The 56721-nt window shown below is 72.5% G+C and carries 52 protein-coding genes and 3 pseudogenes (2 of these 55 only partly in view); 25 read left to right on the forward strand and 30 right to left on the reverse strand.

From position 1 onward, the window contains the following. From R2740_RS16680 to R2740_RS16700, 5 genes are all read left to right on the forward strand, one after another. A protein-coding gene (locus tag R2740_RS16680) for a cytochrome ubiquinol oxidase subunit I (RefSeq protein ID WP_371303822.1) crosses the window boundary here: on the forward strand, window positions 1-74 show its 3' portion. Its footprint begins 1372 nt before the window's first position; the window shows 74 of its 1446 coding nt (coding positions 1373-1446); its start codon lies off the left edge, out of view; the stop codon is at window positions 72-74. Between the two features lie 16 nt (window positions 75-90). Beyond that, complete coding sequence (gene cydB, locus R2740_RS16685; protein WP_371303823.1) at window positions 91-1113, forward strand: cytochrome d ubiquinol oxidase subunit II; 1023 nt, start codon at window positions 91-93, stop codon at window positions 1111-1113. Further along, window positions 1113-4523 (forward strand): thiol reductant ABC exporter subunit CydD, encoded by a 3411-nt coding sequence (cydD, locus tag R2740_RS16690; RefSeq protein ID WP_371303824.1) that lies wholly within the window; start codon window positions 1113-1115, stop codon window positions 4521-4523. Before cydB ends, cydD begins: the two co-directional genes overlap by 1 nt. Before the next feature lie 59 nt (window positions 4524-4582). Further along, window positions 4583-4921 carry a hypothetical protein gene (locus R2740_RS16695; protein WP_371303825.1) on the forward strand — a complete coding sequence of 113 codons (339 nt, stop codon included), beginning with the start codon at window positions 4583-4585 and terminating at the stop codon, window positions 4919-4921. A gap of 156 nt (window positions 4922-5077) precedes the next feature. Next, entirely contained in the window at window positions 5078-5593 is a 516-nt protein-coding gene (locus R2740_RS16700) for a lysoplasmalogenase (RefSeq protein ID WP_371303826.1), read from the forward strand. 13 nt (window positions 5594-5606) lie between these two features. Here the strand turns inward: R2740_RS16700 and R2740_RS16705 are convergent, their stop codons facing one another. Both R2740_RS16705 and dapA read right to left on the reverse strand, forming a co-directional pair. Beyond that, window positions 5607-7298: a ribonuclease J gene (locus tag R2740_RS16705; RefSeq protein ID WP_371303827.1), complete on the reverse strand. Its 1692-nt coding sequence runs from the start codon at window positions 7296-7298 to the stop codon at window positions 5607-5609. 20 nt (window positions 7299-7318) lie between these two features. Continuing rightward, window positions 7319-8218, reverse strand: a complete 900-nt coding sequence (gene dapA, locus R2740_RS16710) for a 4-hydroxy-tetrahydrodipicolinate synthase (RefSeq protein ID WP_371303828.1) — start codon at window positions 8216-8218, stop codon at window positions 7319-7321. 84 nt (window positions 8219-8302) lie between these two features. On the opposite strand from dapA, the gene R2740_RS16715 reads away from it, so the two are divergent. Both R2740_RS16715 and R2740_RS16720 read left to right on the forward strand, forming a co-directional pair. Further along, window positions 8303-8737, forward strand: coding sequence for a hypothetical protein (locus R2740_RS16715; RefSeq protein ID WP_371303829.1), 435 nt, complete (start codon window positions 8303-8305; stop codon window positions 8735-8737). A 131-nt stretch (window positions 8738-8868) separates the two neighbouring features. Further along, window positions 8869-10040, forward strand: a pseudogene (locus R2740_RS16720) (CapA family protein). Window positions 10041-10116: 76 nt separating this feature from the next. Here R2740_RS16720 and R2740_RS16725 read toward each other — a convergent pair. Genes R2740_RS16725 through gcvT form a run of 7 tightly spaced genes read right to left on the reverse strand, consistent with a single transcriptional unit; the run spans window position 10117 to window position 14023 of the window. Further along, window positions 10117-10470 carry a GntR family transcriptional regulator gene (locus R2740_RS16725; protein WP_371303830.1) on the reverse strand — a complete coding sequence of 118 codons (354 nt, stop codon included), beginning with the start codon at window positions 10468-10470 and terminating at the stop codon, window positions 10117-10119. After that, window positions 10467-10973 carry a dihydrofolate reductase gene (locus R2740_RS16730; RefSeq protein ID WP_371303831.1) on the reverse strand — a complete coding sequence of 169 codons (507 nt, stop codon included), beginning with the start codon at window positions 10971-10973 and terminating at the stop codon, window positions 10467-10469. Before R2740_RS16730 ends, R2740_RS16725 begins: the two co-directional genes overlap by 4 nt. After that, window positions 10963-11757 carry a thymidylate synthase gene (locus R2740_RS16735; RefSeq protein ID WP_371303832.1) on the reverse strand — a complete coding sequence of 265 codons (795 nt, stop codon included), beginning with the start codon at window positions 11755-11757 and terminating at the stop codon, window positions 10963-10965. The genes R2740_RS16730 and R2740_RS16735 overlap by 11 nt, the downstream gene beginning before the upstream one ends. Before the next feature lie 48 nt (window positions 11758-11805). Next, entirely contained in the window at window positions 11806-12024 is a 219-nt protein-coding gene (locus R2740_RS16740) for a PhzF family phenazine biosynthesis protein (RefSeq protein WP_371303833.1), read from the reverse strand. Then, window positions 11970-12659, reverse strand: coding sequence for a PhzF family phenazine biosynthesis protein (locus R2740_RS16745; RefSeq protein WP_371303834.1), 690 nt, complete (start codon window positions 12657-12659; stop codon window positions 11970-11972). Before R2740_RS16745 ends, R2740_RS16740 begins: the two co-directional genes overlap by 55 nt. A gap of 3 nt (window positions 12660-12662) precedes the next feature. Further along, complete coding sequence (locus R2740_RS16750) at window positions 12663-12920, reverse strand: hypothetical protein (protein WP_371303835.1); 258 nt, start codon at window positions 12918-12920, stop codon at window positions 12663-12665. Beyond that, window positions 12917-14023 carry a glycine cleavage system aminomethyltransferase GcvT gene (gcvT, locus tag R2740_RS16755; protein ID WP_371303836.1) on the reverse strand — a complete coding sequence of 369 codons (1107 nt, stop codon included), beginning with the start codon at window positions 14021-14023 and terminating at the stop codon, window positions 12917-12919. The genes R2740_RS16750 and gcvT overlap by 4 nt, the downstream gene beginning before the upstream one ends. A gap of 63 nt (window positions 14024-14086) precedes the next feature. On the opposite strand from gcvT, the gene R2740_RS16760 reads away from it, so the two are divergent. After that, window positions 14087-15586, forward strand: a complete 1500-nt coding sequence (locus tag R2740_RS16760; protein WP_371303837.1) for a leucyl aminopeptidase — start codon at window positions 14087-14089, stop codon at window positions 15584-15586. 17 nt (window positions 15587-15603) lie between these two features. Here the strand turns inward: R2740_RS16760 and R2740_RS16765 are convergent, their stop codons facing one another. Beyond that, window positions 15604-15969, reverse strand: a complete 366-nt coding sequence (locus tag R2740_RS16765; protein ID WP_371303838.1) for a hypothetical protein — start codon at window positions 15967-15969, stop codon at window positions 15604-15606. 63 nt (window positions 15970-16032) lie between these two features. Between R2740_RS16765 and lpdA the strand changes: the two genes are divergently transcribed. The 5 genes and pseudogenes from lpdA (at window position 16033) to R2740_RS16790 (ending at window position 23934) form a co-directional block, all read left to right on the forward strand. Next, window positions 16033-17463: a dihydrolipoyl dehydrogenase gene (gene lpdA, locus R2740_RS16770; RefSeq protein WP_371303839.1), complete on the forward strand. Its 1431-nt coding sequence runs from the start codon at window positions 16033-16035 to the stop codon at window positions 17461-17463. A gap of 57 nt (window positions 17464-17520) precedes the next feature. After that, window positions 17521-18165 (forward strand): biotin/lipoyl-containing protein, encoded by a 645-nt coding sequence (locus tag R2740_RS16775; RefSeq protein WP_371303840.1) that lies wholly within the window; start codon window positions 17521-17523, stop codon window positions 18163-18165. A 117-nt stretch (window positions 18166-18282) separates the two neighbouring features. Next, window positions 18283-19329 (forward strand): annotated as a pseudogene (gene sucB, locus R2740_RS16780) (2-oxoglutarate dehydrogenase, E2 component, dihydrolipoamide succinyltransferase); the annotation flags it as partial. Window positions 19330-19435: 106 nt separating this feature from the next. After that, window positions 19436-23056, forward strand: coding sequence for an ATP-binding cassette domain-containing protein (locus R2740_RS16785; RefSeq protein ID WP_371303841.1), 3621 nt, complete (start codon window positions 19436-19438; stop codon window positions 23054-23056). Beyond that, on the forward strand, window positions 23038-23934 hold the full coding sequence (locus R2740_RS16790) for a TIGR01777 family oxidoreductase (RefSeq protein WP_371303842.1): 897 nt from the start codon (window positions 23038-23040) through the stop codon (window positions 23932-23934). Before R2740_RS16785 ends, R2740_RS16790 begins: the two co-directional genes overlap by 19 nt. Here the strand turns inward: R2740_RS16790 and R2740_RS16795 are convergent. Continuing rightward, entirely contained in the window at window positions 23912-24439 is a 528-nt protein-coding gene (locus R2740_RS16795) for a hypothetical protein (protein WP_371303843.1), read from the reverse strand. The genes R2740_RS16790 and R2740_RS16795 overlap by 23 nt on opposite strands. 76 nt (window positions 24440-24515) lie before the next feature. Here R2740_RS16795 and lipB point away from each other — a divergent pair, with 76 nt between their 5' ends. The 3 genes from lipB to R2740_RS16810 all read left to right on the forward strand — a co-directional run bounded on the left by lipB (window position 24516) and on the right by R2740_RS16810 (window position 27044). After that, window positions 24516-25253 (forward strand): lipoyl(octanoyl) transferase LipB, encoded by a 738-nt coding sequence (gene lipB / locus R2740_RS16800; RefSeq protein ID WP_371303844.1) that lies wholly within the window; start codon window positions 24516-24518, stop codon window positions 25251-25253. Between the two features lie 113 nt (window positions 25254-25366). Next, a complete protein-coding gene (gene lipA, locus R2740_RS16805; protein WP_371303877.1) occupies window positions 25367-26275 on the forward strand; it encodes a lipoyl synthase in 909 nt (302 codons plus the stop codon). A 58-nt stretch (window positions 26276-26333) separates the two neighbouring features. Then, complete coding sequence (locus R2740_RS16810; protein WP_371303845.1) at window positions 26334-27044, forward strand: DUF4191 domain-containing protein; 711 nt, start codon at window positions 26334-26336, stop codon at window positions 27042-27044. Window positions 27045-27062: 18 nt separating this feature from the next. On the opposite strand, the gene R2740_RS16815 is transcribed toward R2740_RS16810, so the two are convergent. Further along, complete coding sequence (locus tag R2740_RS16815; protein ID WP_371303846.1) at window positions 27063-27854, reverse strand: hypothetical protein; 792 nt, start codon at window positions 27852-27854, stop codon at window positions 27063-27065. Between the two features lie 81 nt (window positions 27855-27935). Then, on the reverse strand, window positions 27936-28328 hold the full coding sequence (locus R2740_RS16820; RefSeq protein WP_371303847.1) for an RDD family protein: 393 nt from the start codon (window positions 28326-28328) through the stop codon (window positions 27936-27938). A 240-nt stretch (window positions 28329-28568) separates the two neighbouring features. Between R2740_RS16820 and glnA the strand changes: the two genes are divergently transcribed. Continuing rightward, window positions 28569-29987 (forward strand): type I glutamate--ammonia ligase, encoded by a 1419-nt coding sequence (gene glnA / locus R2740_RS16825; RefSeq protein WP_371303848.1) that lies wholly within the window; start codon window positions 28569-28571, stop codon window positions 29985-29987. Between the two features lie 100 nt (window positions 29988-30087). Here the strand turns inward: glnA and R2740_RS16830 are convergent, their stop codons facing one another. Beyond that, window positions 30088-30957: a class I fructose-bisphosphate aldolase gene (locus tag R2740_RS16830; RefSeq protein ID WP_371303849.1), complete on the reverse strand. Its 870-nt coding sequence runs from the start codon at window positions 30955-30957 to the stop codon at window positions 30088-30090. A 167-nt stretch (window positions 30958-31124) separates the two neighbouring features. Between R2740_RS16830 and R2740_RS16835 the strand changes: the two genes are divergently transcribed. Next, entirely contained in the window at window positions 31125-32030 is a 906-nt protein-coding gene (locus R2740_RS16835; protein ID WP_371303850.1) for a LysR family transcriptional regulator, read from the forward strand. Window positions 32031-32035: 5 nt separating this feature from the next. Here R2740_RS16835 and R2740_RS16840 read toward each other — a convergent pair whose 3' ends face one another. The 15 genes and pseudogenes from R2740_RS16840 to R2740_RS16910 all read right to left on the reverse strand — a co-directional run bounded on the left by R2740_RS16840 (window position 32036) and on the right by R2740_RS16910 (window position 47091). Next, window positions 32036-33046: a Nudix family hydrolase gene (locus R2740_RS16840; protein WP_371303878.1), complete on the reverse strand. Its 1011-nt coding sequence runs from the start codon at window positions 33044-33046 to the stop codon at window positions 32036-32038. Between the two features lie 215 nt (window positions 33047-33261). Beyond that, window positions 33262-33552, reverse strand: coding sequence for a 4a-hydroxytetrahydrobiopterin dehydratase (locus R2740_RS16845; protein ID WP_371303851.1), 291 nt, complete (start codon window positions 33550-33552; stop codon window positions 33262-33264). A gap of 84 nt (window positions 33553-33636) precedes the next feature. Next, window positions 33637-33960: a BMC domain-containing protein gene (locus R2740_RS16850; RefSeq protein WP_371303852.1), complete on the reverse strand. Its 324-nt coding sequence runs from the start codon at window positions 33958-33960 to the stop codon at window positions 33637-33639. Window positions 33961-34040: 80 nt separating this feature from the next. Then, the gene (locus R2740_RS16855; RefSeq protein ID WP_371303853.1) at window positions 34041-34301 is read right to left on the reverse strand and encodes a carboxysome peptide B; all 261 of its coding nucleotides are present in this window, start codon (window positions 34299-34301) and stop codon (window positions 34041-34043) included. After that, window positions 34298-34597: a carboxysome peptide A gene (locus R2740_RS16860; RefSeq protein ID WP_371303854.1), complete on the reverse strand. Its 300-nt coding sequence runs from the start codon at window positions 34595-34597 to the stop codon at window positions 34298-34300. The genes R2740_RS16855 and R2740_RS16860 overlap by 4 nt, the downstream gene beginning before the upstream one ends. After that, window positions 34594-36162 carry a carboxysome shell carbonic anhydrase gene (locus tag R2740_RS16865; RefSeq protein ID WP_371303855.1) on the reverse strand — a complete coding sequence of 523 codons (1569 nt, stop codon included), beginning with the start codon at window positions 36160-36162 and terminating at the stop codon, window positions 34594-34596. Before R2740_RS16865 ends, R2740_RS16860 begins: the two co-directional genes overlap by 4 nt. Beyond that, on the reverse strand, window positions 36107-37165 hold the full coding sequence (locus R2740_RS16870; RefSeq protein ID WP_371303856.1) for a CsoS2 family carboxysome shell protein: 1059 nt from the start codon (window positions 37163-37165) through the stop codon (window positions 36107-36109). Before R2740_RS16870 ends, R2740_RS16865 begins: the two co-directional genes overlap by 56 nt. A 49-nt stretch (window positions 37166-37214) precedes the next feature. Continuing rightward, window positions 37215-37325 (reverse strand): annotated as a pseudogene (locus R2740_RS16875) (CsoS2 family carboxysome shell protein); the annotation flags it as partial. A gap of 661 nt (window positions 37326-37986) precedes the next feature. Then, a complete protein-coding gene (locus R2740_RS16880) occupies window positions 37987-38319 on the reverse strand; it encodes a ribulose bisphosphate carboxylase small subunit (RefSeq protein ID WP_371303857.1) in 333 nt (110 codons plus the stop codon). Between the two features lie 50 nt (window positions 38320-38369). Continuing rightward, window positions 38370-39785: a form I ribulose bisphosphate carboxylase large subunit gene (locus R2740_RS16885; protein ID WP_371303858.1), complete on the reverse strand. Its 1416-nt coding sequence runs from the start codon at window positions 39783-39785 to the stop codon at window positions 38370-38372. Window positions 39786-39982: 197 nt separating this feature from the next. Beyond that, window positions 39983-40324: a P-II family nitrogen regulator gene (locus tag R2740_RS16890; protein WP_371303859.1), complete on the reverse strand. Its 342-nt coding sequence runs from the start codon at window positions 40322-40324 to the stop codon at window positions 39983-39985. Between the two features lie 52 nt (window positions 40325-40376). Next, window positions 40377-43517 carry a DUF2309 domain-containing protein gene (locus R2740_RS16895; RefSeq protein WP_371303860.1) on the reverse strand — a complete coding sequence of 1047 codons (3141 nt, stop codon included), beginning with the start codon at window positions 43515-43517 and terminating at the stop codon, window positions 40377-40379. Then, window positions 43514-44281, reverse strand: a complete 768-nt coding sequence (locus tag R2740_RS16900; protein ID WP_371303861.1) for a hypothetical protein — start codon at window positions 44279-44281, stop codon at window positions 43514-43516. Before R2740_RS16900 ends, R2740_RS16895 begins: the two co-directional genes overlap by 4 nt. Before the next feature lie 4 nt (window positions 44282-44285). Next, on the reverse strand, window positions 44286-45959 hold the full coding sequence (locus R2740_RS16905; RefSeq protein ID WP_371303862.1) for a proton-conducting transporter membrane subunit: 1674 nt from the start codon (window positions 45957-45959) through the stop codon (window positions 44286-44288). A 196-nt stretch (window positions 45960-46155) separates the two neighbouring features. Then, a complete protein-coding gene (locus tag R2740_RS16910; RefSeq protein WP_371303863.1) occupies window positions 46156-47091 on the reverse strand; it encodes a LysR family transcriptional regulator in 936 nt (311 codons plus the stop codon). A gap of 83 nt (window positions 47092-47174) precedes the next feature. On the opposite strand from R2740_RS16910, the gene R2740_RS16915 reads away from it, so the two are divergent. From R2740_RS16915 to R2740_RS16940, 6 genes are all read left to right on the forward strand, one after another. Continuing rightward, on the forward strand, window positions 47175-48281 hold the full coding sequence (locus R2740_RS16915; RefSeq protein WP_371303864.1) for a class 1 fructose-bisphosphatase: 1107 nt from the start codon (window positions 47175-47177) through the stop codon (window positions 48279-48281). Between the two features lie 52 nt (window positions 48282-48333). Further along, a complete protein-coding gene (locus tag R2740_RS16920) occupies window positions 48334-49209 on the forward strand; it encodes a phosphoribulokinase (RefSeq protein WP_371303865.1) in 876 nt (291 codons plus the stop codon). Next, window positions 49210-51243, forward strand: a complete 2034-nt coding sequence (gene tkt / locus R2740_RS16925) for a transketolase (protein ID WP_371303866.1) — start codon at window positions 49210-49212, stop codon at window positions 51241-51243. Next, on the forward strand, window positions 51240-52307 hold the full coding sequence (gene fba / locus R2740_RS16930; RefSeq protein WP_371303867.1) for a class II fructose-bisphosphate aldolase: 1068 nt from the start codon (window positions 51240-51242) through the stop codon (window positions 52305-52307). Before tkt ends, fba begins: the two co-directional genes overlap by 4 nt. 59 nt (window positions 52308-52366) lie before the next feature. After that, on the forward strand, window positions 52367-54205 hold the full coding sequence (locus R2740_RS16935) for an acyl-CoA dehydrogenase (protein WP_371303868.1): 1839 nt from the start codon (window positions 52367-52369) through the stop codon (window positions 54203-54205). 119 nt (window positions 54206-54324) lie between these two features. Beyond that, window positions 54325-55749 (forward strand): IS1380 family transposase, encoded by a 1425-nt coding sequence (locus R2740_RS16940; RefSeq protein WP_371303869.1) that lies wholly within the window; start codon window positions 54325-54327, stop codon window positions 55747-55749. Window positions 55750-56046: 297 nt separating this feature from the next. Here the strand turns inward: R2740_RS16940 and R2740_RS16945 are convergent, their stop codons facing one another. Further along, the gene (locus R2740_RS16945) at window positions 56047-56586 is read right to left on the reverse strand and encodes a DinB family protein (RefSeq protein WP_371303870.1); all 540 of its coding nucleotides are present in this window, start codon (window positions 56584-56586) and stop codon (window positions 56047-56049) included. 35 nt (window positions 56587-56621) lie between these two features. Between R2740_RS16945 and R2740_RS16950 the strand changes: the two genes are divergently transcribed. Then, window positions 56622-56721, forward strand: the start of a protein-coding gene (locus R2740_RS16950) for a thioesterase family protein (protein WP_371303871.1). 398 nt of this gene lie beyond the right edge of the window; 100 of the gene's 498 nt are visible here — the first part of the coding sequence; it begins with the start codon at window positions 56622-56624; its stop codon lies beyond the right edge, outside the window.

The raw sequence follows: 56721 nt of genomic DNA on the forward strand, positions 1-56721 counted from the left end.
CGTTCGAGGAGCCACCGGACGTCCCGTTCGGCGGCAGCGGCGACAGCGACCGCCCGATGGCGTTCGCCTACTGAGAGGGAGGAGACTGACATGGAGCTCACCACCGTCTGGTTCAGCCTGATCGCCATCCTGTGGATCGGCTACTTCGCCCTCGAGGGCTTCGACTTCGGCGTCGGCATGCTGCTGCCCGTCCTCGGCAGGGAGGAGAAGGAGCGCCGGGTCCTCTACAACACGATCGGCCCCGTCTGGGACGGCAACGAGGTGTGGGTGCTGGTGGCCGGCGGCGCGACGTTCGCCGCCTTCCCCGAGTGGTACGCCACCTTGTTCAGCGGCTTCTACCTGCCGCTGCTGCTGATCCTGGTCGCGCTGATCGTGCGCAACCTCGCCTTCGACTACCGCGGCAAGCGGGACGACGACGGCTGGCGGGCCCGCTGGGACGCCGCGGCCATCTTCGGCTCCTACCTGCCCGCGATCCTGTGGGGCGTGGCGTTCGCCAACATCGTGGCCGGTGTCCCGATCGACGAGAACAAGGAGTTCACCGGCAACCTGTTCACGCTGCTCAACCCCTTCGGGCTGCTCGGCGGCCTGGTCACCATGGGCCTGTTCCTGACCCACGGCTCGATGTTCATCGCGCTCAAGACCGAGGGCGACATCCGGGAGCGCGCCCGCGCGCTGTCGGTCAAGCTCGGGCTCGGCACCGCCGTGGTCGCCGTGGTGTTCCTGGTGTGGACGCTGGTCAAGTCGGGGTGGGAGGTGCCGGCGCTGATCCTGTTCGTGCTCGCCGCCGCCTCGCTGCTCGGTGCGATCTTCATGTCCATGCAGGGACGTGAGGGCTGGGCGTTCATCGGCACCTTCGCGACGATCGCGCTGGCGGTCGCCGGGCTGTTCGTGGTGCTGTTCCCCAACGTGATGCCCTCGACGACCGACGTGGCCTACTCCCTGACCACGACGAACGCCTCGGCGACGCCGTACACCCTGAAGGTGATGACCTGGGTGGCGGTGATCTTCACGCCGATCGTGCTCGCCTACCAGTCGTGGACCTACTGGATCTTCCGCAAGCGGATCGGGACCCAGCACATCCCGGAGCCCATCCGGGATACCGTCTCTGCTTGATGAGGCCACTGGACCCACGGATCCAACCGTTCCTCCGGCCGGCCCTCCGCCCTCTGGGTGGGGTGCTGGCCGGAGGCGTCTCCGGTGGCTTGCTGACCGTCGCCCAGGCGTTCGCGATGGGCGTGCTGCTGGTCCGCCTGGTGTCCGAGCCGGGGTCGGACTCGTGGCACCAGCCGGCGTGGTGGCTGGCCGGGATCGTGGTGGCGCGGGCGCTGGCCGCCGCGGTCGTCGACGCCGCGTCGGCCACGGCCGCCGGTGCGGTGTCGGTGCCGCTGCGGCACCGGCTGGTCGAGAGCGCCTTCGCCCTCGACGCGCAGCAGCTGGCCCGCCGGCGTACCGGTGAGCTGGCGCTCCTCGCCACCCGCGGGATGGCCGCGATCGAGCCCTACCTCACCCGCTACGTCCCGACCATGGTGCTCGCCGGCGTGCTGCCCGCCGCGACCGTGCTGGCGATCTTCTGGCTCGACTGGCTCAGCGGCCTGATCGTGCTCCTCACCCTGCCGCTGGTCCCCGTCTTCGCGATCCTGATCGGGCTGGCCACCAAGGACCGCGCCGACAAGCAGTGGCGCACCCTGTCGGTGCTGTCCGGGCACTTCCTCGACGTGGTGCGCGGGCTGCCGACGCTGGTGGCCTACCGACGCGCGGGCGCCCAGTCGGCCTCGATCCGGCGGATCACCGACCGCTATCGACGCGCGACCCTCGAGACGCTCAAGATCGCCTTCGCCTCCTCCGCGGCACTGGAGCTCATCGCCACCATCTCCGTGGCCCTGGTCGCGGTCAGCGTCGGCCTGCGGCTGGCCAGCGGCAGCGTCGACTTCGAGACCGCCATGGTCGTGCTGCTGCTCGCCCCCGAGGCCTACTGGCCGCTGCGTCGCGTCGGCGCGGAGTTCCACGCCGCCGCCGAGGGCGCCGCCGCCTTCGAGGAGGCCTCCGTGCTCCTCGACACCGGGTTGACCCGGCAGAAGTTCGGGGAGCACGAGGCGCCTGCCGGCCGAACTTCTGCCGGGTCAACCCGAAGTTCTGCCGGGTCAACCGGGATCGAGGTGGCCGGCCTGACGCTGGGGTACGCCGGTCGGGAGCGGCCGGTGGTCAGCGGGCTGGACGCGCGGTTCCCCTCCCCGGGGATGACCGCGGTGGTGGGGCCCTCGGGATGCGGCAAGTCGACGCTGCTGGCCGCGCTGCTGGGTGAGCTCGAACCCCGAGAGGGGCGGATCGTGGTGGCCGGCACCGAGCTGGCAGACCTCGACCCGGCCGACTGGCACGCGCAGGTGGCGTGGGCCCCCCAGCGCCCGTGGCTGACCGCGGGCAGCATCGCCGCCAACCTCCGCGTCGGCGCCCGCGAGGCGACCGACGAGCAGCTGTGGGAGGCGCTCGCCCGGGTCCGGCTGGCCGAGGTGGTGCGCGCGCTTCCCGAGGGTCTCGCCCACCGGCTCGGCGACGACGGCGCCGGGCTGTCCGCCGGGCAGCAGGCCCGCCTGTCGCTGGCCCGCGTGGTGCTGGCCGACCGTCCGGTCGTGGTGCTCGACGAGCCCACCGCCCACCTCGACACCGAGACCGAGGCGGTGCTCCTCGACACCCTGCGCGACCTCGCGCGGACGGCCTGCGTGGTGGTCGTCGCCCACCGGCCCGCCGTCGTCGAGGCCGCCGACCACGTGCTCACCCTCCCGGACGCGGTCACCGCCCCACCGGCAGGCGCCGCGGGGACCGCGGGGCCTCCCACCAGCGCGGACACCCCCGAACCCGGCCCCGCCACGCGCGAGGCGCCGACGCAGACTCAGGCCACCGCGTCCACCCCGGCCGACGACGACCGGGGTGCCGCCCGCAGCTGGCTCGGCACCCTCCTCGGCACGCTGTCGGTCGCCTCCGGCGTCGCGCTGACCGCGACCGCCGCCTGGCTGATCACGCGTGCCTCGGAGCACCCGCCCGTCCTCGTGCTGATGGTCGCCATCGTGGGCGTGCGGACCTTCGGCCTGGCGCGTCCGGTGCTGCGCTACGCCGAGCGGCTGGTGTCCCACGATGCGGCGCTGCGCCTGCTCGCGGAGCGGCGCGCCCTGGTCTACGACGGCCTGGTGCCGTTGGTCCCCGGCGGCCTCGGCCGGCGCCGCGGAGATCTGCTCTCCTCCATCGTGGACGACGTCGACTCGCTCGTCGACGAACGGCTCCGGGTCCGCCAGCCGGCGTGGACCGCGGTCGGGGTCGGCGGGCTCGCCACCCTGCTGGCCCTGCTGCTCAGCCCGGTCGCGGGTCTGGTCACCGCGGCGGTCGTCGGGGTCGGCGCCCTGGGCGGACTGGTCGCCCACCGCGGGGTGGCGTCCGCCGAGCCGGAGTTCGTCGCGGCCCGCGCCGCCCTGTCCGAGCTGGTCGAACAGATCCTCGCCAGTGCCCGCGACCTGGTCCTCTGGGGCGCCGACGATGCCGCGCTCGACGACCTCGACCGGGCCGGCGTACGCCTCTCGCGCGCGGTGCGCCGCTCCGCCCGCGCGGTCGCCATCGGCCGGATGCTGCCCCTGCTGGCCGGTGGCGCGGGCTTCCTCGCCATGGCCGCGCTGGTCCCGGCCGACGCCGTGTCCCCCGCCCTGCGTGCCCTGCTGGTGATGCTGCCGATCGCCCTGGTCGACCCCCTCGCCATGCTCCCCGACGCCGGCGCCCTCTCGGTGCGTACGACGGCCGCGCAGCGGCGCCTCGACGACCTCGCCGCCCTTCCCGCGACGGTCGACGACCCGTCCGCGCCGACGCACGCCGACCTCTCCCACCCGCGCGCCGCCAGCGAGGGGCTCACCGCCGGGTGGGGCGGCGCCGATGTGCTCGTCGACCTCGACGTCGACCTGCCCGCAGGCGGCCGGGTCGGGCTGGTCGGCACCTCCGGCACCGGCAAGTCGACCTACGCCGCGGTCCTGATGCGCTTCCTGGATCCCCACCACGGTCGACAGACCCTGGCCGGCGCGGACCTGCGCGACCTGGCGCTCGATGACGTGCGCCGCACCACGGGGCTGGTCGACGACGACCCGCACCTGTTCGCCTCCACGCTCGTCGAGAACGTCCGGCTGGCCCGCCCCGACGCCGAGGACGACGAGGTGCGCAGGGCGCTCGACGCCGCCCATCTGGGCGCCTGGGTCGACGGCCTCCCCGAGGGGCTGGACACGCCGATCGGTGAGGGCAGCGCCCACGTCTCGGGCGGCGAGCGGGCCCGGATCGCGGTCGCCCGGGCGCTGCTCGCCGACGCGCCGGTGCTGGTCCTCGACGAGCCCACCGCCCACCTCGACTCCGAGACCGCCGGGCGGGTGGCGGCGGAGATCCTCGGCGAGCACACCGAACGGTCCATCGTCTGGATCACCCACGGCACCGTCGGGCTGGACCGGATGGACCAGGTGATCCGGCTCGGCGAGACCCGGCAGCCCGCCCCGACCTGACCTCGAGGCTGAGCCCCCGCACTCAGGCCGGGCGGTCGGCGCCGAGGGACGCTGGAGGGGTGACTGCCCCGACTCGCCTCGCCGCCGCGATCGCCGTGGTGGTCACGTTCGCGAGCCTGGCGCTGGTGCTGACGGCGCTCGGCACCGACACCCCCTATGCCGACTCCCGGCTGCTCCCCGCCGGCTGGGTGCTGGTGCCCGCCGTCGGCGTGGCGGCCTACCTGCGGCTCCGTTGGGGGCTGCTGGCGGCGGCCGGCACCGGCGCGGCACCGCTCGTCGCGGTGGTCGCCGGCGCCTCGGCGTCCCTGCTCCCCGCGCTGGTGGCCGCCGGCGCGGTCGGGCTCGCCGTCCTGGTCGGTCACCTGGCGCGGCTCGCCGAACGACACGAGCACGCCTGACCCGTGCCCGTCCGTGGCATGCTGCCCGCGTGTCCGCCCTGCTGTGGCCGGCCTGGCTGCTGGCCGGAGCCTGCGCCCTCCTCGACTGGCGAGCGGTCGCGCGCGGCGACCGGCGTACGGAGACGTGGGCGAAGCCCCACCCTCACCGCCCTGATCGTGGTCGCCCTCGCGCTCGGCGCCGCCGACACCGCCGCCGGCCGCTGGCTGCTGGTCGCCCTGGCCCTCGGCCTGGTCGGCGACGTCTTCCTGCTCGGCCGGACGACGGCCCGCTTCCAGGCCGGGCTGGCCGCGTTCCTGCTCGGTCACCTGGCCTACCTCGCGTGCTTCGTCGCGCTCGGGCTCGACCAGCCCGCCGGCGCCCTCGCCGGCGCGGTCGTCGCGCTCGGCGCGCTGGTCGCCGCTCGTGGCGTGCTGCCCGCGACCCACCGCAGCGACGGCCCGGCGCTGTCGGCACCGGTCGCGGTCTACATGCTGGTGATCACCGTGATGGTGGTGGCCGCCTGGACGACGGACAGCTGGCTGGTGCCGCTCGGCGCGTCCGTGTTCGTCGCCAGCGACACGATGTTGGCCGTGAACCGCTTCGTGCGACCGCTCCCCCGCGCCGACCTGCTGGTGATGGTCACCTACCACGTCGGGCAGGCGCTGATCGTGCTCGGCGTGCTGACCGGCTGAGCCCCCCAGGAGCTCAGGCCTCGATGACCACCGGGATGATCATCGGCCGGCGCCGATGGGTGCCGCTGACCCAGCGGCCGACCACCCGGCGGATCACCTGCTGCAGCTGGTAGCTGTCGTCGACACCGTCGCGGCTGGCCGCGGCCACGGCGTCGATGATCGGCTGCTTGATCCCGTCGAACGTCGCGTCGTCCTCCGCGAAGCCGCGGGCGTGGATCTCGGGTCCGCCGGCCACCTTGCCGGTGACGGAGTCGACCACGACGATCACCGAGATGAAGCCCTCCTCGCCGAGGATCCGGCGGTCCTTGAGCGAGGTCTCGGTGATGTCGCCGACCGAGGAGCCGTCGACGAAGACATAGCCGCAGTCGACCTTGCCCGTGATGCTGGCCCGGCCGTCGACGAGGTCCACGACGATGCCGTCCTCGGCGACCACGACCCGGTCGGCCGGCACGCCGGTGGCCCGGGCGAGCGCGGCGTTGGCCTTCATGTGCCGGATCTCGCCGTGCACGGGCAGCACGTTGCGGGGCTTCACGACGTTGTAGCAGTAGAGCAGCTCACCCGCGCTGGCGTGGCCGCTGACGTGCACCAGCGCGTTGCCCTTGTGGACGACGGTCGCGCCCCACCGGGCCAGCCCGTTGATCACCCGATAGACGGCGTTCTCGTTGCCGGGGATCAGGCTCGAGGCGAGCACGACCGTGTCGCCCTCCTCGATGTGCACGAAGCTGTGGTTGCGCTGCGCGATCCGCGAGAGCGCCGACAGCGGCTCGCCCTGCGACCCGGTGGAGATCAGCACCTGCCGCTCCGGCGGGAGGTCGGCCAGCTCCTTGGCGTCGACCACGACGCCGCCCGGCACGGTGAGGTAGCCGAGATCCTGCGCGATCAGCATGTTGCGCACCATCGAGCGGCCGACGTAGGCCACCTTGCGGTCGTGGGCGACCGCCGCGTCGAGCACCTGCTGGACCCGGTGCACGTGGGAGGCGAAGCAGGCGACGATGATCCGCTGGTCGCTGGCGTGGAAGACCCGGTCGAGCACCGGGGTGATGTCCTTCTCCGGCGTGGTGAAGCCGGGCACCTCGGCGTTGGTCGAGTCGGTGAGGAAGAGGTCGACGCCCTCCTCACCGAGCCGGGCGAAGGACCGCAGGTCGGTGATCCGGCCGTCCAGCGGCAGCTGGTCCATCTTGAAGTCGCCGGTGTGCAGCGCCAGCCCGGCGCCGGTGCGGATCGCGACCGCCAGCGCGTCGGGGATCGAGTGGTTGACCGCCACGAACTCGAGGTCGAACGGACCGAACGCGATCCGGTCGCCCTCGGCCACCTGGTGGTGCACCGTGTGCCGCAGCCGGTGCTCCTTGAGCTTGGAGTCGAGCAGCGCCAGCGTCAGCTGCGAGCCGACCAGCGGGATGTCCTGGCGCTCGCGCAGGAGATAGGGCACCGCGCCGATGTGGTCCTCGTGACCGTGCGTCAGCACCAGCGCCTCGATCGCGTCGAGGCGGTCCCGGATCGGCTCGAAGTCGGGCAGGATCAGGTCGACGCCCGGGTGGTGCTCCTCGGGGAAGAGCACGCCGCAGTCGACGACGAGCAGGCGGCCGTCGTACTCGAAGACGGTCATGTTGCGGCCGACCTCGCCGAGGCCGCCCAGCGGGATGACCCGAAGCCCTCCCTCCGGCAGCGGCGGCGGTGCGGAGAGCTCGGGATGGGGGTGGCTCAAGAAAGACTCCTGGGAGATGGTCAGAGAACGCCGGCGTCGTGGAGGCCGGCGCGCAGAGCGGTGAGCTCGTCGTCGTCGAGCGGCACCAGGGGGCTGCGGACGTTGCGGTTGTCGAGGACGCCGAGCAGCTGAAGCGCCGCCTTGGCGGTGGTGGCGCCGTAGTTGGGGACGCCCATGATGGCGTCGATCGCCGGCAGCATCCGGCGGTACGCCGCCAGCGCGGCGTCGTGGTCGCCGGCGAAGAACGCGTCGCACAGCTCGCGCAGCGTGTCGCCGCAGGCGTGCCCCGCGACCGATACGAAGCCCGAGGCCCCGTGGGCGAGCCAGCCGAGGTTGTTGGCGTCGACGCCGGAGTAGAACGCCAGCCCGGTGTCCCGCATCAGCCGCACCCCGCGGGCGTAGTCGCCCACGGCGTCCTTGACGGCGACGACGGACTCCCACTCAGCGGCGCGCCGGTAGGTCTCCGGCGCGATGGCGACGCCGGTGCGGCCGGGCACGTCGTAGAGCATCACCGGCAGCGGCGCGGCGTCGACCACCTGGCGGAAGTGCTCGAGGATGCCGGCCTGGCTCGGCTTGTTGTAGTAGGGGGTGACCAGCAGCATCCCGTCGGCGCCGAGCTTCTCGGCCTGCTGGGCCAGCTCGACGGAGTGCGCCGTCGCGTTGGTGCCGACCCCGGCCACCACGGTCGCCCGGTCGCCGACCGCGTCGATCACCGCGCGGAGCAGGTCGCCGTCCTCGACCACGGTCGTGGTCGGCGACTCGCCGGTGGTTCCGGAGACGACCACCCCGTCGTGGCCGTGGTCGACCAGGTGGGCGGCCACCCGGGCGGTGCCGTCGAGGTCGACCGAGCCGTCGTCGTGGAAGGCCGTCGCCATGGCGGTGAGGACCCGGCCGAACGGCGCCTGCGGTGCGGTGGTCATGTCACCCAGGCTATCGGTTTCGCTGCGAGAGTCCCGCGCCGGCGGCTAGCGTCGAGCCGGTCGCCGGGCTGCAGGAGGTGAGCGATGTTCCAGGTGCTGGCCACCATCCAGGGCCTCGGCCTCGTCGTCGGCCTGCTCGCGTTCCTGTGGTGGCGCGACGGTGGCCGCTGGCGCCGCCTCGCCGCTGCCTACCCCGTGCCGGCTCAGCCGGGGGTCGTCCACGACACCCGGCGCCGTCGGACGGTCATCCTGCGCAGCCGGGGTGGCCTGTGGAACCGCTACCTCGGCACGGTCACGGTCGACATCTCGGAGTGGGGGGTCACGCTGCGGCTGATGGCTCCGTGGGCGGCGTTCCACCCGCCGGTGTTCGTGCCGGCGGCCGAGGTGGTGATGCAGCCGAGCAGCTGGTACCTCATCGGCGAGTCCTGGGCGCTGACCCTGCCGCGGGTGCCCGACCTGTCGATCATCGTCACCGAGGACGACTGGTTCTCCCCCGTCACCCACCGTCGAGGGCTCTGACCTCGTCGGCCCTCCGACGCAACTTCTCGGTCCCGGCCGGCGTACCACTGGTGTGACCGAAGGACCGCCGGCGACCGGGGCACGTGATGCGGTTGAGTAGGCGCGTGCGGAGGCGGACCAGGTGGGCGGCGATGGTCGCCGGCGCGGGCCTGCCGTTGGTGGTGCTGGCCCCGGCCACGCCACGAGCGCCCGACCACGTGGCCGCGGCACCGGCCATCTCCCTGGCGGCGGACTCCGGGGCCGATGACGACACCGCGCCCGCTGAGCCCCGGGGTCCGCGGCTGCGCACCGTGACGCTGGCGCTGACGGGCGACGTGCTCGTGCACGACAACGTCTGGGCGTCGGCGCGGCGCAGTGCCGGCGGGCAAGGCTTCGACTTCCGGCCGATGCTGGCCGACCTGCGACCTCGCCTCTCGCGGGCCGACCTCGCCCTGTGCCACCTGGAGACGCCGCTGGCGCCGGCGGACGGCCCGTTCTCCAGCTATCCGCTGTTCTCCGCACCACCGCAGGTCGCCGAGGCGCTGCGCTGGGTGGGCTACGACGGCTGCTCGACGGCGAGCAACCACAGCGTCGACCAGGGCTTCGCCGGCGTGGTGCGCACCCTGGACGACCTCGACGCCGTGGGGCTCCGCACACCGGGACCGCCCGCACCCCGGCGGAGGGCCGACGGGTCGTGATGCTGCGCCGGCACGGGATGACGATCGCGTGGCTGGCGGCGACCTACGGCACCAACGGCATGCCCGTGGAGCATCCCTGGTCCGTCGACCTGATCGACGTGCGGCGGCTGCTCCGCGAGGCGCGCCGGGCCCGCGCGGCCGGCGCCGACGCGGTCGTCGTCGCGCTGCACTGGGGCACGGAGTACTCCCACGTGCCCAGCGCGTACCAGCGCGACGTGGCCTCCCGCCTGACCCGCAGCGGCCTGGTGACGCTGGTCTACGGCCACCACGCCCACGTCGTGCAGCCGATCTCGCGCGTGAACGGGACGTGGGTGGTCTACGGGCTGGGCAACCTGGTCGCCGGCCAGCGCACCATCGCACCGGGCGTCGACGACGGCATGGTGGTCGAGGTGACGCTGCGCCAGCGCCGGCTGGCCTCGGGCGGGTGGGGGCCGGTGCGGGTCGCTCCCCCGCTTGCCTTCCCGACCCACATCGACCCCTCCGGGCCCGACGGTGAGTTCCACGTGTACGACGTGGTGCGGGCGCTGCACGGCCGGCTCGACCCCGGCACCCGCGCCGACCTGCGTGCCTCCCTGGCCGCGACGCGTGGGGTGGTGGGGGGGCTGATGCTTCACCATGCTGGGTAGGCGCCGTCGCACCTGGCACGGCGAACTGGGCATGCGAACTGTGCCTTCACCTACTCAGCATGGTGAAGCAACGACCTCAGTAACCCGCCGACAACGCCCGGCGGAGCAGCGCGACGGCCTCGTCGTCGGCGACCCCCAGGGCGCGCATCCGGGCGGCGTACTCCGCGGCGGCGGCCCGGGCAGCCCGCGAGGCCTCGTCGCCGGCCACGAAGGTCCCCGCCCGCCCGCGGGTGTCGACGACCCCCGAGGCCTCCAGCTCGCGATAGGCCCGGGCCACGGTGTTGGGCGCCAGCCCGAGGTCGTCGGCCAGCCGGCGCACGGTGGGCAGCTTGTCGCCCGGTTGCAGCCGCCCGTCGGCCACCTGGGCGGCGATCTGCCGCTTCACCTGGTCGAACGGCGCGGCCGGGTCGTCCGGGTCGATGACGATCACGGCGCCCGCTCCCACCAGGTGATCGCCCAGCCCTCGCGCTCGTCACGGGCGGTCTCCACCCAGCCATCGCGGTCCCACGCGGGATAGCGGGTGTCGCCCTCCGGCGAGCGGTGGACCTCGGTGAGCACCTGGTGGGTGGCCAGCGGCATCGCCAGGGCGTAGATCTGCGCGCCGCCGACGACCATCACGTCCCCCGGCAGCTCCGCCGCGAGCGCCAGCGCCTCGTCGAGCGAGTGGGCGACGCGCACCTGGTCGGCGTACTCCCCCGCCGTCCAGGCAGGGTCGCGGGTGACGACCACGGTGGCGCGGCCCGGGAGCGGCCTCCCGATCGAGTCGTACGTCGCCCGGCCCATCACCAGCGTGTGGCCCAGCGTGGTGGCCTTGAAGTGGGCGAAGTCCTCGGGGATGCGCCACGGGATGTCGCCGTCGGCGCCGATGACGCCGTTGTCGGCGACGGCGGCGACCAGCACCACGCGCTGGCCGGGGCGGAGCTCAGACGGCAATGGGTGCCTTGATGCCGGGGTGCGGGTCGTAGCCCTCGACGAGGATGTCGTCGAGGTCGAACCCGTCGATGTCGCGGACCTCGGGGTTGAGTCGCAGCGTCGGCAGCGCCCGCGGCTCCCGGGTGAGCTGCAGGCGGGCCTGGTCGAGGTGGTTGAGGTAGAGGTGGGCGTCGCCGAGGGTGTGCACGAAGTCGCCGACCCGCAGCCCGGTCACCTGGGCCACCATGTGGGTGAGCAGGGCATAGGACGCGATGTTGAACGGCACGCCCAGGAACACGTCGGCGGAGCGTTGGTAGAGCTGGCAGGAGAGCCGGCCGTCGGCGACGTAGAACTGGAAGAACGCGTGGCACGGCGCCAGCGCCATCTGTGGGATGTCGGCGACGTTCCACGCCGAGACGATGTGCCGCCGCGAGTCGGGGTCGGAGCCGAGCTGGGCGACGACCTGGGCGATCTGGTCGACGTGCCGGCCGTCGGGTGCGGGCCACGAGCGCCACTGGTAGCCGTAGACCGGCCCGAGGTCGCCGTCGGCGTCGGCCCACTCGTCCCAGATCGTGATGCCGCGGTCTTGCAGCCACTTGACGTTGGTGTCGCCGCGCAGGAACCACAGCAGCTCGCCGAACACCGAGCGGGTGTGGATCTTCTTCGTCGTGAGCAGGGGGAAGCCCTCGGTGAGGTCGAAGCGCATCTGGTGTCCGAAGACGCTCAGCGTGCCGGTGCCGGTCCGGTCACCCTTCTCGACGCCCTCGTCGAGGACCCTGCGAAGGAGGTCGAGGTACTGCTGCATGGGGAGACCCTACGCCGCCCCGCCGACGCGACCGCCGCGGCTCGCGGGTCAGCACCGCGCCTCGCCGGTCACCACGGTGACGACGTCGCCGCCGACCCAGACCGTGTCGCCCTCCCGCGAGACATGGACCCGGCCGGCGCGGCCGAGCCGGGTGCCCTGGGCGGCGAGGTACGCCGCGGGCAGGGCGGCCTCGGGGGGCGCGTCGGCGGCCGTCAGCCACTGGGCGAGCGACGCGTTGAGGCTGCCGGTGACCGGGTCCTCGACCACGCCGAGCGAGGGGCAGAACGCCCGCACCTCCACCAGCGGCTCCCCGGCGCCGGGTCGGCGTAGCGACCCACCACGCCGACCTCGATCCCGTCGAAGGCCGCCCAGTCGGGCTCGAGGGCCAGCACGGCCGAAGCGTCGCGGAGCACGACACCGAACCACCCGGGACCGTTGTCGACCCACGCGCTGGCGACCACCTCGGCGGCGTCGAGCCGCAGCGCCGCCAGCACCGCGGTCACCTCCTCCGCCGTGCCGGGGCCCGCGCGCACCAGGGGCGGCGCTGCGAAGGCCAGCCGCTCGCCCAGGCGCAGCCGCACCAGGCCGGCCCCGCACTCCTGCACCAGCTCACCGGCCGCCGCGGGCACCCCGCCCGCCTCCAGCCACGCATGCGCGCTGCCGAGCGTCGGGTGGCCTGCGAACGGCAGCTCCTCGGCGGGGGTGAAGATCCGCAGCCGGTAGTCCGCGGCCGGGTCTCTCGGCGCCACCAGGAACGTCGTCTCGGACAGGTTCGTCCAGTGGGCGAACCGCTGCATGTCCGCCGTGCTCAGGTCGTCGGCGTCGTGCACGACGGCCACCGGGTTGCCGCGATGCGGCACGGTGCTGAACACGTCGACCTGGCGGAACGGATGCCGGCTCATGGCTCACGGATGGAGCGACATCGGCCCGTAGACCGGCCGCTCGAGCTCGAAGAGGGTGACCGCGTCGACCCCGGCGCCGGCGAGGTCGGCGAACACCTCGCCCAGCCACGACTCCGCCTCGGACTGCGTCGGGAAGCGCGCGTCGGCGTACTCCTCCGGTGCCTCGACCTGCTGCCCGGCGGCGTCCTCGAGCCGCCACCACCACGGGCGCTCGTGCGCCGAGGGCTGGCGGAACGTGGCCGGCTGGTCGGGCAGGATCACGACTCGCGGACCGAGGTGTCGACGAACGGCGGCTTGACCGACCGGAAGATCTCCCGGCGGCCGCGGACGTCCACGCCCAGCTCGGCGTCCGGGTCGACGAACGTCGGCACCAGCGCCAGCCCGATCCCCTTCTTGAGCGTCGGGGAGAACGTGCCCGAGGTGATGTCGCACAGGGGTACGTCGGCCACCAGGGTCACGCCCATCCCCGGTCGCGGGATGCCGCGACCGACGGCGACCAGGCCGCGCAGCCTCCGCTTGGGTCCGGCCGCTCGCTCGGCGGCCAGCACGTCCTTGCCCCAGAACGCGTCCTTCTTCCACCCGACGGCCCAGCCCAGCCCGGCCTGGTTGGGCGTCACGTCGAGGCTGATGTCCTGACCGTGCAGCGGGTAGCCCATCTCGGTGCGCAACGTGTCGCGCGCGCCGAGCCCACACGCGAGCATGCCGTGCTGTGCGCCCGCCTCCATGAGGGCGTCCCACAGCGGGCCGGCGATGTCGTTCTTGGCGATCAGCTCATAGCCCCGCTCGCCGGTGTAGCCGGTGCGGCACACCACCACGCCGCCGACGTCGCGGAACTGCGCCTCCACGAACGACATGTAGTCGTGGCCAGCCGGCAGCCCCAGCGCCTCCAGCACCTCGTCGGAGCGGGTCCCCTGCACCGCGAGGACGACGTACTCCCGGTGGTGGTCGCGCACGGTGACCCCCTCGGGGGCGACCGCCTGCAGGCGCCGGGCGACCTCGGCACTGTTGGCGGCGTTGGGCACCAGCAGCACGTGGGAGTCGTTGTGGAAGTAGGCGATCAGGTCGTCGACGATGCCGCCGGTCTCGGCGTCGCAGCACAGGGTGTACTGCGCCTTGCCGTGGCCGACCCGGCCCAGGTCGTTGGAGAGCGTCGCGTTGACCAGGTCGGCGGCGCCCGGACCCGACACCAGCACCTTCCCGAGGTGGCTGACGTCGAACAGGCCGACCGCCTCCCGGACCGCCGTGTGCTCCTTGACGACGCCGGAGGGGTACTCCAGAGGCATCGACCAGCCGCCGAACTCCGCGAACTTCGCGCCCAGCGCGACGTGCCGGTCGTGCAGCGGTGAGGTGAGCAGGTCCGTCATGGGCCGAACGTACCCCAGACAGGGACCGACGGCAGCGACGGACCCGGCGGCTATCCTGCCCCGGTGACGAGCTACCTGCTGCGCAGCGCCAGCCCCGCCAAGACCCGCGCGGACGCGGTCGTCGTCGGGGTCGTCCAGACCGGCAAGGGCGTCGCACTCGCCCCGGGCGGCGAGGACGTGGCCGAGGCCTACGGCCGCGCGCTGCGGCCCACCCTGGCCGGGCTGGGCGTCAAGGGCGGCGTCGGCGAGGTCACCCGGCTGCCCGGAGCCCGCACCCTTCCCGCCGGGCTGGTCGTCCTCGTCGGGCTGGGCAAGGAGCCGACCCCCGACGTCTGCCGCCGGGCTGCCGGGGTGGCCGCGCGGGCGGTGACCAACGCGGCCTCGGTGGCCCTGGCCCTTCCGGCCGACACCCCCGAGCTGGTCCGCGCCGTGACCGAGGGCTGGCTGCTGGGCGGCTACACCTTCGACCGCTTCAAGCACGACACGGCCAGCGAGGCCGACCCGCCCGGCACGGTGAGCGTGCTGTCGTCGATCGCCCGCCAGCAGGAGGCGGTCACGGTCTTCGAGGAGGCGCAGGCGCTGGCCGCCGCCGTCTCTGGCACCCGCGACTGGGTCAACACCCCGCCCGGCGACCTCCGGCCGCCGGCGTTCGCCGAGGCCGTGGCGGACCTCCACCGGGCCGCCACCAAGGGCCGCGGCGGCCCGCGGGTGACCCTCACCGTCCACGACGAGCAGGCGCTCGCCGAGCTCGGCTGCGGCGGCATCCTCGGCGTGGGCGGCGCCTCGTCGGCTCCGCCGCGGCTGGTCGAGATCGGCTACCGCCCGAAGGAGGCGCGGGCCCACCTGGCGCTGGTCGGCAAGGGCGTCACCTTCGACTCCGGGGGGCTGACGATCAAGCCCGCCCAGGGCATGCAGACGATGAAGTCCGACATGGCCGGCGCCGCGGCCGTGGTCCAGGCGACCTACGCCATCGCCGCCCTCGGGCTTCCGCTGCGCGTCTCGACCTTCGTCCCGATGGCCGAGAACATGCTCGGCGACCGGGCGATGCGTCCGGGCGACGTGCTGACGATCTACGGCGGGCGCACCGTCGAGGTCACCAACACCGACGCCGAGGGCCGGCTGATCCTCGCCGACGCCCTGGTCCGTGCGGTCGAGGCCAAGCCCGACGTGCTGCTCGACGTCGCCACGCTCACCGGCCACATGGTCGTCGCCCTCGGCGACCGGGTCGCGGGCGTGCTGGGCTCCGAGGAGGTCGTGACGGCCGTGCTCGAGGCCGGTCGGGCGACCGGCGAGCAGCTCTGGCCGATGCCGATCCCCGAGGACATGGACGAACGGGTCCACGCGAGCAAGGTCGCCGACCTGTTGCAGCACGACTGGGTGCGCTGGGGCGGCGGGCTCTTCGCCGCCGCGTTCCTGCGCGAGTTCACCGGCGGCCTGCCCTGGGCCCACCTCGACATCGCCGGGCCGGCCTTCAACTCGGGCGGCCCCTACGGCCATGTCACGCCGGGTGGGACCGGTTTCGCCGTCACCACCCTGGTGGACTACGCCCGCTCGCTCTGCTGAGGCCCCGGCCTCGAGGCTCAGACCTCCCCGGCCTTCTTCCGCCGGTTGTAGTCACGCATCCGCTGCGGGACCCCCACCACGGCGGCGTCGTACGACGGCACCTGGTGGCTGTTGCAGAACTCGTGGGCCCAGGCGACCGACGGCACCCGCCGGCGGGTCCACTCGCCGTCGTGGGCCACCAGCAGCAGCGTCACGTCACTCACGGCCGTGCGTGGCTCCACGAAGCCCTCCACCCCGCGGCGCGCGGCCACGAAGTCGACCAGGTGCGCCTCGTCCTGGCGGGACGCGGCCCTGACGGTGGTGGACCCGGTGCGCGTCGTGTCGCCCGACGGGCGGCGCATGCGCGGTCCGGTCCCACGGCGGAGGCGGTCGAAGAGGCCCATGGGGACAAGTGTGCCCGGTTGCTCCACGGCCCGGGCTCCGATGCGGTCCCGAACAGTGCAAAGATGGGTGCCCGTGCGGTCGCCCGAGAGGCCGCCACCCCTGCGGACGACGGAAGGACCAGCGTGGCCGACTTCGACGTACTCGTGCTCGGCGCGGGGTCGGGTGGCTATGCCTGTGCGTTGCGCGCCGCGCAGCTGGGGTTGTCGGTGGGCCTGGTCGAGCGTGACCGCGTCGGCGGCACCTGCCTGCACGTCGGCTGCATCCCCACCAAGGCACTGCTGCACGCCGCCGAAGTCGCCGACAGCGCTCGCGAGGCCGACAAGGTCGGCGTGCTCGCCCGGCTCGACGGCGTCGACATGGCCGGTGTCAACGCCTACAAGGACGGTGTCGTCAGCCGGCTCTTCAAGGGCCTCACCGGGCTGGTCAGGTCGCGCGGCATCACCGTGATCGAGGGCGAGGGCCGGATGACGGGGCCGACGTCGGTGACGGTCGGTGACCGCACCGTCACCGGAGAGCACCTGGTGCTCGCCAGCGGCTCCTACTCCCGCACCCTGCCCGGGGTGGAGGTCGACGGCGAGCGAGTGCTCACCTCGGAGCACGCCTTGTCGCTCGACCGGGTGCCGGCCTCGGTCGTGGTGCTCGGCGGCGGCGTGATCGGCTGCGAGTTCGCCAGCGTCTGGCGCTCCTTCGGCGCCGAGGTCACCATCCTCGAGGCGCTGCCCCGCCTGGTGCCGAGCGAGGACGAGGCCTGCTCCAAGGCCCTGGAGCGAGCGTTCCGCAAGCGCGGCATCGGCTTCCACACCGGCACCCGTGTCGAGGGCGTGACGGCCACCGACGACGGCGTGGCCGTGACCGTCGAGGGCGGCGGCGTCCACGAGGCCGAGCTGCTGCTGGTCGCCGTCGGCCGCGGTCCGCACACCGACGGGCTGGGCTATGCCGAGCAGGGCATCGAGCTCGACCGCGGCTTCGTCGTCACCGACGAGCGGCTGCGCACCAGCGTGCCCCATGTCTATGCCGTCGGCGACATCGTGCCGGGCCTCCAGCTGGCGCACCGCGGCTTCCAGCAGGGCCTGTTCGTGGCCGAGCAGATCGCGGGTCTCGACCCCCGGCCGATCGACGAGTCCGCCATCCCACGGGTGACCTACTCCCACCCCGAGGTCGCCTCGGTCGGCCTCACCGAGGAGCAGGCCCGCGCCCAGCACGGCGACGCGGTGGCGACGGTGACCTACGACCTCGGAGGCAACGGCAAGAGCCAGATCCTCGGCACCCAGGGCTTCGTCAAGCTGGTGTCCCTGGTCGACGGCCCCGTCCTCGGCTGCCACCTCGTCGGCGACCGGGTCGGGGAGCTGATCGGCGAGGCGCAGCTGATCTACGGCTGGGAGGCGCATGCCGACGACGTCGCACCGCTCGTCCACGCCCACCCCACGCAGAACGAAGCCCTCGGCGAGGCACACCTGGCGCTCGCCGGCAAGCCCTTGCACGCCCACTCCTGACCCCATTCCCTGGACCACCGCTACCCACCACGCTGACCGAAGGACGATGATCTCCCCATGGCCACCGAAGTCCCCCTCCCCGCGCTCGGCGAGTCCGTCACCGAGGGCACCGTCACCCGCTGGCTGAAGCAGGTCGGCGACGAGGTCGCCGTCGACGAGCCGCTGCTGGAGGTGTCCACCGACAAGGTCGACACCGAGATCCCCTCCCCCGTGGCCGGCACCCTGCTCGAGATCCGGGCCGCCGAGGACGACACCGTCGAGATCGGCGCGGTGCTCGCGCTGGTGGGCGAGGCCGGCGAGGGCTCGGGCGACTCCGGTGGCGGTGCGGCCGAGGAGGCCCCCGCCGACTCCGGTACGCCGGCCGAGGAGACCCCCGCGGCAGCGCCCGCGGCACAGCCCGAGCCCCAGCCCGAACCCGAGCCCGAACCCGAGCCGCAGCCCGAGGCCGCTCCCGAGGCGCCGGCCGCGTCCGGTGGCGACTCCACCTCGGTGACCCTTCCTGCCCTGGGTGAGTCCGTCACCGAGGGCACCGTCACCCGCTGGCTGAAGCAGGTCGGCGACGAGGTCGCCGTCGACGAGCCGCTGCTGGAGGTGTCCACCGACAAGGTCGACACCGAGATCCCCTCCCCGTGGCCGGCACCCTGCTCGAGATCAAGGCCGCCGAGGACGAGACCGTCGAGATCGGCGCCGAGCTCGCCGTGATCGGCAGCGGATCGGCGCCCAGCGGGGCGCGGCGCCCGAGGCCGCCCCTGCCGCCGAGCCGGAGCCCGAGCCGAGCCGGAGCCGGCCGCCGCCCCCGAGCCCGAGCCGGAGCAGCCCGCCGCGCCCGAGCAGGCCGCCGAGCCGCAGCCCCCGGCGACCCCGGCCCCGGCGCCCACGGCGCAGGCCGCCGAGGTTCCCGCCCAGGCCGACGGCCCGGAGGAGACCCGCTCGAGCTCCGACGCCCGCAGCTACGTCACCCCACTGGTGCGCAAGCTCGCCGAGCAGCACGGCGTCGACCTCGCGTCGGTCACCGGGACCGGCGTCGGAGGCCGGATCCGCAAGCAGGACGTGCTCGACGCCGCGAAGGCCAAGTCCGCGCCGGCCCCGCAGGAGCCCGCCGCCGAGCCGGCGGCCGCCGCCGCACCGACCACCGATGCGGGCGAGCCGTCGCCGCTGCGCGGCACCACCGAGCCGATGTCGCGACTGCGCAAGGTGATCGCCTCGCGGATGGTCGAGTCGCTCCAGGTGAGCGCCCAGCTCACCACCGTGGTCGAGGTCGACGTGACCGCGATCGGGCGGCTGCGCGACCAGGTCAAGGCCGACTTCGCGGCCCGCGAGGGCGTGAAGCTCTCCTACCTGCCGTTCTTCGCCAAGGCGGCGATCGACGCCCTCAAGCAGCACCCGTCGCTCAACGCGGCGATCGACACCGACAAGGGTGAGGTGACCTACTTCGACAAGGAGAACCTCGCGATCGCCGTCGACACCGAGAAGGGGCTGCTGACCCCCGTCATCAAGGACGCCGGCGACCTGTCGATCTCCGGGCTGGCCCGCAAGATCGCCGACGTGGCCGACCGGACCCGCAGCAACAAGATCACCCCCGACGAGCTGTCGGGCGGCACCTTCACGCTGACCAACACCGGCTCGCGTGGGGCGCTGTTCGACACGCCGATCATCAACCAGCCCCAGGTGGCGATCCTCGGCACCGGAGCGGTCGTCAAGCGCCCGGTGGTGATCAGCGACGCCAACCTCGGCGAGACGATCGCGGTGCGCCAGATGGTCTACCTCGCACTGACCTACGACCACCGGCTCGTCGACGGTGCCGACGCCGCCCGCTTCCTGACCGACGTGAAGGCGCGCCTGGAGGCCGCTCAGTTCGACGTGTGACCGTGTCTGACCGACGGCCGGTCGCCCGTTCCGGGTGGCCGGCCACCGGAGGACGTTGCCGAAAATGGGGCGCGCGATGTCGGCGGGTGCCCGTAACGTCGAACCGATGACGACGACCGAGCAGACCGCCCTCGTGACGTCGCCGTCGGTCTCGGACGGGGTCCCGGTGCTGCCACCGGGTCGGGAGCCGGTGGACTGGCGGCGGCTGCGTCGTCCTGCCACCTGGTTCTGTCTGGCCGGCTCGTTCATCGCCGCCATCGGGTCCTCTCTGGGCTCCGTGGTCGCCGGTCTGCTCGCCGACGACCCGGTCGGTCGCCTGCTGGGCCTGCTCACCGTCTGCGTGGTCGGCGCCGCGGTCGTCGACACGGTCGCCAAGGTGGTCTGGACCGGCGTGGCCGACCGGGCCGAGGGCCAGCTGCGCTCCGACCTGCTCGACGCCGCGATGGCACAGCCGCTCTCCGAGCTGACCGAGCAGGCCGTCGGCGAGGTGCTCGACCGGATCGACGACGACACCCACGAGGTCGGGCAGATGCTCCGCTGGGCGGTCTGGATGGCGGTGCGCACCCTGATGGCCACGGGGCCGCTGTGGATCGTCGCCGGGCTCACCTGGTGGCCGGCGTTCGTGCTGTTCCCCCTGACCGGGGCGGTCGCCTACCTCACCGTCCGCGGCATCCTGCCCCAGATCGCCGCCCGCAAGGTGGTCGAGGAGATGGCCTGGACCGACCACGCCGCGGCCATGGAGGAGGGCGTGGCCGCCCGCGACGACCTGCGCACCAGCCTCGGCCAGGCCCACGTCGTACGCCGGTCCGCGGAGCTGTCGGCCGAGATCCTCAGCCGGATCCGCGCGGTCCTCGCCCTCGAGGTGCGGATCGGGCGCACCACCGGCAGCCTGCTCCACGGCGCCCTGGCGGCCACCGCGCTGGCCGGCATCGCGCTGGTCAGCACCGGCCACCTGAGCACCGCCGAGCTGGTCACCCTGTTCCTGGTGACCACGATGTTCGTCGGTCAGGTCGACATGCTGGCCCGGCACGTCCCCGACCTGCAGGAGGGCTTCGGCGCGGTGCTGCGGCTGCGCGCCATGCTGGCGTCGACGCCCGAGCCCGAGGGCGGGCGGCCGCTCCCCGACGGGCCCCTCGACCTCGACTTCCGCGACCTCCACTTCGCCTACCCCACGGGCACGTTCGCGCTGCGCGGCGTGTCGCTCGCGGTGCCGGCCGGGCACACCTGCGCGCTGGTCGGCCGCACCGGCTCCGGCAAGTCCACGCTCGCGTCCCTGCTCTCCCGTGCGGTCGAGCCGGAGCCCGGCTCAGTCCTGCTGGGCGGTGTCGACGTCCGCGAGCTCGACCTGCAACAGCTGCGTGCCGCCGTCGGGGTCGTCACCCAGCGCACCGAGATCCTGTCCGGCACCCTGGCCGACAACATCACCCTGTTCGCCGACGCCCCCCGTGAGCGGGTGGCCGCCGCCGTCGACGAGCTCGGGCTGACTTCCTGGGTGGCGAGCCTGCCCGACGGCCTGGACACCGTGCTCGGTCCGGGCGGCACCAGCCTGTCGGCGGGCGAGGAGCAGCTGGTCGCCTTCGCCCGGCTGCTGGTGCGCGACGTCAGCATCGTGGTGCTCGACGAGGCGACCGCACGGATGGACCCCGTCACCGAGGCTCGGGTGGTGCGCGCGTCCGAGCGGCTGTTGACCGGCCGCACCGGCCTGCTTGTGGCCCACCGGCTGTCCACCACCGAGCGCGCGGAGCGGGTCGCCGTCCTCGAGGGCGGCCGCGTGGTCCAGCACGGGCCCCGCGACCGCCTGGCCGGCGAGGCCGGCCCCTTCAGGCAGCTGCTCGAGGCGGCGTCCGTCGAGGCCGAGCGGACCGTTGCCCCGCACCTCCCCGGGGGGGACGGGCAGGTGGCGGCCACGACCACCATCCCCCGCGACGAGGTCGACGGGCACCCGGTCGGCACCGCCCGGCGGACCACCACCGCACCCACACCGCCGCCGCTGCGACCCACGCCGAGCCTCGCGCGGGCCACGTTCAGCGCGCTGCTCGTCGAGCCGCGCTGGGGCCTGGTCGGCGTCGCCCTGTTCTTCGCCTCGGCCGTGACCGGCGCGTTCGGCGCCGTCACCGGATGGATCTGGGGCCACCTGGTGAGCGACCTGCAGGCCGGCGGCCGGCCGCTGCTGCTCACGCTGGCCCTGCTGGGGTCGCTGCTGGTCTCCCCGCTGCTGCTGTCGCAGGCGATCTACTGCTTCCCGCGCTGGTGGGTCTCGGTCATGCTGCGGGTGCGGATGAGCGTGCTGCACGGGCAGACCGTCCAGCACCGCCTGGTGCGCACCCCGCCCGGCGAGGTGGTCGGCCGGGCCATGGACGCCGACCGGCTGGCGCGCTACACCGACCGCTGGGTCGACTTCCTCAACGGCCTGGGCATCGCGGTCATCACGACGCTGCTGTCCGGGTCGCTGCTGGCCGGGGCCATCCTGCTCGCGGTGATGCTGGCCGCCGCGTCGGCCTCCGCGGTCGGCCGACCGGTCGCCGGCCGCTCGGCCGCCGCCTCCTCGGCGGCCCGAGCCCGGTTCGGCCGGTCACTGGTCTCCGCGATGGAGTCGGTCCGCACCGTCAAGCTCGCGGCGGCGACCCCCGACGTCCACGCCCATCTGCTTCGGGTCGACGGCGGTCGGGTCGACGCCGCGGTGCGCGAGCACCGCGTCCAGTCCCTCCTGGACGGTGTCCCCTTCGTGATGGTGCAGTGCGGCGTGGTCGCGGCCTGGGGTGGCCTGGTCACCGGTCGATGGGGGCTCGCGACCACGTTGCTGGTCGCCAACGCCGTCGGGGGCTTCGACTGGTTCGGGCGGGTGGCCGGCTCGGTCGTCACCGAGGCACCCGGTGTCCGTTCGTGGATGCAGGCCACCAGCGCCCTGGCCGGGGGCGGCGACCTCATGGAGCTGCCGGAGGGAGTCGACCTCGCCGCAGGCACGGCGCCCACTCCTGCGGTCCCGGACCGGGAGCCGTTGACCGAGCTGACGCTGCGCGGCGTGACGGTGGTGCACGACGACGGCACCGTGGGCGTCGACGACGTCGACCTGACCGTGCGGGCCGGCGAGCTGGTGCTGCTGCTCGGCCAGGTCGGCTCGGGCAAGTCCAGCCTGCTCGGCGCGCTGGCCGGCCTGGTGGCCACCACCGGTGAGATCCGCTGGAACGACCGCCTCGTGGCCGATCCCCAGGTGGAGCTGCGTCCGGGTCGCGTCGCCCACGTGGCCCAGGTGCCCCGCGTGCTGTCCGGCACCTTCCGGGGCAACATCACCCTCGACTACGCCGACCGCCCGGTCACCGCGGCCGTGACCGACGCCCGCCTCGAGCGCGACGTCGCCGAGGCCGGCGGACTCGACGCCGTCGTCGGCCACCGCGGGGTCCGGCTCTCGGGGGGCCAGGTGCAGCGCCTGGCCCTCGCCCGAGCGTTGGCCTGCGACGCCGAGCTGCTGGTGGCCGACGACGTGTCGTCGGCGCTCGACGCCGCTACCGAGGTCGAGCTGTGGCAGGCGCTGCGCGAGCGCGGCACCACCGTGGTGGGCGCGACGAGCAAGGCCGCCGCGCTGGCCCAGGCCGACCGGGTGGTGGTGCTGGCCGGTGGCACCGTCGTCGACGAAGGACCCTGGTCCGGCCTGGCCCCCGGTGGGGACACCTCGCCGGCTAGTCACCCGCCCGATGGCAGACTGACCGCATGTCGCTTCACGTCGTGATGGCCGGCGGCTCGGGGTTCCTCGGGTCGCACCTGACCGAGCACCTCGAGGAGCGCGGGCACCGCGTCACCCGGCTCGTCCGCCGACCGCCGCACGGGAGCCACGAGTCCGCGTGGGACCCCGGCTCGGGCACCCTCGACCACGCGCTCGTCGCCTCGGCCGACATCGTGGTCAACCTCGCCGGCAGCCCGACGGCGGGCAACCCCCACTCGAAGCGGTGGGCCCGTGAGCTCCGGGAGAGCCGGGTCGGCACGACGCGGGTGCTTGCCGAGGCGGTGGCCGCGGCGCCGTCGCCGCCGGCGTACCTCGCCGGCAACGGGATCTCCTTCTACGGCGACCACGGCGACGAGCCGCTGACCGAGGAGGCCGAGAGCCGCGGCGACGCCTTGCTGACGTCAGTCACCCGCGAGTGGCAGGAGGCCACCCGACCGGCCGTCGACGCGGGCGCCCGGGTCTGCGTGCTGCGCACCTCGCCGGTGCAGGACCGCCGCAGCCCACCGCTCAAGCAGCTGCTGCTCGCGACCCGGCTCGGGCTGGGCACGGTCCTGGGCAGCGGCCGACAGCACATGCCGATGATCTCGCTGCGCGACTGGCTCGCTGCGGTGACCTTCCTCGCCGAGACTCCCGGTGTCGCCGGGCCGGTCAACCTCTGCTGCCCCGAGACACCCACCAACGCGGAGTACACCCGCGCGATCGCCGACGCCGCGCACCGCAAGGCCTTGCTGAAGGTGCCGGCGGCGGTGCTCGCCCCGGCCGCCGGGGCGCTGGCACCGGAGCTGCTCGGCTCGGTCAACGCGGTGCCGCAGGTGCTGCTCGAGGCGGGCTTCGAGTTCGCCGACCGCGACGTCGACGCGGTCATCGCGGCCGCGCTGGACTGACGGCCCCGCCGACAGCGAGCACCTCGGACACCCGCCAGCGGCCGTCGACCCGCAGCAGCGTCACCCGATGGGCGCTGACCCGATCGCGTGGGAGCGGTCGCACCACTCCACGGCCGACGATCGTGCCGCCGGCGACACGGTCGCACACCTCCAGCACCCACCGGTCGGCTGCCTGCTCCACGACGACGACCCGCAGCCGCTGCATGCGCAGCCCCTCCACCCGCAGGCCGCGGGCGAGGTAGTGATGCAGCATCCGTCGGTCGTGCCGCCCGGCGGGGCTGCCGTCGGTGTAGAGACGCGCGAGCCCGTCGAGGTCACCGCGGCCCCAGGCGTCGGCTCGTTGGCCGTCCCAGGCGGCCAGCACCGCAGCCGGCGCGGGCTCGGGACTCCGCTCCGGCTGCGGCGGCCTGTCGGCTGCCCGCCCGCCGAGGGCGACCAGCAGCGCCACCGACGCCACCGCGAGGGCGACCAACGCCCCGACGACGGACGACCTGCGAGCAGCCACGTGTCCAGCCTGCCGCAACCCGGCCACCTCCCGTGCCGCTCATCCACAGGCACACCCGCGGAGTAGTCTCGACCGGGTGACGACCCCGGAGTTCGACGAGCTCGGCGAGCAGCCCCTCGACTACCTCGAGGCCTGGGACCTCCAGCGAGCCGTGCACGCCCAGGTCGTCGCCGGTGACCGTCCCGGCACCGTGCTGCTGCTCGAGCACCCGCCCGTGTTCACCGCCGGCAAGAGCACCGAGCGGCACGAGCGCCCCGTCGACGCGGGCGGCGCCCCCGTCATCGATGTCGACCGCGGCGGCAAGATCACCTTCCACGGACCGGGCCAGCTGGTCGGCTACCCGATCGTCCGGCTGCCCGACCACGTCAAGGTGGTCGACTTCGTGCGCCGACTCGAGGAGGCGCTGATCGGCGTGTGCGCCGACCTCGGGGTGACCACCGCTCGCGTTCCCGGCCGCTCCGGCGTCTGGCTGGCGGCCGACGGCCGGGGCCCGGAGCGCAAGATCGCCGCCATCGGGATCCGGGTGTCTCGCGGAGTGACCATGCACGGCTTCGCCCTCAACTGCGACGTCGACCTCGGGTGGTACGACCGCTTCGTCCCCTGTGGCATCGACGACGCCGGGGTCACCTCCCTGTCCGCCGAGCTCGATCGCGACGTCACCGTCGCCGAGGTGCTGCCGCTGGTGCGGGCCCGACTGGCGACGTACCTCGCCTGGGAGCCCTACGCCGCCACGCCTGACTACCAGCCGCGTCCCGACCCGAGCCGGCGTCACCGCCCTCCGGCGGTTCCCCGGGTCCCGTTGGTCACCCCGTAGACTCGAGGATCGTGACCACGACCCCGACCGACACCTCCACGGGCACCTCCCCGGGCACCTCGATCAGCGCGGCCCCCGCCCCGGCCGCGCCCGTCAGCGCGGATGGTCGCCGGCTGCTGCGGGTCGAGGCGCGCAACGCCGAGACACCCATCGAGCGCAAGCCCGAGTGGATCAAGACCCGCGCACGGATGGGCCCGGAGTACCAGTCGCTCCAGCAGCTGGTGAAGAGCGAGGGGTTGCACACGGTCTGCCAGGAGGCGGGCTGCCCCAACATCTACGAGTGCTGGGAGGACCGCGAGGCGACGTTCCTGATCGGTGGCGACCAGTGCACCCGGCGCTGCGACTTCTGCCAGATCGACACCGGCAAGCCGCAGCCGCTGGACCGCGACGAGCCGCGTCGGGTGGCGGAGAGCGTGCAGACGATGGGGCTGCGCTACGCCACCATCACCGGCGTCGCGCGCGACGACCTGCCCGACGGCGGCGCCTGGCTGTACGCCGAGACGGTCCGCGCGATCCACGAGCTCAACCCCGGCACCGGGGTGGAGAACCTCATCCCCGACTTCAACGGCGACCCCGACCTGCTGGCGCAGGTCTTCGACTCCCGCCCCGAGGTGCTGGCGCACAACGTGGAGACCGTGCCGCGGATCTTCAAGCGGATCCGCCCGGCGTTCCGCTACGACCGGTCCCTTGACGTGCTCACCCGGGCCCGGGCGGCCGGGCTGGTGACGAAGTCCAACCTGATCCTGGGCATGGGCGAGACCCGCGAGGAGATCTCCCAGGCGCTGGTCGACCTGCACGCCGCCGGCTGTGAGCTCGTCACCGTCACCCAGTACCTCCGCCCCTCGGTGCGGCACCACCCGGTCGACCGGTGGGTCCGGCCCGAGGAGTTCGTGGAGCTGGCAGCCGAGGCGGAGGAGATCGGCTTCGCCGGGGTCCTCTCCGGCCCGCTCGTCCGTTCGTCGTACCGCGCCGGACGCCTGTACCGTCAGGCGATGGAGGCGCGCAGCCAGCCGTCCACCTGACCCTCGGGTCACCGCAGCACCCCAGCAGTCCACCCACGCACCACGAAGGCACCCACGCATGTCGACACCCGCGCCGGAGAAGACGGGCCGGATCAAGCAGTTCGTCCAGGCCTACCAGTACGCCTCGAAGACCGACAAGCGGCTGGGTCTGTGGACCATCGGCTCGTTCGTGGTCGGCGCCGCGGTCGGCGTTCTCCTGTTCTGGCTGCTGCCGCCGCGCGACATGACCGTGTTCAAGATCATCGTGCTGGTGCTCGGCGCCCTCGCCATCGGCGGTCTGGCCGCGGTGGTCGTCTTCAGCCGGCGCGCCGAGAAGGCCGCGTTCGAGCAGATGGAGGGCAAGCCGGGAGCGGCCCTCGCCGCGCTCAGCGTCCTCAAGCGCGGCTGGCGCACCGACCAGATGGTGGCGGTCAACAAGAACAGCGACCTGGTGCACCGGGTCATCGGTCCTCCCGGGATCGTGCTCATCGGCGAGGGCAACGTCAACCGCCTGCGCCCGCTGATGAACCAGGAGCGCCGCAAGCACGAGCGGGTCGACTCCGAGGTGCCGGTGCACGAGCTGGTCGTCGGCAACGGCGAGGGCCAGGTCGGCCTGCGTCAGCTCAGCAAGACCGTGCGCAAGCTGCCCAAGGCGATCAAGCCGGCGCAGATGACCGACGTGATCAACCGGCTCAAGGCCATGGACGCGACCCGGCCCAAGGTGCCGCTGCCCAAGGGTCCGGTGCCCACCAGCATGAAGGGGCTGCGCGGCAACCTGCGCGGCCGCTGAGCCCCGGCTGCGGGGCGGTCAGCCGCCCAGCGAGGACATGTCCTGGAACTTCTTCGGTGGCTTGATCGTGACCTTCTCGCCGAAGTTCGACAGCCCGATCGTCACCTGGTCGCCCTCGACGGTCCCGACGATCTGGACCACCCGGCCCTGGTCGTCCAACCACAGCTCGGCGTCCTTCATGTCGCCCTTGCCCTTGATGGCGTAGTGCCGGGCCTTGACGCCGTCGAGGTCGTCCTCCCCGAGGAACGTGGCCGAGACGATGTCCTTGTCGTTGACGAAGCCGCCACCCGGGTTGGAGGTCGTCTCCTCCTGGTCCAGGTTGAAGGGCACCTGGCCCTTCTGCGGGCTGCCCATCTTGAGGTAGGGGTCTCCCGAGTTCGGGTCGCCGAGGTAGAGCTCGTCGTTGACGAGGATCATCTCGACGGTCTGGGCGTCGGCGCTGATGATCATCCGCATCGCCGGGTGCTTCTTGTCGGCGGCGTCGATGTCGGCGTCCATCTTGACCGGCTTGCCCTCGGCGGTGCCCGCCAGCGTCATGTGCATGGTGGTGTAGTTGGCCTCGGAGCCGCTGAGCAGCGCCGCGAACTCCTTGCCGCTCAGGGTGTCGCCGGTGGCGACGTCGCCACCGCTGTCGGTGGCCTTCTCCGAGGGGGTCGAGGCGTCGTCGGACGGGCTGGTCGAGGAGGTGCCGGTCTCGCTGCTGGTGGCCTTCGTGTCGCCTCCCGAGCCGGCACACGACACGAGGGCCAGCGCCAGCAGCGGGGTCGCGGTGGCCACCGCCAGCCGGCGGAACAGAGTGGTACGTCGCATCGTGCCGAGTCCTTCCAGGTCAGGTCGGCTCATGGTAGGCGTCCGGCGGTGCCGCCGGGCGCCGAAACACTCACGATCGGGTCACGAAGTGACGGCGCGCCGCACGGGCACGGTGACCGAGCCGACGGCCAGGTCGTGCAGCCCTCGCCCGTCCGGGCGGAACACCAGCGGCGGGACGACCAGGGCGATCAGCACGCTGCGGCCGAGCGCTCCGAGCAGGCTCACCGGTCGCGGGTCCCCGTTCATCCGGACGACCCGCAACCCGGTCAGCAGCTGGCCGAACGACCCCTTGGCCAGCGCGGTCAGCAGCCCGCTCTCGACGACGTACACGGCAAGGACGGCGACGCCCGACAGCCGGGACGTGGCGTACCAGTCCAGGCCGCCCACGGCGATGACCACCAGCGTGGAGGCGGCCCAGTCGACCACCAGCGCCAGCACGCGGCGCGGCCAGGAGGCGGTCTCGACATCGGGCACGCACGTCAGCCTAGGAGACGCCGCCCCCGCGGGCGGGTGCGGGCGTCCCCCGCCGAAGCCGGGGCTCGTCCTCCGGACCGGCTGTTACGTCGGTGAAACAAACCGGATACGGTCGAGAAACTGCCCCTTCCTAGGGTCGGGGCAGCCGACCCAACGTCGCGTCGGATCACCACGCCCCAACAGATTCATGGCCCCCGATTCACGTGCCGGCTGCGCCGAGCGCGCAGCCAAGGAGGACGAATGTTCGCAAACAGCGAAGAGCTGCTGAAGTTCATCAAGGACGAGGGCGTCGAGATGGTCGACGTCCGCTTCTGCGACCTGCCCGGCATCATGCAGCACTTCACCGTGCCGGTGTCGTCGTTCGACCAGTCGGTCTTCGACGACGGGCTCGGCTTCGACGGCTCCTCCATCCGCGGCTTCCAGGCCATCAACGAGTCCGACATGGCGCTGTTCCCGGACCCGACCACGGCCTACGTCGACCCGTTCCGCACCAGCAAGACGCTGAACGTCAACTTCTTCATCCACGACCCGATCACCGGCGAGGCCTACTCCCGCGACCCGCGCAACATCGCGAAGAAGGCGCTTGCCTACCTGGAGAGCACCGGCATCGCGGACACCGCGTTCTTCGCCCCGGAGGCGGAGTTCTACATCTTCGACAACGTCCGCTACTCCACCGACGTCAACGAGGGCTACTACCACATCGACTCCGTCGAGGGCTGGTGGAACTCCGGCAAGGAGGGCGAGAACCTCGGCTACAAGACCCGCCTCAAGGGCGGCTACTTCCCGGTGGAGCCCTACGACCACTACAGCGACCTGCGGGCCGACATGGTCAAGAACCTCGAGGCCTGCGGCCTCCAGGTGGAGCGGGCCCACCACGAGGTCGGCACCGCGGGCCAGGCGGAGATCAACTACAAGTTCGACACGCTGCTCAAGGCCGCCGACGACGTGATGAAGTTCAAGTACCTCATCAAGAACACGGCGTGGACCGCCGGCAAGTCGGTCACCTTCATGCCGAAGCCGATCTTCGGCGACAACGGCTCCGGCATGCACGTGCACCAGTCGCTGTGGAAGGACGGCTCGCCGCTGTTCTACGACGAGACCGGCTACGGCGGCCTGTCCGACATGGCCCGCTGGTACATCGGCGGCATCCTGAAGCACGCCCCGGCGGTGCTGGCGTTCACCAACCCGACGGTGAACTCCTACCACCGGCTGGTGCCGGGCTTCGAGGCCCCCATCTCCCTCGTCTACTCCTCGCGCAACCGCTCGGCCTCGGTGCGGATCCCGATCACCGGCGCCAACCCGAAGGCGAAGCGGATCGAGACCCGGTTCCCCGACCCGTCGGCCAACCCCTACCTCGCCTTCTCGGCACTGATGCTGGCCGGCCTCGACGGCGTCCAGAACAAGATCGAGCCGGCCGAGCCGATCGACAAGGACATCTACGAGCTCCCGCCGGACGAGATGGCCGAGATCGACCAGGTTCCGACCTCGCTCGGCGCGGTCCTCGAGGCGCTGGAGGCCGACCACGACTTCCTGACCGTGGGCAACGTCTTCACCCCCGACCTGATCGAGACCTGGGTCGACTACAAGCGCACCTCCGAGATCGCTCCCGTGCAGCTGCGCCCGCACCCGCACGAGTTCGAGCTCTACTACGACATCTGAGCGCCAACCGTCTCTACGCAGGGGCCTCTGACCCGCGACAACGCGGCGTCGGAGGCCCCTTCGTCACTCCCCCGCGACGCCGGGCGCCCGACCGCCGCGCTCAGACCTGCAGGGCTGCCGCCGCTCGGCGACTGGCGCTGGTGAGCGCCTCCTGCACCGCCGCCCGGTCCGCGGACCCGGCCTCCGGGCCGCCAGGTGTGGGCGGCAGTGCCTCGATGATCGCGCGCGTGAAGGCGAAGCCGAGTCGCCAGGGCACGGCGCGGTGGCGGGCCTCGCGGGCGATGGCGGTCAGCCGCTCACAGGCTGAGTCCAGTGACTGTCCCCCGCTGAGGAAGAACACCCCCGGAACGTCCTCCGGCACGTGCCGCCCCAGCAGCTCCAGCGTGTCGGAGGAGACCTGCTCCGTGGTGCTGGGCTCCGGCGACCGGGCCCCGGCGCTGACCATGTTGACGCGGAGGAAGAGCCTGCTCACGTCGACGCGATGGCCGGCCTCCTGGAAGAAGGTCCGCAGCGCGTTCCCGGCGACGGCGAACGCGACCGCCCGCGAGTGGCCCCCGAGGTCGGGGATCGCCACCGTGACCAGCGGGGTGACGCCGCGCTCCACGGCCCGGCTCGCACCGGCGACGAGGTGTTCGACGTCGATGGCGGGCTGGCCGCTGGCCGTCTCGGCGGGACGCAGGTTGGCGCGGAACTCGATCAGGTCCGGGCCGGCGTCGATCAGTCCGTCGAGGTCCCGCGAGGGGTCGGTGGCCGGTCGATCGCGTACGCCGATCATCAGCCCCGCGGTCCCACCGACGCCCGGAACGTCGTCCACCACGACCGTCGAGATGGCCGACGACAGATCCTCGGCCGACAGCGCCGCAGCGACGAGCGCGTCGAAGTCGATCGAGCCACCGACCGCCGCGCGCGCGTACTCATCCAGGACCAACAGGCCGCGGGTACCCTCCACCAGCTGATCGTTCACACTCATCTCACATCCCCTTTCCTGAGCCTCATGGGAGCCATCCGGCGCCCATGCCGAACCGGCCTCGGACCTCTCAGCTCTCGTCGCCCCCCACAGGGCGGGCGGACCCGCCGACACCCGCGAAGATCCGGCGGGCGTCGGCGGCAGCGGGTGCGCGTCACTAGACTGGGGCGGTGGGCGAGACACCGGTGACGTGGTCGAGGATGCGCACCTTCGCCGCCGTCGCACGCACCGGAAGCATCCGCGAGGCCGCGGCCCAGCTGCACATCACCGATCCGGCCGTCTCGATGGCCATGGCCAGCATCGAGCGGCAGCTGCAGACGAAGCTGACCACCAAGTCCGGCCGCGGCATCGTCCTGACCGAGGCCGGTCGCGTCTACGCCGGCTACTGCCGACAGGTGCTGGGACTGCTCGAGGAGTCGGAGGCCGCGGTGCGGCGCGCGGGTCTGGGGCGCCTGCGGCTGGGTGCGGTGGGCACCGCGAGCGAGTACGTCGTCCCGGCACTGTTGGCGCGGTTCCGCGAGCGCCACCCGGGGGTCGAGCTGTCGTTGAGCGTGCAGCCGCGCGACGAGCTGTTCGCCTCGATCCGCGACCACGAGCTCGATGTCGTCTTCGGCGGACGGCCCCCGCGTGGCTCCGGGCTGACGATCCGGGCGACCCGCGCCAACAGGCTGATCGTGGTGGCGGCGCCCGGCGGCGAGGAGTCGCCGTGGGACTCCACGTGGCTGCTGCGCGGCCCGGGCTCGGGCACCCTCCACACCACCCTGTCGCTCTTCGACCAGCTGCAGATGAGCCCCGCGACCCTCACGCTCGGCTCGCTGGGTGCGGTGCTTGCCGGGGCGAAGGCCGGTCTGGGAGTCAACCTGGTCCATGCCGATGCCGTCGTGCAGGACCTGGCCCAGGGACTGCTCGTCGAGGTGCCCCTCTCCCGCACGCCGATCAACCGCCCCTGGCACCTGGTCACCGGAGCCAAGCCGCTGAGGGCCGCCTCGCTGTTCGTCGAGAGCTGTGCCGACGAGTCCCTGGGCGACCTGGCGTTCACGCTCCCGGGTCGCTCCGGGAGCCGGTCGTCGCGGTGAGTGCCTCACAGCGTCCCCAGGTCCACGACGACACCGGCGGCACCCGAGGCGCGCGCCGTCACCAGGTCGGTGGGGCGCAGTCCGCCGGCGGCGTAGACCGGTAGCGGCGCCGCCCCGGCCAGCCGCGCCAGGCCCTCCCAGCCGAGGACCCCGGCATGCGGACGCTCGGGCGTCGGGAGAACCGGCGTGGCGAGGGCGAGCTCGGCACCCAGGCGGTGCGCCCGGGTGAGCTGCTCCGCATCGCGGACGGACGCGGCCCACAGGGTCGCGGGCGGCCGGTGCATGGCTCCGTCGAGGGAACGGGTGTCGCTGTGGACACCCTCGGCACCGGCCCTGCTCGCCTCCAGGGCGCTGCCCGACAGCAGCAGCCGCACCTGGGTCCCCCGACACACCTCGTTCAGGCGCCGAGCCAGCTGGACCCGCTGTCCGGGACCGAGTCCGGGCGCACACACCAGCAGCATCCGGAGGCCTCGGCCGGCCTGGACGGCGACCCGCGTCAGGAGGTCGTCGACGTCCAGGCCGTGGCGCCCGATCTCGGCCACCGCGATGACCTCGGGCAGCCCGAGGGCCTGCATCGCTCGCTCGTTGCTCGGCAGCAAGGGGCCGAACCGCGGGCCGGCCGGGTCGACCCAGGCGACCGGCTGACCCTCACGACCGCTCGGCTGGCCGGACCACCTGGTCACGTGGAACCAGTGCAGGCGCACCCGCTTGGTCACGAAGTCGTGGTCATAGACCCGCCACGGCGCGAGCTCGTCGACGCCGATGCCGACCTCCTCCGCCAGCTCGCGAGCGGCCGCCTCGGCGGGTGTCTCACCGGGCTCGATCTTCCCGCCGGGCAGCTCCCAGAGCCCTTCGCCCTCGGTGCCGGGCCGCCTCCGCGCGAGCAGCACGCTGCCGTCGTCCGCCCTCACCACACCCACCGCCACCTGGACGACGGGCCGGCCACCCGACCGCGGGCCTCGGCCCTCGGTCCGGAGCGCGCCGTGCCGACGGGCAGTCATCACGGCCGGAGCCATCAGTCCGGCCACACCCGGCGGGGGCCGCTGCCGGGGTGGCGTCGAGCTCCCCGCCGTGGTCTGCCGGTCGGCCGGCACCGACGTCGTGGCCGCAGGCTTCTTGGTTCCCGACCTCCGGGCCGCGGTCTTCGTGGCCGCGGCCTTCGTGGCGGCCGTCCGCGTCGGGGTGGTCGAGCCCTGGCGCGCACGGCTGGCCGCGCGACGCTCGGCAGCCACTAGCCCACTCCCGCCAACCCGAGCCGGTCAGCCCCGAGCTCGTCGGCCCGGGCGGCGTACTCCCGGGTCTCGGACCCGATGCCCTCCTCGGGCGGGCCGGGCACCGTGACGTTGACATAGGTGCGCGCGAAGCTGAGGTCCGGGTAGAGCCCCGTCTCCTTCGACAGCTCCGCCAACCGCTCCAGGAAGGCGCGGGTGTCGGCGTAGGTGGGGAACTCGAAACGACGATGCAGGCCGGCAGGTCGTGCGACCTCGGTCCAGCCCGGCACCTCGCGGGTGTCGATGCTCATCTGGGTCTCCTTCGAGATGGGACGCCGCTCGCGGTGAGCGAGCGCCGGGAAGGCCGGCCGCCGCGGTGGACCGCCGGGTGACGGTCAGCTGGCGGCCTCGCTGAGGTCGCCCTCACCGGCCGGCAGGATCTGCTCGACCTCGGTGTGCGGCCGGGCGATGATGTGCGCCGCGGCCAGACCGTCGCCCACCCGCTCGCAGGCGTCGGCACCGGCGCGGACGGCGGCGTTGACCGCACCCGTCTCACCGCGCACCAGGACGGTGACGTAGCCGCCGCCGACGAACTGGCGTCCGATGAGGCGCACCTCCGACGCCTTCGTCATCGCGTCGGCGGCCTCGATCGCCGGGACCAGGCCGCGGGTCTCGATCATGCCGAGGGCGATCCCGAACTTCTCGTCATTTCTGGGCATTGGATTTCCTTCCATGTGGGTGAACCTGGGGGATGAGAGTCGTGTGAAGGGGACGCGTACGGCGGCCGGGCGTCGTGGGCTCAGGCGCGCCAGTGCTCCTCGCTCCAGTGGTCGATGATTCCGCCGATCGTCAGGTCGGTGGCGATGGCGTAGTCGCCGGCGGCATACCGCGCCGCCGAGGTCTCGATGGTGATCACGAAGTCACCGGTCTTGGCGCCGACCGGGTCGAGGGCGACGGTCAGGTGCCCGGAGCCGTCCTCGACCACGCGGAGCGACTTGTCCCGCAACCCGGGGACCCGCTCGGTGGCGACGAGGTCGCTGCGCACCCGCTGGATGTTCATGACGCTGCCTCCGCGCCACCGGACGTCCCGGCGTCGTCGGTCGGGTCGTCCTCCTCCCAGTAGTCGATGATGCCGACGATGGTGAGGTCGCTGGGGTACTCCTTGCTGCCGGCGGCGTCGCGGGCCGCCGAGCTGCCGACGGCGATGACCCAGTCGCCGGGCTTGCACCCGACGGGGTCGACGGCCACCTGCTTGCTCGACGAGGCGCGTTCCTGGACCACCAGCAGCCGGTGCCGGTCGAGGTTGCCGATGCGCGCGGTGGCGACGAGGGTGCCCTCGACGCGGAAGACCTTCATCGGTCCGCCTCCTTCGCGATGGGGTCGGGGTCGACGGGCTCGAGCCGAGAGCCGGTCAGCGCCCGGACCACGCCCTGGACGGCCGGCCCGCCGGTGCACTCGTCGGTCCGGTAGCGGTCCTCGACGGCACGGACGAGCCGGCGGGTCCGCGCCTCGGCCCTGGCGCGCGCGCCGGGGATCCGGTCGTCGTAGGCGACATGGACGAGGACGGGGACGGCGAGGCCGCGCGGCGCGTGCGAGCGTCGCAGGATGCGCATCCCGACGTCGAGGTCGTCCGCGCCCTCCTCCAGCGTGGTCATCTGCGCCTGGAAGGCGAGGTTGCGGAGCTGGACGTCGTCGATGGCGTCCCCTGCGACGACGAGCCGCTCTCCGTGCCCCGCGTCGGCGTAGGTGCCACCGCGGCTGCGGACGGCCTCCACCTGGCCGATGTTGTTCTTCAGCAGGTAGCCGCACAGCCAGCGGATGCCCTCGGTGGCCTCGTCGTCGGCGTCGACCCCCATGGCGCCGGCAACGACGGTGCGGATGTGCGCCTTGGCGGCTTCGCGAGCCATCCCCGCGGTCTGGTCGTAGAGATCGGCGCTCGAGACGAACCGGTGGAGGTCGGTGCGGCCCGCCGCGTCGGGCACGTGGACCCGGATGGCGTCGGTGTCGGTGTCGACGCCCACGAGCAGGACGGCGACCGCCGCCCCGCCGCCGTGGGTGCGCTCGACGGCGGCCCGGAAGTCCTGGAGCAGGCCGAGCAGCTCGGTGGCGGCCCGGGTGTCGTCGCTGCCGTGCGCGGCGCAGCCCTCGTGCTGCGGGTCGACGCTGCTCACGTGGTAGACGCCGATCTTGAGGTAGCGCGTCGGGGCCGAGGCGGCGTTGGGGACACCCTCGCGCCAGCGGCGCAGCTCGACGGCCTCCCACTGGTGCACCGCGGCCTCGACGTCGAACATCGAGCCGGCGTAGGAGTCGCGCGAGACGACGACCGCCGGCGGCACCCGCAGGATGTAGTCGACGAGACCGCCGAGGCGGCCGTCGGCGCACGCGGTGATGTCGACGGCGTGGAACCCGAAGCGCTGGATCAGCTCCTCGGCGTCCTCGCCCTCCTCCATCCGGGCGTGCGAGCGGTCGACCTCGTCCTCGGCGAGGTTGCAGAAGGTGCCCAGGACGCACCGGGCGTGCACGAGGCCGAGGTCCAGCGGGCTGCTCCAGGTCGCCTCGAGCCGCTCGATCGGCACCGTGACGCCGAGGAAGCCGGCGATCTCCTGCTGCGCCCGCACAGCGAAGCCGTCGTCGAACTGGAGGGGCGCCAGCCGGCGGAGCACCGGCTCGATCCGATCGAACGCCGTGGTGATGTCGGCGGCGCGGCGAGTGAGCGCCGCCCCGAGGGCAGGCTCGCTGAGGGGTGGCCGCCCACGGCGGGAACGGAGGCGGTCGAGGCCGCAGCCGGGGCAGCGCCGGGCACCCGGGCAGCGGTCCTGCGCTCCCAGGGTGGGCGGACGCGCCCATCGGGCTGGAGAAGGGTCCTCATGCCCGCGCACCGCCGGACAGGGTGACCCGGACCGAGGCGTTGTCACCGACACCGGACTGGCCGGTGACCCGCTGGGGACGGGGGTGGGTGCTGGCCCGGTCGCTGAACGAGCGGGCGCCGGCCCAGCCCTGGCTGCCTCCGCCGCGCTCGCTGGGGTTGCGGCCGGAGGCGATGTGTCCCTCGGTGCCGGTGACCCGGCCGTGCGGCGTCCACGCCGAGCCGGTGACGGTGCGGCCCTCGACGCTGCCCTCGCCGGTGACCTGCGCGGGTGGGGCATCACGACGGGCTCGAGCCTGGAAGAGGAACTCGTTGTTGCCGGTGACCTTGCCCTCGCCGATGGCGAACGAGCCGGTGATCGGGCCGGCGTCGGTCCGGTCCTGCACCGGCTCCGGCCGCCCGCGACGGGCCAGGGCCCCGGGGAAGGCGCGGCCGCCCGACCATGGACCGTCCACGGCCTCGGCATCGCGCATCTCGTGGTGGTAGGCGCTGCCGGTGACCCGCTGGCTGCGGCCGCGCTCGGTGCCGGTGACGGCGTCGGCGTGGCTCGGCACGTCGCCGGTGACCGCGACTCCGGGTGCACGGGCCTCCCGACGGGTGGCCGCGGACTCCCCCTCGTCGGGCGCGCACCAGCCGACGCCGGTGCCCGGGCCCTGGTACGGCGTCCCGGTGACGGGTCGGCACACACCGGGCTCGTCACCGGTGACCGTGGTGCGGTGCTCGACATCGGGGCCGGTGACGCGCTGGCCGCCCCAGGTCTGGGACTCGGTCACCTTGCGGCCGGTCACGGCGTCACGACGTCCGGTCGGCTCGGCTGCGGTGTCGTCCACGGCGGGCGACGAGATCGCGCCCTGGTACTGGTCTCCGGTGACCGAGCGAGCCGCCCCGGCCTCGTTGCCGGTGACGCGGTCGCTGCGGCCGACCGCGGTCCCGCTGACGGGGTGGCCGCCGGCCGAGGCCTCGAACCCGGTGCCGCCCGGCTGTCGGCGCCGCCCGGCGTGGGCGGAGGCACCGTGCGGCACGCCCTGCTCGGGAACTGCGCGGACCCGGCCTGCCACCGGAGCGAGGTGTGAGGTCGTCGTCCAGCTTCTGGTCGGCCGAGCCGGTGATCGGCAGATGCTCGCCGGGCTCGTCGCCGGTGATCGGCGTGGCGTTGCGCACGGCGGTCCCGGAGACGACGAGCCCGCCGCGGGTGCGCGCCAGGCCCACCTTCGGCCCGGCCGGCGGCGCCCCGAGGCAGCGTCGGCAGGGAGGTACTGCGAGCCCGAGACGGGCAGGCCGCGCCCACGCTCGTCACCGGTGACCTGCGGACCCGAGCCGATCCGGACCCGGTGACCTGACCGCCGCCCTGCGTGCCCGACGCGGTGACCTTGGCGGCGTACTCGACGCGGCCCTGGGGCTCCGGACCGCTGGCGCCCGACCCGATCGGGTCGGTGGTCTCGTCAGCGGGGCGGGTCGCGGCGCTGCCGTCCAGGCCGCGCTTGCCCTGGGACAGCTGGCGGCGACGCTGCATCGACAGCAGCCGGCCGACGTGGGCGTCCGCGACCGCGCCACCCGAGGCACGCGGCGGCGCCGGGTCGCCGCCGACCGGTTCGGACGGCATCGACAGCTGCCGGCGACGTGGGCGCCGGCGGCTCCGGCGTGGTCCGGGGCGGACCGGCATCGGGCGCTGGGCGCCGCCCCGGGCAAGGGGCGCGTCGGGCAGGTCGGCGGCGCGGGCGCCGGTGCGGACCCGCTCACTGGCCGGGCCGAGGGCGCTCCGGCCGGCGGACAGGGCGCGACGTCGCGCCACCGCGGCCGCGCGACCGCCTCCGGCAGGGTCACGATGCCCCGCCGACGCAGCCGGATCTGCGGCCTGGACCGCGTTCGCGCCCATGGGTCAGCGCGCTCCCGCGCGGTGGACGATGAACGCGGTGCCCTGCGACTGGGTGTAGTTGTCGTAGGCGATGAAGCGCACGTGGTGCCCCGGGTTCGCGCGGTGGCACGCCTCGAGCTCGGCGAGCACGTTGTCCACCGACTGCTCGCCGAAGAGCGGCAGCTTCCAGAGGTACCAGAAGTGCGACCCGGCCTTCTCCGGCTCGGTGTGCTCGACGGCCGGGTTCCATCCCTGCGCGATGACATAGGCGATCTGCTGACGCATCCGCTCGGGCGTCATCGGCGGGAGGTAGGAGAAGGTCTCTCCGCGGGTCTTGGTGGGTCCGTAGGCTTCCATGGTCAGTCCTCCTGGGGCTGTCGTGCGAAGGGGCGATGGCCGGCGCGGCGTCAGCCGAGGTCGAGCTTGTCGACGGTGTCGAACTCGAACTTGATCTCTTTCCAGGTCTCCATGGCGATGGCGAGCTCGGGGCTGTGCTTGGCGGCCTCGGTGAGGATGTCGCGGCCCTCCTTCTCGACCGCGCGGCCCTGGTTGCGGGCCTCGACGCAGGCCTCCAGCGCGACCCGGTTGGCGTGGGCGCCGGCGGCGTTGCCCCAGGGGTGTCCGAGGGTGCCGCCACCGAACTGCAGCACCGAGTCGTCACCGAAGATCGCGACCAGCGCGGGCATGTGCCACACGTGGATGCCGCCGGAGGCCACCGGCATCACGCCGGGCATGGCCCCCCAGTCCTGGTCGAAGAAGATGCCGCGCTTGCGGTTCTCGGGCACGAACTGCTCGCGCATCAGGTCCACCCAGCCGAGGGTGGCCTGCCGGTCCCCCTCCAGCTTGCCCACGACGGTGCCGGAGTGGAGGTGGTCGCCACCCGACAGCCGCAACGCCTTGGTGAGCACCCGGAAGTGGATGCCGTGCATCGGGTTGCGGTCGACGACGGCGTGCATCGCGCGGTGGATGTGCAGCAGCATCCCGTTCTCACGGCACCAGTTGGCGAGACCGGTGTTGGCCGTGAAGCCGGCCGTGAAGAAGTCGTGCATGATGATCGGCGCGCCCAGCTCCTTGGCGTACTCGGCGCGCTTGTACATCTCCTCGGGCGTGGCCGCGGTGACGTTGAGGTAGTGGCCCTTCACCTCGCCGGTCTCGGCCGCGGCCTTGTGCACGGCCTCCATGACGAACTCGAACCGGTGGTTCCAGCGCATGAACGGCTGGCTGTTGATGTTCTCGTCGTCCTTGGTGAAGTCGTTGCCGCCGCGGAGGACCTCGTAGACCGCCCGGCCGTAGTTCTTCGCCGACAGGCCGAGCTTGGGCTTGATCGTCGCGCCGAGCAGCGGGCGGCCGTACTTGTTGAGACGGTCGCGCTCGACCTGGATGCCGTTGGGCGGGCCCCCGCAGGTCATCGTGTAGGCACGCGGGAAGCGGATGTCCTCCAGGCGCAGGCTGCGCACGGCCTTGAAGCCGAAGACGTTGCCGACCAGGGAGGTGAGGACGTTGACGATCGAGCCCTCCTCGAAGAGGTCGATCGGGTAGGCGATGAAGGCGAAGAACGCGCTCTCGTCGCCGGGGACCTGCTCGATGCGGTAGGCCCGGCCCTTGTAGTAGTCGAGGTCGGTGAGCAGGTCGGTCCACACCGTGGTCCAGGTGCCGGTGGAGGACTCGGCGGCCACGGCGGCCGCCGCTTCCTCGCGCGGGACGCCGGCCTGCGGCACGACCTTGAAGACCGCCAGCAGGTCGGTGTCCAGCGGCACGTAGTCGGGGGTCCAGTAGGTCTTGGCGTAGTCCTTCACGCCCGCCTGGTAGGTCTTGTCTGCCACGCTCTCTCTCCTCGGCTAGCGTTCGACTCCCGGGTTCTCCCCGGGGGTTCGCAACGCGGAATCCGGCCAACGACCTCTCGGTCACTTCGTCGAGAGTAAGGAGGGCGAGTTCAGGCGTCTATTGAAACTTTGGTGCTGATCATTCAGCAATTGATGAGGTCTTCACCGGCGCTGACGCCGCCGCGGGTCGCGGGCGGTCAGCCCTGGAACTTCACCATCCGCATCACCTGGATGTCGGACACGAAGACCACGCCCGAGTGCCGACCCAGGAAGGGCGCGAAGCCGCCGAGGATCGGCTGCACCAGCGGCTCGGGAACGGCGGCGATGATCATGATCAGCAGCGCGTCGTCGTTGAACATCAGGTGGCCTTGGTGGAACCCGTGGGCCCCCTTGCCGGAGAGGTTCTCGACGATGGTGTAGCCCTTGACCCCCGCGTGGTCGAGCAGGTCGGTCACGAACTCGCGATGCTCGCCCTCGACGACGATCTCCAGCTTCTTCAGAGCGCCCAGCTCGATCTCGTCCATGTCGGTCCTCTCCATCGTGGTTGTCCTCAGCCGTCCTCGCCCGCGCGGAGGACGCTCGGCCGGTGCGTCACTGGGTCTCGAGCCGCTCGCGGGTGTGCCATTCGCCGTCGTCGTACGCGTGCACCGAGGCGGTGGTCGGGTCGACCACCAGCAGCCTGATCCACTCGTTGGCCACCAGCTGCCGCGCCGAGGGTACGGCGTCCACGGCCGCCCGCGCGTGCTCGAAGGGGGCCTCGATCACCGTGATCAGCCGGACCGGCTCGTGATAGGGCTCGCCCTCCTTGAGCACCGTCTGCGCCGGAAGCCCGGTGCGCAGGTCGCTCACGTTGCCGCTCATCACGCCGAAGCGTCCGGAGACGTTGAGGTTGACCTTGCTGCCGCTGCCGTAGCAGTCGTTGTCGACCGTCGAGAAGTAGTGCTCCATGTTGATCCACTGCGCGACCACCAGAGGGCCGGTCAGGATGTTGACCAGCACTCGCTGTCTGGGGTCCAGCGTGTAGTCGTAGGAGTGCATGAACGCCCGGCCCTCCAGGTCGGCATGGCGCGTCAGGTCCCGCGTGCCGATCACGAAGTAGGCGTTGCGGGCCAGGCCCCACTCGGGGCGCACCTGCGACCAGTCCGTCGAGTTGCGGTGGGCGCGCGCCGGAGCGCTGCTCCGCGAGGAGTCGTCGAACTCCAGGCCGAGGGTCGGGATGCGCTCCTGCGTCGAGAGCCGCGACGCGGCCGTGAGGCCGGTCCGCAGCCGGTCGATGTAGACCAGGTGGGCCGGCGGGATGAGCTCCAGGTCCAGGAGCTCGACGTCATCGGTGGTGGTGTTGTGCAGCGCCGGCAGGAACCAGGTGTCGTCGGGAATGTCGATCCCCTGATCCCGCAGCCGTCGCCGGACCTGAGGCTTGTTGGCCATCTGGGCCAGCACGCGGGCGTTGACCAACCCGTGGTTGCCGCCGCAGGCGCCGCAGTCCAGCGCGGACTCGTAGGGGTTGTTGGCCGACGTACTGCCGTGTCCGACGAGGAGCACGAAGCGGGAGAAGTTCTGCACCAGGCCGATCGAGCGCAGCGCGGTCCCCGCGTAGTTCACCTGCTCGTCGAGGCTGAAGCCGATCCGGCCGAGGCGCTCGAGCTGACGCTGGGCGAAGGAGGTGTTGATCTCGTAGTCGGTCTGCAGCCGCGCCACGAAGGCGCGCAGCTCCTGGTCGTCGAGCCCCAGCCGCTCGCGGCACAGCGTCAGGTCGGTCTCGTGCTCGAGCGCCGCTTCGCGCAGGTCTCGGATCATCGCGTCGGTGACCGACTCCGGGTCCACCTCGAGCTCCTGCTCGACGGCCCGGACGATGACGCCCCGTTGCACCGCTCGGACCAGGGAGTCCGCCTGCGCCCGGTCGAGCTTGTCGAGCAGCAGGTGGGTGCGCGGCCGGTGCGGCTCCAGCCGCCGTCGCCACTGCCCGTAGCGGCGGGGGGCCAGCGTCTTGCCGACCATGTCGAAGCCGAACAGCAGGCCGATGGCCTCGACGGTGACGAACGGCGAGAGCACGGAGTCCTTCAGCTCGTGCACGGCCTCACCCAGCACCGAGATGACCGGCTCGTCACCCAGCCCGGTGGCCGAGATCTCCAGCACCAGGTTCTGCGGTGTCACGATCACCGGGGAGAGGTGGGTCTCGCTGCCGGTGCCGAGCTCCATGAAGCTCACCGGAACCCCGAAGAAGCCGGCGATGCCGAACGTGTGGTACTCCCCCACGCTCTCGAGATGGCGTCGCAGCCGCTCGGAGCGGGTGTCGATGCAGAAGAGGGCCTGGGCGAACGGGCGCTGCTCGTCCGGGCCGCGCTTGCTCAGCGTCAGGCCGTCCAGCAAGCGCGCGGTGGCCCGGCTCTCCATGGCCTGCAACCACACCTCGCCCTCACGCTCCTCGCAGAGACGCAAGGACCCGAGCAGCGAGTCCACCTCGCCGGCCTCGAGGGTGGCGAGCCGCTCCTGTTGGCCCAGCGAACGGGCCAGCCCCTCGAGGCGAGCCGTCATCCGGGCGGCCTCCTGCTGCCGCTTGGCGCGGGCATAGTCGGCGAACACCGCGGCGACCTCGGCGGGTCGCGACCGGGCCACGGCCCGTTCGACCCGCCCGGCCAGGGCCGGCAGCAGCTGGCCGCCGAACAGCTCCCGTCGCAGGTAGAGCTCCTCCGGACGCTCCTCGATGGCCGCGGCCACGACGGGCCGGGCCATCACCTCGCGATGCGGGCTGGTGGCCAGCAGCCCGAGGGCCAGGGCCATCCGGATGGCGACCAGGTCGACCAGGTCGCCGGGGAACGCGCGGGCCCAGTGATAGCTCTTCGCGCTCGTCCTCCAGCGGATGAACCCGCTCCAGCCGTGCATCCGGGCCAGCTCTCGGGTGAAGTAGTCGATCCACTCGTCCTCGGGGATCTGCAGCTCCTCGAGGACGTGCAGGATCACGCCCTCGGGCGTCCGCGTCTGCGACAGGATGCTCCGCACCTGACGGGCATGCCGCTCGAGGGGGACGTTGTGCATGGTGAGCTCGCGCCAGGCGGTGAAGAAGCCTCGCTCGCGTCCCGGCATCGTCCACACCGACTGTCCTTCGTCGAAGAAGTCCAGGCAGCTCATGATGACCAGGGCATCCAGCTCCGCGCCGATCCTCGACCCGTACAGCGAGTCGACGGCTTCGTACGCCGTCCGGGCGCCCAGCAGTTCGCGGCGCAGACTCGCGCGCACCAGGTCGAGGGAGGGCGGCTCCGGGTCGATGGTGCCCCCGTCGAGCAGTGCCCGCACATCGGCGGGGGTGGCGATCGTGGCCCGCCACCTCCCGGCGGGCTCCGGACCGGTCAGCAGCTCGAGCCCCCAGCGCTCGAGGTCGACCCCCGCGATCGGGGCGGACCCGGCGAGCACGCGCCGGACCCCGGCGGCGAGGGCGTCGGGGTCGACCTCGCCCCGGGCCGACAGCGCTTGGTACTGACGGCGCTCCAGGTAGCCCCGCCCGTGGAACAGCGCGGAGCCCTGCGCCACCGCCTCGGTGAACGGCAGGTGCTCCAGGCCGTACAGGGGGTTGTGATGGATGAAGTTGCGCATCGGCCAGAAGAACGGGATCGGCTCCGCCGCGAGATGGACCATGGAGCGCACCCTCAGGCGCTCCCCCAGGTCGGCGCTCGGCATCGGATCGGTCTCGGCCGCCGACGCAGCGAGCGGACCTCGGCTCGACAGGTCACTCATGCGATCTCCCCGGAGAGGTAGATCCCGGCGACGAGCAGTCCGACCAGCGCCACGAGTGCGGCCCCGGCCACGACCCGAGGCACGTCGGTGACGGCGGCGTCAGGGTCGGGCGAGCCCACCACCAGTCCCTGCAGGAGGCGGAACCCGGCCCAGCTCCACACCAACGCCGCGGTCAGCACCGCCGCGACGACTGCAACGGAGGGTGCCGAGAGCAGCTCGCGCAGCAGCACGAAGAACGTCGGGAACACCGGAGTGGCCACGGCCGCGAGCACGCCGAGCGTGAGCAGGACCGACAGCCGCGGCATCACGACGCCGAGGCCGCCGTAGACATGCGTGTAGGCGGCGCCGAACCGCCGGTCGAGCGCTCCGGCGAGCAGCACGAGCAGGGCCAGCGGCGCCGCGACGGCCAGCACCGAGCCCCACGTCGACGGGTCGCCGTACGGCTCGGACCAGGCGGCGTCGGGGAGCAGCCACAGCAGGGACCACTGGGCCGTGGCCAGGAACCCGACCCAGGTGTAGACGTCGCGCACGGTGAGGATGCGGAAGGAGTAGAGCACGGCGCTGAGGACCGCCCACCACACCAGCCAGTCGGGCGGCGGACCGTCGGCCCGGGAGATCGCCAGCAGCCCGAGCTGGGGCCAGATCACGATCAGCACGGCGCGCGGCACGGCATGCCCCAGCAGCGCGTGGACACGGTTGAACACGAGGCTCAGCGGGAAGAGCGGCCAGAACAACCCGACCAGGATCAGGCTCTGCGTCGACATCGACTCACCCCCACCGCAGCCAGGTGTTGACGCGGGCCGAGGCCGACAGCAGGCCGCGGGTGAGCAGGGCATAGGCATCGGCGACGTAGAACTCGCGGGACAGCGCGGCATAGAAGCTCACCCGCCACCGAGAGACGGCGTTGCGCTCACTGGCCGCTCCGCGGGTGACGTAGTGCGCGCTGGCCCAGCCGGCGAGCCCGACGATGGCGACGACCACGAGCAGCACCATCAGCGTCTGCAGCCCGAGATGCGCCGCGTCGTAGAGCTGCGTGACCATGCCGTCCGGGTAGAGGAAGAGCGCGAAGGAGTGGCTGATCGCGGTGTAGCCGATCACGACCAGCGTGAAGGAGGTCACGATCACGATCCCGAGGCGCCAGGTGTTCTGCACGTGCATCCGGTAGGAGGAGACGACGAGCCGGGCGCCGGTCACCCAGCCGAAGAACAGCAGCACCACGGCGCCCTGCTGGGTGAACACCTCGGACGCGATCGCGGCGTGCGCCAGCCCGAGCACCGCCAGCGGCACGAGCGTCGTGGTGACCGCGATCACCAGCCAGGGATAGCGCTTGGTCTGGGGCTGCTTCTCGATCACGAAGGTGTACATGTCGTCCTTGGGCACCCCGTCGTGCCTGCGCGCCTCCCCGATCCCGCTACCCGAGTTGAGGAACAGCGTGCCCTTGAAGAGCCCGTGCGCGATCAGGTGGAAGATCGCCAGCGAGAAGGCCCCGACCCCGCACTCCATCGTCATGAAGCCCATCTGGCCCATGGTCGAGTAGCCCAGCGACTTCTTGACGTCGCTGCGGGTCAGCATCAGCGCCGAACCCGCCAGGGCGGTCACCAACCCGACCAGGAACACCCCGTGCAGCACCTGGTCGGTGTGCACGAACAACGGCGCGAACCGGTTGATCAGGAAGCCTCCGGCGTTGACGATCCCCGCATGCATCAACGCCGACACGGGCGTCGGACCCTCCATGGTGTAGGGCAGCCAGGTGTGCAGCAGGAACTGCGCCGACCGGGCGAAGGCCGCCAGCGCCACCAGGGCGGCGACGACCTCGACCAGCGGAAGGCCCCCGACCGTCTCGATGTCGGGCCGTTCCTGGACGAGCCGGAAGATCTCGGGGAGCGACCAGGTGCCATAGGCACGGTGCAGGAGCAGCGCCGCCAGCACCAGCGGCAGGTCACCGAAGCGGTAGGTGATGAAGGTTCGCAGCCCGTAGCGATGGGCCGACGTGCTGCGCAGGTCGTGGCTGAGCAGCAGGTAGAGCAGGACCCCGATGAGGTGCCAGGCCACCAGGAGCACCAACAGGTCTCCGGCGGTCACCATCACCAGCAGCGCGGCGACCATCAGGTCCAGGACGACGAAGAAGCGCACGTATCCGGACTCATCGGCCATGTAGCGCACCGAGTAGACGCGGACGAGCAGGCTGATCAGGGCGATGACGAACGCCATCAGGAGCCCCAACGGGTCGAAGAGCAGGCTCCCCCAGCGGCCGATCTCCTGCGTGCTCGACGGCGCGCCCCCGAGCTTGAGCCACAGCAGCACTCCGGCGAGCAGCAGCGTCGCGACGCCGGCACCGGTCGAGATGCGCACCACGCCTCGGCCGCGGGTGGGCCCCAGAACAACCATCAGCAACGCCGACAGGAGGGGGAGCACGGGCAGCGCCAGCACCAGCTTCTCCATGAAGCCCCTCACCTCGCCCGCGACGTCGACGTGACCCCGCGGGTTTCAAGCATGGTGCTGACTATGCACACCAACCGCAGACCCCGTCCATTGTGAGTTCCCGCCCTACTGATCAGCGTTCACTGATCAAACGCACCCGCGTCCCCACTGGTCGATCCGCCACGCCGAGGACTCCCTGAATCGATCGTGGCAGAGCCTACGCGGGGCCCTCCGCGGTGCCCGCCGTCAGGTCGGGCAGCAGCCGGCCGGCCTCGGAGAGCACGAAGTCCCACATGGCGCGGGTCGCCGGTGACACGGCCCGTCGGGCCATCCGCACCAGCATCCAGTGCCGGCGTACGGGTAGACCCTTGACGTCGAGAACGACCAGGCGACCGTCGTGGACCTCCGCCGCCACCGTGTGGGCCGAGATCAGGGCCAGCCCCAGCCCCGCCATCACCGCCTGCTTGATGGTCTCGTTCGACGCGATCACCATCTCGACGCGGGGCGCCCCCTCCAGACCGTCGAAGATCTCGTGGAGGAGCTGGCGTGTGCCCGACCCGGGCTCCCGGGCCAGGAACGGCTCCGCGGCCAGCTCCTTGCGGGAGATCCCGGGACGTCCGGCCGACGGGTGGTCGGGCGGCGCGATGACGACATAGGGATGGTCACCGAACTCGGCCTTCTCGACGTCCACCCGCTCCGGTGGCCGGCCCATGACGGCCAGGTCGACGTGGAAGCCCTCCACCAGCTCGAGCACCTCGCCGCGGTTGCCGATGCTGAGCTGGACGCGCACCTCGGGGTGGTCGCGCAGGAACGCCGCGATCACCTGGGGGGCGAAGTACTTGGCCGTGCTCACCACCCCCACGTGCACCGTCCCGGCCCGCGCGTGCCGCAGCTCGTCGAGCTCCTCCTCCGCCGCCTCGAGCTCGGCGGCGATGCACTCCCAGGCCCGGGTCAGGATGCGGCCGGCCTCGGTGAGCTCCTGTCCTCGGGGACCCCGTTCGAGCAGCGTCATGCCCACCCCGCGCTCCAGGGCCTTGAGCTGCTGGGCGATCGCCGGCCCGGTCAGGTGCAGGCTGTCCGCGGCGCGAGCCAGGGTGCCGGTCCGCGCCGTCTCCGCCAGGAACCGGAGCTGTCGCAGGGTGAGGTCGACCATGGCGCCCACCATACATTTTGTTTGGTCTGAGGTAAGCAGATTTAGCTATGATTTTCTCGCCGCGCCCGGCACACTCGCTGTGCATGAGGAGCGAGAGCCTGCCGCGTACGCCGGCCACCGAGCCGAGCGGCGTCAGCGCGGCGCCGCCGGCAGGCACTCCCCTGCGCGAGATCCTGAGCTCGTGGGCGGGCGCCGACGCCGACCGGCAGTCGGTGGCGGACACCGTCGAGCGCGTCGCCGGGGCGACCGTCCGCCTCGCCGCGCTGGTGGCGGGCGCCCCCCTCAACGCCGACGCGCTGCCCGACGTCGACCCCGAAGCCCGGGGCGGCGGCGACCAGGCGAAGCCGCTGGACCTGGCCGCCGAACGGATCCTGCTCGACTCCCTGCGGGGAGGCCTCGTCGCGGCCGTGGCGTCGGAGGAGAGCGAGGCGCCGATCACGATCGAGCCCGGCGCCGGCCTCGTGCTCACCACCGACCCGATCGACGGCTCGGGCAATATCGACATCAACGCGCCCATCGGCAGCATCTTCTCGGTCCTGCCGGTCGGCGAGCATGCGGCCGACCCGGCCGCGGCGCTGTTGCAGACCGGTCGCGCCCAGCTCGCCGCCGGGTTCACGGTCTACAGCGCGAGCACGATCCTCGTGCTCACCCTCGGGGAGCGCGTCGACGCCTACGCGCTCGACCCGGACAGCCAGGAGTACCGCCTGCTGAGCGCCGGGCTGCGCGCGCCGCAGGACTCCCAGGAGTACGCGATCAACGCGTCCAACAGCCGGCACTGGGCGCAGGGCATCCGCTCCTACATCGCCGACATGGTCGAGGGGGCGAGCGGTCCCCGCGAGCAGGACTTCAACATGCGATGGATCGGCGCGCTCGTCGCCGAGGCCTACCGCATCCTCCTGCGCGGCGGCATCTACCTCTACCCCGCCGACGTCCGCCCGGGCTACGAGCGCGGCCGCCTCCGGCTCGTCTACGAGGCCAACCCGATCGCGATGATCTTCGAGGCCGCCGGAGGCGCCGCGACCGACGGACTCGAGGCGATCCTCGACCTGGTGCCCACCGACCACCACCAGCGCACCGCCCTGGTGTTCGGCTCGGCGTCCAAGGTCGACCGGGTACGCCGCTACCTGTCGGAGACCCGGCCGCACGACACCTCACCGCTGTTCGGGACCCGCGGGCTGTTCCGCGACTAGCCGTGCCCACGTCCGAACGAAGCGATCCGCCACCACAGCTCAGGAGACCACCATGTCGGTGAAGCACCCGATCATCGTCGTCACGGGGTCGTCGGGCGCCGGGACCTCGACGGTGAAGAACACCTTCGACCAGATCTTCCGACGCGAGGGCATCAAGGCCGCGACCATCGAGGGCGACGCCTTCCATCGCTACGACCGGGTGTCGATGCGGGAGGCGCTCGCCGAGGCAGAGTCCCGCGGCAACCACCACTTCAGCCATTTCAGCCCCGAGGCCAACATCCTCGACGAGCTCGGCGAGGTGTTCCGCGAGTTCTCCGAGACGGGCCGCGGTCGGACCCGCCACTACGTCCACGACGACCAGGAGGCCGAGCGCTACGGCAGCCCACCCGGGACCTTCACCGACTGGGAGCCGCTGCCGGAGGACGTCGACCTGCTGTTCTACGAGGGTCTGCACGGGGCCGCGGTGACCGACACGGTCGACCTGGCGCAGTACGGCGACCTCAAGTTCGGCGTCGTCCCGGTCATCAACCTCGAGTGGATCCAGAAGATGCACCGCGACAAGTCGCACCGTGGCCACACCACGGAGGCGATCAGCGACACGATCCTGCGCCGGATGCCCGACTACATGGGGACCATCACGCCGCAGTTCTCCCGCACCGACGTCAACTTCCAGCGGGTCCCGATCGTCGACACCTCCAACCCCTTCATCGCCCGGGCGATCCCCACGGCCGACGAGTCGATGGTCGTGATCCGGTTCCGCGACCCGCGTGGGATCGACTTCCCCTACCTGATCTCGATGCTGCACGACAGCTTCATGAGCCGGGCCAACTCCATCGTCATCCCGGGCGGCAAGCTCGACCTGGCCATGCAGCTGATCCTCACGCCGATGATCAAGCGGATGGTCGGCAACGCGCAGAGGAGCCAGTGAGTGTCCACCTCGCCCATGACCGACGAGACCGCCACCACCCTCACCGACGGCCGCGTCATGGCCAACGCGCTGAGGGCGCTGAGCATGGACGCCGTGGAGCGCGCCAACTCCGGCCATCCGGGCCTCCCGATGGGCATGGCCGACGTGATGACCGCGCTGGTGCGCGACCATCTCGTCTTCGACCCGGACGACCCCGACTGGCCCGACCGCGACCGGTTCGTGCTGTCCGCCGGGCACGGGTCGATGCTGCTCTACTCGGTCCTGCACCTGACCGGCTACGCCCTCACCCTCGACGACCTGATGGCCTTCCGGCAGCTCGACTCGCCCACGGCCGGCCACCCCGAGCACGGCCACTGCCCGGGCGTGGAGACCACGACCGGCCCCCTGGGCCAAGGGCTCGCCACCGCCGTCGGGATGGCGCTCGCCGAGCGGATGCTCCAGGCACGCTACGGCGACGACCTGGTGGACCATCGCACCTACGTGCTGGCCGGCGACGGCTGCCTGATGGAGGGTCTCAGCCACGAGGCGGTGGACCTGGCCGGCCACCTGCGGCTCGACCGGCTCGTCGTCCTCTTCGACGACAACGGCATCTCCATCGACGGCTCGACCAGCCTGTCGACCAGCATCGACCACGCCGCTCGCTTCCGGGCGAGCGGCTGGGCGACCCTCGCCGTCGACGGCCACGACCAGGAGGCCGTGTCCCGCGCTCTCGAGCAGGCGCGGTCGCACGACAGGCCGACCTTCATCGCCTGCCGGACGACGATCGGCTTCGGCGCGCCCACCAAGGCCGGCACCAGCGGCGTCCACGGCAGCCCCTTGGGCGCCGAGGAGCTCGCCGGCGCCAAGCAGGCGCTGGGCTGGCCGCACCCGGCCTTCGTCGTGCCCGACGACGTGCGTGGCTCGTGGCGCCGGACGGCCGACCGCGGTCGTGCCACCCACGCGGCCTGGCGGACGCGCCTCGAGGCCTCCGCGCAGCGCGCCGACTTCGAGCAGGCGAGCCGGGGCGATCTCCTGGACGCCGCCCACGAGGCGCTGGCCGAGGTCCGGGCCGCGTTCATCGAGGGCGAGGTGGAGCTCGCGAGCCGCCAGGCCTCCCAGAAGGTGCTCGAGCGGCTGGTCCCCGCGCAGCCGGGACTGGTGGGCGGCTCCGCCGACCTCACCGGCTCCAACGGCACCAGGACGTCGACCCAGCGGGCCGTGGAGGCCGGCGACTTCGGCGGCGACTACGTCAACTACGGGATCCGTGAGCACGCCATGGGGGCGGTGATGAACGGGCTCGCGCTCCACCGGGGCCTGATCCCCTACGGCGGCACGTTCCTGGTCTTCAGCGACTACGCGCGCCCCTCCATCCGGCTGTCGGCCCTGATGGGCCAGCGCGTGGTCTACGTGCTGACCCATGACTCGATCGGGCTCGGCGAGGACGGGCCGACCCATCAGCCGGTCGAGCACCTCGCCTCCCTGAGGGCCATGCCCGGGCTGGCCGTCGTACGTCCCGCTGACGCCGCGGAGACCGCCGAGGCGTGGGCACTGGCGCTGAGCCGACCCGGTCCGACGGCGCTCGTGCTCAGCCGTCAGGCGCTCCCCGCGCTCCCCCATGACAGGGAGCGGCCCGAGGTCGCGCGCGGCGCCTACGTCGTGCGTGAGCCGGCGGCCGACCGGGACGTCACGTTGGTCGCCACCGGGTCGGAGGTGTCCCTGGCCCTCGAGGCGGCCACCCTCCTGGAGAGCGAGGGCATCGCGGCCGCGGTCGTCTCCGCGCCCTGCTTCGAGGTCTTCGCCGACCAGGACCCGGCCTCTCGCGCGGACGTGCTCGGTCAGGCGCCCCGGGTGGGCGTCGAGGCCGCGGTGCGGCAGGGCTGGGAGCTCCTGCTCCGCCCCGAGGACGGGTTCGTCGGGATGGCCGGCTTCGGGGCGTCCGGCCCCGCGCCGGCCGTCTACGAGCACTTCGGTCTCACCGCTGCCGCGATCGCCGACCGGGCACGGCAGGTCCGTCGGCACCAGGCATCCCAACGAGAGGACATCGCGTCGTCATGACCCGCATCACCCTTCGAGAGCTGCTCGACCATGCGGGCGAGCACGGCTACGGCCTCCCAGCCTTCAACGTCAACAACATGGAGCAGATCATCGCGATCCTCCGGGCGGCACGGGCGGTCGAGAGCCCCGCCATCCTGCAGGTGAGCCGCGGCGCACGCAGCTATGCGGGAGACGCCATGGTGCGGGCGCTCATGGGTGCGGCCGAGGAGATGTTCCCCGACGTCCCCCTCTGCGTGCACCAGGACCACGGCAACTCCTTCGACACCTGTCGCTCCGCCATCGACCAGGACTACACGAGCGTGATGATGGACGGCTCGCTCCGTGAGGACGCCACCACCCCGACCACCTACGACGAGAACCTCGCCGTGACCCTCCAGGTCGTCGAGTACGCCCACGCGCGCGGCGTCTCGGTCGAGGGCGAGCTCGGCGTGCTGGGACGCCTCGACACCGGCCGCGGCGAGCAGGAGGACGGGCACGGCGCGACCGGGACCCTGGATCGCTCCCAGCTGCTCACCGACCCCGACCAGGCGGTCGACTTCGTGGAGCGGACCCAGGTCGACGCGCTGGCGATCGCGATGGGCACCTCGCACGGCGCCTACAAGTTCAGCGAGCGGCCGGACTCCTCGGTGCTGGACATGGACGTCGTCAAGCAAATCAACCAGCGCCTGCCGGATCTCCACCTCGTCATGCACGGGTCGTCCTCGGTGCCGCAGGAGCTGCAGGACGTGTTCAACCAGTACGGCGGCGACCTGCCGCAGACCTACGGCGTCCCCGTGGAGGAGATCCAGGAGGGCATCCGCCATGGCGTCCGCAAGGTCAACATCGACACCGACACGCGACTGGCCATGACGGGCGCGATGCGCCGACTTGCCCAGACCGACCGCAAGGAGTTCGACCCGCGCAAGTGGATGGCTCCCGCGATGGAGGCGCTGACCACCCTGTGCCGCAGCCGCTACGAGCAGTTCGGCTCGGCAGGCATGGCCCCTCGGCTGTCGCCCCGTCCCCTCGCCGAGATGGCCGCTCGCTACGCCAGCGGCGAGCTGGCCCACCGTCCGGCGGACTAGGAGGCACGACTGGCTAGGTTCTTCCTGGTCCGCACGAGGAATCGCCGACGGGAGCCCGGATGACCAGCCAACAGGACAAGCTGCTGCCCACGCTCGACTTCCTCCTCTTCGAGTGGCTGGGGCTGGCCGACCTCCTCGACCGGCCCCGATACGCCGACCACGACCGGGAGAGCATCGACCAGCTGCTGCGCGCCACCGCGGACATCGCGGCGACGTACTACCAGCCGGCCAACCGCGTCGTCGACGACCAGGAGCCCCGGGTCGAGGACGGTCGGGTGGTGCTGCCCCGGGAGACCGCGGACGCCTGGCGGGCCACCGCCGAGTTCGGGTTCCTGCTCGCCACCCAGGACGTCGAGCACGGCGGCATGCAGCTCCCCCACGCAGCCGGCTTCGCCACCCAGGTGGTGCTGGCGGCCGCGTCGATCAGCATCAATGCGGGCCTGCTCACCGAGGCCAACGCCGCGCTGCTCCTGGCCCACGGCACCCCGGCCCAGCAGGAGGTCTTCGCCACCCGCGAGCTGAGCGGCGAGTGGGCCGGCACGATGTGCCTGTCGGAGTCGCAGGCCGGCTCGTCGCTGTCCGACATCACCACCTCCGCGGTCCCCGACGGGGACGACTTCGAGGACGACCCGCTCGGCCCGCGCTACCGGGTCACCGGTCAGAAGATGTGGATCAGCGGCGGCGACCACGAGCTCACCGAGAACATCATCCACCTGGTGCTGGCGAAGACCGCCGGACCGGACGGCACGATCGACCCGAGCACCCGCGGCATCTCGCTCTTCGTGGTGCCCAAGATGCTGGTCGATCCCGACGGCACCCTGCGCGAGCGCAACGACGTGTCGCTGGTGAGCCTCAACCACAAGCTCGGCTACCGCGGCATCCCCAACGCCGCGCTGGCGTTCGGCGACGGCAGCTGGGAGCCGGGCGGAGCCCGAGGCGCCATCGGCTACCTGGTCGGTCGACCCGGTGACGGTCTTCGGCAGATGTTCCACATGATGAACGCCGCACGGATCGCGGTCGGGCTCGGCGCCGCCGCGCTCGGGTACGCCGGCTTCGAGGCGTCGCTGGCCTACGCCCGGGACCGGCGGCAGGGCCGGCACCTGACGCGCACCGGCAAGGACGCCACCACCCCGATGGTGCCGCTGGTCGAGCATGCCGACGTGAAGCGGATGCTGCTGGCGCAGAAGGCCTATGCCGAGGGCGGCATCGCGCTCGGTCTCTTCGCCGCCCGTCTGCTCGACGAGCAGGCGACCCGCGCGGCCGGCGACGCCGCCGACGCCGCGGACACCGGCGCGTTGCTGGAGATCCTGACGCCGGTGGTGAAGAGCTGGCCCAGCGAGTGGTGCCTGGAGGCCAACAGCCTCGCGATCCAGGTGCTCGGCGGTGCGGGCTACACCCGGGACTTCCCCGTGGAGCAGTACTGGCGCGACAACCGGCTGAACATGATCCACGCAGGCACCCACGGCATCCAGGCCCTGGACCTGCTCGGCCGCAAAGTCATCCAGGACGACGGGGCCGGCCTGCGGGCACTCGGCCGCCGGCTGACCACCACGGTGGACCGGGCCCGCGGCGCCGGGCTCACCGACGAGGCGGCACAGGTCGAAGCCGCCTGGGCGCGAGCCGTCGACACGGCCGCCGCCGCCTGGGCGACCGGCGACCCGGAGGAGGCCCTGGCCAACGCGACGCCCTATCTCCAGGCCTTCGGCCACGTCGTTCTCGCGTGGATCTGGCTCGACGTGGCGGTCGCCGCCGCCGCGAGCGAGCACCCCGAGGCCGCCGGCGCAGGTGCGGCGATGCGCTACTTCCTGACCTACGAGCTGCCGAAGGTCGAGCCGTGGCTGGCGGTGGTCGCGCGGCGCGAGCCGCTGTGCCGTGAGCTCGATCCCGACGTGCTCTGACCCGGATCCGCAGGTAAGCCCTGAGTCCTTCGGGGTGTGAACGCAACAGATGCCTTTCAGATCGGCAAGATCGTGGTTGTTGAGGCCGTTGATCGCGTCGAGTGAAAGGCACCTGTCGGGTGACGAGATTACGTGGTGGGCGTCGGAGTCGTCAGCAGGTCCGGATCGGTGAGTCGGACCCCACGTTGACCGGGGCTGCGGGAATGCTCGCGGTGACCGAGCTGGTCGACCGGCTCGGGATTGTGGCCGCCCTCGACACGACGGTTGGTCCGATCAAACAGCGGGCTCGTGGGTTGTCCGCGGGTGAGTTCTTGGTCGGGCTCGCCTCGGCGCAGATGGCCGGCGCGGAGTACCTCGTCGGCTTGGATCGCCGTCGCGCTGACACGGCCGGTGCGCTGCTGTCGCCGGTGTCGACAGCACCCTCGACCACCGCGGCCACGCTGGCCAAGCGATTCGACCCCACGGCGTGGCACGCAGTCGAAGCAGCTATCGGGCAGATCGGCAGCCGGGTTCTTGGGCACCTCGATGAGCAGCGGCAGGCCGCGTTGCTGGCCTCGCCCACGGTGGACATCGATGCCACCGAAGTCGAGGTCTACGGATCGAGGAAGCAGGGGATCGCCTACAACTACAAGGGCCAACGATCCGGGCGCCCACATCTGGCGACCTGGGCCGAAGCCGGGATCGTGCTGGCCGCCGACCTGCTGCCCGGGGACACCGACCCTCGCGCGGGGGTCGTCGACCTGCTCGGGCGGGCCCTGGCCGGACTGGGCGCCGCCGCGCCGGGTCACGGACGGGTCAGGGTCCGTGGCGACATCGGCTACTTCACCAAGGACCTCGCCCAAGCAGTAGTCGAGGCCGGCTGCGACTTCGCGATCGGCGCGAACCGCAACCCCGCGACCTGGCGTGCCGCCGCGGCGGTACCCGAAGAGGCCTGGAACGACACAGTGGGGATGAAGGGCGCTCAGGTCGCGGTCGCCGACTACGCCCCTGGCGGCTGGCCCGCGGGCACCCGCTGCCTGATCCGCCGGGTCCGCCACGACGCGGTGGCCATCTCGGCCGACCCCAGGGCACGGCGCCGCAAGACCATCCCCGCCGAACAGTTGGCGTTGGCCCTGGAAGGCGACGTCGAGCAGGTGTGGGCCTACTCGTTCATCGTGACCAACCTCGACATCACCACCCCGGCCAAGGCCGCGGCCGTCGAGTCTTGGTACCGACACCGCACCGACATCGAGGACCGGATCCGCGACGCCAAGCACGGCGCCGCGCTGCGGCACCTGCCCTCCGGCGACCCGACCGTGAACACCGCCTGGATGTGGGGTGCGCTGCTCGCGGTCAACCTATCGGCCTGGCTCCACGAGCTCGGCGGCCTCGACGACGGTGACGGCTACGGCCGCGCCCACCTCACCAGGCTCCGCCGCGAGCTGATCTGCATCCCGGGCCGCGTCATCCACCACGCCAGACAGATCACCCTCCGGCTACCACCCGGCATCACGATCCTCGCCAAAGTCCTCGCCCGGCTGCGTGCGATACCCGCGGTCGCGTAGCCCGCGACGTTACCCCCCTCGAACCGCTCAACTCCTCCTCCGACCGCTGGCCCACAGCACCCGGCACAGGAGAGAGCGTGCTAACCAACCTGACCTACCTCATCGCAGGGACCATCGCCCTGATGGTTGTTGCGACCCACGCCCCGACACGTGCGGTGATCCCAGCCGCCATCGCTCTCGCGATCGTTCTGGCCACCGTCGCGACGCTCTCGCAGGGACCAGACGCACTCATCCGCGTCATCGACGCGCTAACACGCCTACTCCACGGAAGTCCCAGCGGCTAACTGCGAGATCGGGTCAGAGGTCGAGGAGCCCGTCGATGCTCTCGCGGAGCAGGTCGGCGTGGCCCGCGTGCCGGGCGTACTCCTCGATCAGATGGACCAGGATCCACCGCAGCGAGAAGGGCTCGCCGGTGCGGCGCCCCGGCCGCACCGACAGCGCGTCGAGGCCGGCGCCGCGCAGCGCCTCGTCGATGCGGGCGTCGGCGGTGGCGATGGCGCGGTCGTAGAGCTCGAAGAGGTACGCCGGCTCGTCGTCAGCCGCGGTGTGCCACTCCCAGTCACGGTCGGCCTCCCAGTCGACCGACGCCCAGGGCTCGCCGAGCTCCTCGCCCCCGAACGTCTCGACCAGCCAGCCCTCCTCGACGACCGCGAGGTGCTTGAGCATCCCGCCGAGCGTCATCGTGGTGGGCGGGAGCGTCGCGGCCAGCTGCTCGGCGGTGAGTCCCTCGGCCTGCCGGCGGAGCGTGGCGCGGTAGTAGTCGAGGAACGATCGCAGCGTGGTCACCTCGTCGGCGGCCAGCGGCGGGTCCTGCTTCTGCGTCGTGGGTTCGCCCATGAGGCTCACCCTAGGCGCCCCCTACCATCACGGGCATGGGACGGTGGCCGACGTACGACGAGGTGGGCGCGCTGCCCTGCGGGGACCGGATGGTGGTGCCGCCGGAGTACGGCGACGAGAACGGCCACCTCAACG

It is taken from the genome of Nocardioides sp., assembly GCF_041393715.1.
Taxonomy (GTDB): Bacteria; Actinomycetota; Actinomycetes; order Propionibacteriales; family Nocardioidaceae; genus Nocardioides.

What these genes read in the sequence shown, in the direction of transcription:
- fba (WP_371303867.1), top strand. Translation starts at nt 51,240, where the DNA reads ATGACCCGCATCACCCTTCGAGAGCTGCTCGACCATGCGGGCGAGCAC.
- R2740_RS16765 (WP_371303838.1), bottom strand. Translation starts at nt 15,969, where the DNA reads ATGGGCCTCTTCGACCGCCTCCGCCGTGGGACCGGACCGCGCATGCGC.
- R2740_RS16945 (WP_371303870.1), bottom strand. Translation starts at nt 56,586, where the DNA reads ATGGGCGAACCCACGACGCAGAAGCAGGACCCGCCGCTGGCCGCCGAC.
- R2740_RS16845 (WP_371303851.1), bottom strand. Translation starts at nt 33,552, where the DNA reads ATGAGCATCGACACCCGCGAGGTGCCGGGCTGGACCGAGGTCGCACGA.
- R2740_RS16895 (WP_371303860.1), bottom strand. Translation starts at nt 43,517, where the DNA reads ATGAGTGACCTGTCGAGCCGAGGTCCGCTCGCTGCGTCGGCGGCCGAG.
- R2740_RS16855 (WP_371303853.1), bottom strand. Translation starts at nt 34,301, where the DNA reads ATGAACATCCAGCGGGTGCGCAGCGACCTCGTCGCCACCGAGCGGGTC.
- R2740_RS16880 (WP_371303857.1), bottom strand. Translation starts at nt 38,319, where the DNA reads ATGGAAGCCTACGGACCCACCAAGACCCGCGGAGAGACCTTCTCCTAC.
- cydD (WP_371303824.1), top strand. Translation starts at nt 1,113, where the DNA reads ATGAGGCCACTGGACCCACGGATCCAACCGTTCCTCCGGCCGGCCCTC.
- glnA (WP_371303848.1), top strand. Translation starts at nt 28,569, where the DNA reads ATGTTCGCAAACAGCGAAGAGCTGCTGAAGTTCATCAAGGACGAGGGC.
- R2740_RS16860 (WP_371303854.1), bottom strand. Translation starts at nt 34,597, where the DNA reads ATGAAGGTCTTCCGCGTCGAGGGCACCCTCGTCGCCACCGCGCGCATC.
- R2740_RS16735 (WP_371303832.1), bottom strand. Translation starts at nt 11,757, where the DNA reads ATGCAGCAGTACCTCGACCTCCTTCGCAGGGTCCTCGACGAGGGCGTC.
- R2740_RS16715 (WP_371303829.1), top strand. Translation starts at nt 8,303, where the DNA reads ATGTTCCAGGTGCTGGCCACCATCCAGGGCCTCGGCCTCGTCGTCGGC.
- R2740_RS16790 (WP_371303842.1), top strand. Translation starts at nt 23,038, where the DNA reads ATGTCGCTTCACGTCGTGATGGCCGGCGGCTCGGGGTTCCTCGGGTCG.
- lpdA (WP_371303839.1), top strand. Translation starts at nt 16,033, where the DNA reads ATGGGTGCCCGTGCGGTCGCCCGAGAGGCCGCCACCCCTGCGGACGAC.
- R2740_RS16775 (WP_371303840.1), top strand. Translation starts at nt 17,521, where the DNA reads ATGGCCACCGAAGTCCCCCTCCCCGCGCTCGGCGAGTCCGTCACCGAG.
- R2740_RS16900 (WP_371303861.1), bottom strand. Translation starts at nt 44,281, where the DNA reads ATGTCGACGCAGAGCCTGATCCTGGTCGGGTTGTTCTGGCCGCTCTTC.
- cydB (WP_371303823.1), top strand. Translation starts at nt 91, where the DNA reads ATGGAGCTCACCACCGTCTGGTTCAGCCTGATCGCCATCCTGTGGATC.
- R2740_RS16905 (WP_371303862.1), bottom strand. Translation starts at nt 45,959, where the DNA reads ATGGAGAAGCTGGTGCTGGCGCTGCCCGTGCTCCCCCTCCTGTCGGCG.
- R2740_RS16830 (WP_371303849.1), bottom strand. Translation starts at nt 30,957, where the DNA reads ATGAGTGTGAACGATCAGCTGGTGGAGGGTACCCGCGGCCTGTTGGTC.
- R2740_RS16890 (WP_371303859.1), bottom strand. Translation starts at nt 40,324, where the DNA reads ATGGAGAGGACCGACATGGACGAGATCGAGCTGGGCGCTCTGAAGAAG.
- dapA (WP_371303828.1), bottom strand. Translation starts at nt 8,218, where the DNA reads ATGACCACCGCACCGCAGGCGCCGTTCGGCCGGGTCCTCACCGCCATG.
- R2740_RS16850 (WP_371303852.1), bottom strand. Translation starts at nt 33,960, where the DNA reads ATGCCCAGAAATGACGAGAAGTTCGGGATCGCCCTCGGCATGATCGAG.
- R2740_RS16745 (WP_371303834.1), bottom strand. Translation starts at nt 12,659, where the DNA reads ATGAGCCGGCATCCGTTCCGCCAGGTCGACGTGTTCAGCACCGTGCCG.
- R2740_RS16920 (WP_371303865.1), top strand. Translation starts at nt 48,334, where the DNA reads ATGTCGGTGAAGCACCCGATCATCGTCGTCACGGGGTCGTCGGGCGCC.
- R2740_RS16910 (WP_371303863.1), bottom strand. Translation starts at nt 47,091, where the DNA reads ATGGTCGACCTCACCCTGCGACAGCTCCGGTTCCTGGCGGAGACGGCG.
- R2740_RS16815 (WP_371303846.1), bottom strand. Translation starts at nt 27,854, where the DNA reads ATGCGACGTACCACTCTGTTCCGCCGGCTGGCGGTGGCCACCGCGACC.
- R2740_RS16840 (WP_371303878.1), bottom strand. Translation starts at nt 33,046, where the DNA reads ATGGCTCCGGCCGTGATGACTGCCCGTCGGCACGGCGCGCTCCGGACC.
- R2740_RS16935 (WP_371303868.1), top strand. Translation starts at nt 52,367, where the DNA reads ATGACCAGCCAACAGGACAAGCTGCTGCCCACGCTCGACTTCCTCCTC.
- R2740_RS16810 (WP_371303845.1), top strand. Translation starts at nt 26,334, where the DNA reads ATGTCGACACCCGCGCCGGAGAAGACGGGCCGGATCAAGCAGTTCGTC.
- R2740_RS16785 (WP_371303841.1), top strand. Translation starts at nt 19,436, where the DNA reads ATGACGACGACCGAGCAGACCGCCCTCGTGACGTCGCCGTCGGTCTCG.
- R2740_RS16915 (WP_371303864.1), top strand. Translation starts at nt 47,175, where the DNA reads ATGAGGAGCGAGAGCCTGCCGCGTACGCCGGCCACCGAGCCGAGCGGC.
- gcvT (WP_371303836.1), bottom strand. Translation starts at nt 14,023, where the DNA reads ATGACGGACCTGCTCACCTCACCGCTGCACGACCGGCACGTCGCGCTG.